The organism is Erwinia sp. JUb26 (genome assembly GCF_003751505.1).
Taxonomy (GTDB): domain Bacteria; phylum Pseudomonadota; class Gammaproteobacteria; order Enterobacterales; family Enterobacteriaceae; genus Erwinia.
Map to the genome: position 1 here is coordinate 173,015 of NZ_RJVB01000009.1, position 57,399 is coordinate 230,413.

The 57,399-nt window shown below is 56.7% G+C and carries 54 protein-coding genes and 1 other RNA gene (2 of these 55 only partly in view); 17 read left to right on the top strand and 38 right to left on the bottom strand.

Annotated elements, in window-relative coordinates; genetic code table 11:
• Nucleotides 1-4,064: the 5' portion of an alpha-2-macroglobulin gene (locus EC836_RS21190; RefSeq protein ID WP_123336985.1), read on the bottom strand. 1,906 nt of this gene lie to the left of the window's left edge; only the first 4,064 of its 5,970 coding nucleotides appear in the window; it begins with the start codon at nt 4,062-4,064; its stop codon lies off the left edge, out of view.
• Nucleotides 4,065-4,303: 239 nt separating this feature from the next.
• Between EC836_RS21190 and sseA the strand changes: the two genes are divergently transcribed.
• On the top strand, nt 4,304-5,161 hold the full coding sequence (gene sseA / locus EC836_RS21195) for a 3-mercaptopyruvate sulfurtransferase (protein WP_123336811.1): 858 nt from the start codon (nt 4,304-4,306) through the stop codon (nt 5,159-5,161).
• 59 nt (nt 5,162-5,220) lie between these two features.
• Here the strand turns inward: sseA and sseB are convergent, their stop codons facing one another.
• From sseB to trmJ, 5 genes are all read right to left on the bottom strand, one after another.
• Nucleotides 5,221-5,997 (bottom strand): enhanced serine sensitivity protein SseB, encoded by a 777-nt coding sequence (sseB, locus tag EC836_RS21200; RefSeq protein WP_123336813.1) that lies wholly within the window; start codon nt 5,995-5,997, stop codon nt 5,221-5,223.
• Nucleotides 5,998-6,066: 69 nt separating this feature from the next.
• Nucleotides 6,067-7,359 carry an aminopeptidase PepB gene (gene pepB, locus EC836_RS21205; protein WP_123336815.1) on the bottom strand — a complete coding sequence of 431 codons (1,293 nt, stop codon included), beginning with the start codon at nt 7,357-7,359 and terminating at the stop codon, nt 6,067-6,069.
• Nucleotides 7,360-7,579: 220 nt separating this feature from the next.
• The gene (locus tag EC836_RS21210; RefSeq protein ID WP_123336817.1) at nt 7,580-8,779 is read right to left on the bottom strand and encodes an IscS subfamily cysteine desulfurase; all 1,200 of its coding nucleotides are present in this window, start codon (nt 8,777-8,779) and stop codon (nt 7,580-7,582) included.
• Between the two features lie 121 nt (nt 8,780-8,900).
• The gene (gene iscR / locus EC836_RS21215) at nt 8,901-9,398 is read right to left on the bottom strand and encodes a Fe-S cluster assembly transcriptional regulator IscR (RefSeq protein WP_123336820.1); all 498 of its coding nucleotides are present in this window, start codon (nt 9,396-9,398) and stop codon (nt 8,901-8,903) included.
• A gap of 163 nt (nt 9,399-9,561) precedes the next feature.
• Nucleotides 9,562-10,287, bottom strand: coding sequence for a tRNA (cytosine(32)/uridine(32)-2'-O)-methyltransferase TrmJ (gene trmJ, locus EC836_RS21220; protein WP_123336822.1), 726 nt, complete (start codon nt 10,285-10,287; stop codon nt 9,562-9,564).
• A 174-nt stretch (nt 10,288-10,461) separates the two neighbouring features.
• Here trmJ and suhB point away from each other — a divergent pair, with 174 nt between their 5' ends.
• Nucleotides 10,462-11,265 carry an inositol-1-monophosphatase gene (suhB, locus tag EC836_RS21225; RefSeq protein ID WP_123336824.1) on the top strand — a complete coding sequence of 268 codons (804 nt, stop codon included), beginning with the start codon at nt 10,462-10,464 and terminating at the stop codon, nt 11,263-11,265.
• 54 nt (nt 11,266-11,319) lie between these two features.
• On the opposite strand, the gene EC836_RS21230 is transcribed toward suhB, so the two are convergent.
• Together EC836_RS21230 and EC836_RS21235 are read right to left on the bottom strand one after the other, a co-directional pair.
• A complete protein-coding gene (locus tag EC836_RS21230; RefSeq protein WP_123336826.1) occupies nt 11,320-12,330 on the bottom strand; it encodes a nickel/cobalt transporter in 1,011 nt (336 codons plus the stop codon).
• A complete protein-coding gene (locus tag EC836_RS21235; RefSeq protein ID WP_233599390.1) occupies nt 12,321-12,929 on the bottom strand; it encodes a DUF1007 family protein in 609 nt (202 codons plus the stop codon). Before EC836_RS21235 ends, EC836_RS21230 begins: the two co-directional genes overlap by 10 nt.
• A gap of 169 nt (nt 12,930-13,098) precedes the next feature.
• On the opposite strand from EC836_RS21235, the gene csiE reads away from it, so the two are divergent.
• Nucleotides 13,099-14,370 carry a stationary phase inducible protein CsiE gene (csiE, locus tag EC836_RS21240; protein ID WP_123336830.1) on the top strand — a complete coding sequence of 424 codons (1,272 nt, stop codon included), beginning with the start codon at nt 13,099-13,101 and terminating at the stop codon, nt 14,368-14,370.
• Here csiE and EC836_RS21245 read toward each other — a convergent pair.
• Nucleotides 14,367-15,503 carry a 3-phenylpropionate MFS transporter gene (locus tag EC836_RS21245; protein WP_123336832.1) on the bottom strand — a complete coding sequence of 379 codons (1,137 nt, stop codon included), beginning with the start codon at nt 15,501-15,503 and terminating at the stop codon, nt 14,367-14,369. The genes csiE and EC836_RS21245 overlap by 4 nt on opposite strands.
• 122 nt (nt 15,504-15,625) lie before the next feature.
• On the bottom strand, nt 15,626-16,879 hold the full coding sequence (glyA, locus tag EC836_RS21250; protein ID WP_123336834.1) for a serine hydroxymethyltransferase: 1,254 nt from the start codon (nt 16,877-16,879) through the stop codon (nt 15,626-15,628).
• A 9-nt stretch (nt 16,880-16,888) separates the two neighbouring features.
• Between glyA and EC836_RS25160 the strand changes: the two genes are divergently transcribed.
• Complete coding sequence (locus tag EC836_RS25160; protein ID WP_370348342.1) at nt 16,889-16,960, top strand: hypothetical protein; 72 nt, start codon at nt 16,889-16,891, stop codon at nt 16,958-16,960.
• 169 nt (nt 16,961-17,129) lie between these two features.
• On the opposite strand, the gene glnB is transcribed toward EC836_RS25160, so the two are convergent.
• From glnB to EC836_RS21270, 4 genes are all read right to left on the bottom strand, one after another.
• Nucleotides 17,130-17,468, bottom strand: coding sequence for a nitrogen regulatory protein P-II (gene glnB / locus EC836_RS21255; RefSeq protein WP_056238873.1), 339 nt, complete (start codon nt 17,466-17,468; stop codon nt 17,130-17,132).
• A 137-nt stretch (nt 17,469-17,605) separates the two neighbouring features.
• Complete coding sequence (gene glrR / locus EC836_RS21260; RefSeq protein ID WP_123336836.1) at nt 17,606-18,940, bottom strand: two-component system response regulator GlrR; 1,335 nt, start codon at nt 18,938-18,940, stop codon at nt 17,606-17,608.
• Nucleotides 18,937-19,677 carry a two-component system QseEF-associated lipoprotein QseG gene (qseG, locus tag EC836_RS21265; protein WP_123336838.1) on the bottom strand — a complete coding sequence of 247 codons (741 nt, stop codon included), beginning with the start codon at nt 19,675-19,677 and terminating at the stop codon, nt 18,937-18,939. The genes glrR and qseG overlap by 4 nt, the downstream gene beginning before the upstream one ends.
• A gap of 2 nt (nt 19,678-19,679) precedes the next feature.
• Nucleotides 19,680-21,107 carry a HAMP domain-containing sensor histidine kinase gene (locus EC836_RS21270; protein WP_123336840.1) on the bottom strand — a complete coding sequence of 476 codons (1,428 nt, stop codon included), beginning with the start codon at nt 21,105-21,107 and terminating at the stop codon, nt 19,680-19,682.
• 1,022 nt (nt 21,108-22,129) lie between these two features.
• On the opposite strand from EC836_RS21270, the gene EC836_RS24685 reads away from it, so the two are divergent.
• Entirely contained in the window at nt 22,130-22,519 is a 390-nt protein-coding gene (locus tag EC836_RS24685) for a hypothetical protein (protein WP_148050399.1), read from the top strand.
• A gap of 26 nt (nt 22,520-22,545) precedes the next feature.
• On the opposite strand, the gene purL is transcribed toward EC836_RS24685, so the two are convergent.
• Nucleotides 22,546-26,430 (bottom strand): phosphoribosylformylglycinamidine synthase, encoded by a 3,885-nt coding sequence (gene purL, locus EC836_RS21275; protein WP_123336842.1) that lies wholly within the window; start codon nt 26,428-26,430, stop codon nt 22,546-22,548.
• Nucleotides 26,431-26,699: 269 nt separating this feature from the next.
• On the opposite strand from purL, the gene mltF reads away from it, so the two are divergent.
• Nucleotides 26,700-28,157: a membrane-bound lytic murein transglycosylase MltF gene (gene mltF, locus EC836_RS21280; RefSeq protein ID WP_123336844.1), complete on the top strand. Its 1,458-nt coding sequence runs from the start codon at nt 26,700-26,702 to the stop codon at nt 28,155-28,157.
• Nucleotides 28,158-28,159: 2 nt separating this feature from the next.
• Here mltF and tadA read toward each other — a convergent pair whose 3' ends face one another.
• From tadA to murQ, 3 genes are all read right to left on the bottom strand, one after another.
• Nucleotides 28,160-28,654 (bottom strand): tRNA adenosine(34) deaminase TadA, encoded by a 495-nt coding sequence (tadA, locus tag EC836_RS21285; protein WP_123336846.1) that lies wholly within the window; start codon nt 28,652-28,654, stop codon nt 28,160-28,162.
• A gap of 61 nt (nt 28,655-28,715) precedes the next feature.
• Nucleotides 28,716-29,354: a phosphatidylglycerophosphatase C gene (gene yfhb / locus EC836_RS21290; RefSeq protein WP_123336848.1), complete on the bottom strand. Its 639-nt coding sequence runs from the start codon at nt 29,352-29,354 to the stop codon at nt 28,716-28,718.
• A gap of 63 nt (nt 29,355-29,417) precedes the next feature.
• Nucleotides 29,418-30,314, bottom strand: a complete 897-nt coding sequence (gene murQ / locus EC836_RS21295; protein WP_123336850.1) for an N-acetylmuramic acid 6-phosphate etherase — start codon at nt 30,312-30,314, stop codon at nt 29,418-29,420.
• A 276-nt stretch (nt 30,315-30,590) separates the two neighbouring features.
• Between murQ and EC836_RS21300 the strand changes: the two genes are divergently transcribed.
• Together EC836_RS21300 and EC836_RS21305 are read left to right on the top strand one after the other, a co-directional pair.
• The gene (locus tag EC836_RS21300) at nt 30,591-31,430 is read left to right on the top strand and encodes a MurR/RpiR family transcriptional regulator (RefSeq protein ID WP_123336852.1); all 840 of its coding nucleotides are present in this window, start codon (nt 30,591-30,593) and stop codon (nt 31,428-31,430) included.
• 186 nt (nt 31,431-31,616) lie between these two features.
• Nucleotides 31,617-31,871, top strand: a complete 255-nt coding sequence (locus EC836_RS21305) for a YfhL family 4Fe-4S dicluster ferredoxin (protein ID WP_123336854.1) — start codon at nt 31,617-31,619, stop codon at nt 31,869-31,871.
• Here EC836_RS21305 and acpS read toward each other — a convergent pair.
• From acpS to rpoE, 11 genes are all read right to left on the bottom strand, one after another.
• Nucleotides 31,868-32,248, bottom strand: a complete 381-nt coding sequence (acpS, locus tag EC836_RS21310) for a holo-ACP synthase (protein WP_123336856.1) — start codon at nt 32,246-32,248, stop codon at nt 31,868-31,870. The genes EC836_RS21305 and acpS overlap by 4 nt on opposite strands.
• Nucleotides 32,248-32,979: a pyridoxine 5'-phosphate synthase gene (pdxJ, locus tag EC836_RS21315; protein WP_123336858.1), complete on the bottom strand. Its 732-nt coding sequence runs from the start codon at nt 32,977-32,979 to the stop codon at nt 32,248-32,250. The genes acpS and pdxJ overlap by 1 nt, the downstream gene beginning before the upstream one ends.
• A 78-nt stretch (nt 32,980-33,057) precedes the next feature.
• The gene (gene recO / locus EC836_RS21320) at nt 33,058-33,795 is read right to left on the bottom strand and encodes a DNA repair protein RecO (protein ID WP_123336860.1); all 738 of its coding nucleotides are present in this window, start codon (nt 33,793-33,795) and stop codon (nt 33,058-33,060) included.
• 5 nt (nt 33,796-33,800) lie between these two features.
• Nucleotides 33,801-34,706, bottom strand: coding sequence for a GTPase Era (gene era, locus EC836_RS21325; protein ID WP_123336862.1), 906 nt, complete (start codon nt 34,704-34,706; stop codon nt 33,801-33,803).
• Entirely contained in the window at nt 34,703-35,383 is a 681-nt protein-coding gene (gene rnc / locus EC836_RS21330; RefSeq protein WP_123336864.1) for a ribonuclease III, read from the bottom strand. The genes era and rnc overlap by 4 nt, the downstream gene beginning before the upstream one ends.
• A 139-nt stretch (nt 35,384-35,522) precedes the next feature.
• A complete protein-coding gene (gene lepB / locus EC836_RS21335) occupies nt 35,523-36,476 on the bottom strand; it encodes a signal peptidase I (RefSeq protein WP_123336866.1) in 954 nt (317 codons plus the stop codon).
• Between the two features lie 30 nt (nt 36,477-36,506).
• Entirely contained in the window at nt 36,507-38,306 is a 1,800-nt protein-coding gene (gene lepA, locus EC836_RS21340; protein WP_123336868.1) for a translation elongation factor 4, read from the bottom strand.
• A 238-nt stretch (nt 38,307-38,544) separates the two neighbouring features.
• Nucleotides 38,545-39,009 carry a SoxR-reducing system protein RseC gene (gene rseC, locus EC836_RS21345; RefSeq protein WP_123336871.1) on the bottom strand — a complete coding sequence of 155 codons (465 nt, stop codon included), beginning with the start codon at nt 39,007-39,009 and terminating at the stop codon, nt 38,545-38,547.
• Nucleotides 39,006-39,959, bottom strand: coding sequence for a sigma-E factor regulatory protein RseB (gene rseB, locus EC836_RS21350; RefSeq protein ID WP_123336873.1), 954 nt, complete (start codon nt 39,957-39,959; stop codon nt 39,006-39,008). Before rseB ends, rseC begins: the two co-directional genes overlap by 4 nt.
• Nucleotides 39,959-40,609, bottom strand: a complete 651-nt coding sequence (rseA, locus tag EC836_RS21355; protein WP_123336875.1) for an anti-sigma-E factor RseA — start codon at nt 40,607-40,609, stop codon at nt 39,959-39,961. The genes rseB and rseA overlap by 1 nt, the downstream gene beginning before the upstream one ends.
• Nucleotides 40,610-40,639: 30 nt before the next feature.
• Nucleotides 40,640-41,215 (bottom strand): RNA polymerase sigma factor RpoE, encoded by a 576-nt coding sequence (gene rpoE, locus EC836_RS21360; RefSeq protein WP_105593184.1) that lies wholly within the window; start codon nt 41,213-41,215, stop codon nt 40,640-40,642.
• A gap of 472 nt (nt 41,216-41,687) precedes the next feature.
• Here rpoE and nadB point away from each other — a divergent pair, with 472 nt between their 5' ends.
• Nucleotides 41,688-43,301, top strand: a complete 1,614-nt coding sequence (nadB, locus tag EC836_RS21365; protein WP_123336877.1) for an L-aspartate oxidase — start codon at nt 41,688-41,690, stop codon at nt 43,299-43,301.
• On the opposite strand, the gene EC836_RS21370 is transcribed toward nadB, so the two are convergent.
• Nucleotides 43,290-44,027, bottom strand: coding sequence for a tRNA1(Val) (adenine(37)-N6)-methyltransferase (locus EC836_RS21370; protein WP_123336879.1), 738 nt, complete (start codon nt 44,025-44,027; stop codon nt 43,290-43,292). The two genes, nadB and EC836_RS21370, sit on opposite strands and share 12 nt — an antisense overlap.
• A gap of 132 nt (nt 44,028-44,159) precedes the next feature.
• Between EC836_RS21370 and srmB the strand changes: the two genes are divergently transcribed.
• Nucleotides 44,160-45,488 (top strand): ATP-dependent RNA helicase SrmB, encoded by a 1,329-nt coding sequence (srmB, locus tag EC836_RS21375; protein WP_123336881.1) that lies wholly within the window; start codon nt 44,160-44,162, stop codon nt 45,486-45,488.
• 228 nt (nt 45,489-45,716) lie between these two features.
• Here the strand turns inward: srmB and grcA are convergent, their stop codons facing one another.
• Complete coding sequence (gene grcA / locus EC836_RS21380) at nt 45,717-46,100, bottom strand: autonomous glycyl radical cofactor GrcA (protein ID WP_123336884.1); 384 nt, start codon at nt 46,098-46,100, stop codon at nt 45,717-45,719.
• Between the two features lie 275 nt (nt 46,101-46,375).
• Here grcA and ung point away from each other — a divergent pair, with 275 nt between their 5' ends.
• Nucleotides 46,376-47,056 (top strand): uracil-DNA glycosylase, encoded by a 681-nt coding sequence (gene ung / locus EC836_RS21385; protein ID WP_123336886.1) that lies wholly within the window; start codon nt 46,376-46,378, stop codon nt 47,054-47,056.
• A gap of 47 nt (nt 47,057-47,103) precedes the next feature.
• Here ung and grpE read toward each other — a convergent pair whose 3' ends face one another.
• Nucleotides 47,104-47,685: a nucleotide exchange factor GrpE gene (gene grpE / locus EC836_RS21390; protein WP_123336888.1), complete on the bottom strand. Its 582-nt coding sequence runs from the start codon at nt 47,683-47,685 to the stop codon at nt 47,104-47,106.
• Nucleotides 47,686-47,807: 122 nt separating this feature from the next.
• On the opposite strand from grpE, the gene nadK reads away from it, so the two are divergent.
• The 3 genes from nadK (at nt 47,808) to bamE (ending at nt 50,968) form a co-directional block, all read left to right on the top strand.
• Entirely contained in the window at nt 47,808-48,686 is an 879-nt protein-coding gene (nadK, locus tag EC836_RS21395; RefSeq protein WP_105593177.1) for an NAD(+) kinase, read from the top strand.
• Nucleotides 48,687-48,772: 86 nt separating this feature from the next.
• Complete coding sequence (gene recN / locus EC836_RS21400) at nt 48,773-50,434, top strand: DNA repair protein RecN (RefSeq protein WP_123336890.1); 1,662 nt, start codon at nt 48,773-48,775, stop codon at nt 50,432-50,434.
• Nucleotides 50,435-50,620: 186 nt separating this feature from the next.
• A complete protein-coding gene (bamE, locus tag EC836_RS21405) occupies nt 50,621-50,968 on the top strand; it encodes an outer membrane protein assembly factor BamE (RefSeq protein ID WP_123336892.1) in 348 nt (115 codons plus the stop codon).
• 54 nt (nt 50,969-51,022) lie between these two features.
• Here bamE and EC836_RS21410 read toward each other — a convergent pair whose 3' ends face one another.
• Together EC836_RS21410 and EC836_RS21415 are read right to left on the bottom strand one after the other, a co-directional pair.
• Nucleotides 51,023-51,310, bottom strand: coding sequence for an RnfH family protein (locus tag EC836_RS21410; RefSeq protein WP_123336894.1), 288 nt, complete (start codon nt 51,308-51,310; stop codon nt 51,023-51,025).
• A complete protein-coding gene (locus EC836_RS21415) occupies nt 51,303-51,737 on the bottom strand; it encodes a type II toxin-antitoxin system RatA family toxin (protein ID WP_123336896.1) in 435 nt (144 codons plus the stop codon). The genes EC836_RS21410 and EC836_RS21415 overlap by 8 nt, the downstream gene beginning before the upstream one ends.
• A 160-nt stretch (nt 51,738-51,897) precedes the next feature.
• Between EC836_RS21415 and smpB the strand changes: the two genes are divergently transcribed.
• Both smpB and ssrA read left to right on the top strand, forming a co-directional pair.
• Entirely contained in the window at nt 51,898-52,380 is a 483-nt protein-coding gene (gene smpB / locus EC836_RS21420; protein WP_123336899.1) for an SsrA-binding protein SmpB, read from the top strand.
• 47 nt (nt 52,381-52,427) lie between these two features.
• Nucleotides 52,428-52,792, top strand: a transfer-messenger RNA (tmRNA) gene (gene ssrA, locus EC836_RS21425).
• 108 nt (nt 52,793-52,900) lie between these two features.
• On the opposite strand, the gene EC836_RS21430 is transcribed toward ssrA, so the two are convergent.
• Nucleotides 52,901-53,248, bottom strand: a complete 348-nt coding sequence (locus EC836_RS21430) for a DUF6404 family protein (RefSeq protein ID WP_123336987.1) — start codon at nt 53,246-53,248, stop codon at nt 52,901-52,903.
• 451 nt (nt 53,249-53,699) lie between these two features.
• Here EC836_RS21430 and EC836_RS21435 point away from each other — a divergent pair, with 451 nt between their 5' ends.
• A complete protein-coding gene (locus EC836_RS21435; RefSeq protein ID WP_123336901.1) occupies nt 53,700-54,536 on the top strand; it encodes an alpha/beta fold hydrolase in 837 nt (278 codons plus the stop codon).
• A 29-nt stretch (nt 54,537-54,565) separates the two neighbouring features.
• Here EC836_RS21435 and EC836_RS21440 read toward each other — a convergent pair whose 3' ends face one another.
• From EC836_RS21440 to EC836_RS21450, 3 genes are all read right to left on the bottom strand, one after another.
• Nucleotides 54,566-55,237: a GntR family transcriptional regulator gene (locus EC836_RS21440; RefSeq protein WP_123336903.1), complete on the bottom strand. Its 672-nt coding sequence runs from the start codon at nt 55,235-55,237 to the stop codon at nt 54,566-54,568.
• Between the two features lie 324 nt (nt 55,238-55,561).
• Entirely contained in the window at nt 55,562-57,064 is a 1,503-nt protein-coding gene (locus EC836_RS21445; RefSeq protein ID WP_123336906.1) for an aldehyde dehydrogenase, read from the bottom strand.
• 9 nt (nt 57,065-57,073) lie between these two features.
• Nucleotides 57,074-57,399, bottom strand: the final stretch of a protein-coding gene (locus tag EC836_RS21450) for a dihydrodipicolinate synthase family protein (RefSeq protein WP_199735260.1). Its footprint extends 574 nt past the window's final position; only the last 326 of its 900 coding nucleotides appear in the window; its start codon lies beyond the right edge, outside the window; its stop codon occupies nt 57,074-57,076.

Genomic DNA, 57,399 nt, shown 5'->3' on the forward strand with positions numbered 1-57,399 from the left:
GCCACCATCGCCGGAACGTTCGGCGTCAGGATAAAGTCGTCGCGCACTATGGTGGAGGTCTGCGCCTTACCGATTTTTCCGGCGGTAGCGGAAATCGCCATCACACGGATTTTGCCGTTGAAGTAGTCCGGGACCGCATAGGTGAACTGCGCCTGTCCGTTCACCTCGGTAATGCCGGACCAGAATGCTACCGGCTTGTCGCGCTTGCGTTTAAACGGGTTCAGATGCAGATCCAGGCTTTCGCCGCCGTCACCGCCCGGCGCGGAGGTCAGCGACATCAGCTTGCTGAACTCCGGCAGGATCAGATCGAGGATCTGCGAACTTTCCACATTCAGTTCGCGCTTGCGGAAGAAGTAGTCCAGCGGATCGGTCAGGCGATAGCGCGCCACCTGCAGGATCCCTTCATCAACCGCAAAGACCGCGACCTGCTGCGGCCCGTCGGTGTTGACCGTCATAACGAGATCGTTCCCCGGTTTGATCACCTCCGGCACGCTCAGCGCCAGCGCGTTTCTACGCGCCTGGTTGCTGATTTTAAACGGCATTACGCCGTAGCTGAGCGGGCTCATAAAGATTTCGTCGGAGTTGATATCGCGGACAAACTGCACGTTGATATAGGCATTGCCCTCCAGCCCGGCAGGGATGCGGATCTTCTGCACGGAACTGGTGGTGGTGGTATGGAACCACTGCCAGCTGTACACTTTTTCGCGCTCAATGGTGATCAGCCCGCTGCCGGTGTACGGCGCATTGATGGCCACTTCGATCTCATCGCCCGGCTGATACTCAGCGCGATCGAGCTTCAGCTTAAGCTCGGCATTACGATCCAGCGAACGGCTGATATTAGCGTCGCCGGTGACGCTGTAGGCGATACGGTTGAGCACATCGCCTTTGGCATTTTTCACCACCAGCACGTAATCGCCCGGCTGGTTGGTCATCAGCGGTAAGGTGGTGCCGGATGCCGCTAGTTCCAGCCGGTTTTCACTGACCGGGATTTCCTTCAGTTTTGACTGATACTTGTAGACGCCGGACTCCTGCTTTGTGAGCACCGACAGGTATTTTTGCTCCAGCAACTCCAGCTTCAGGTCGCCCAGCGCCAACGGCTCAAGCGACGGGCCGATCGCCAGCAGATTCACGCTGCGCTGCGTGCCCAGACGGATAAAGCTGAGATCGCCGTCCGGCTTGAAGCCCACCAGATAGTCCCACGGCGAAACCAGCGTGCGTGCGGTGGCGGCGACGGAGCGCCCGCCGCCGGCAACAAAGGCTTCCGACAGCAGCTGCAGCTGCCAGGTGGCATCTTGCCAGCCGCTGAGATCCAGCGCGATATTGGCCGCCCCGCTGTCGTCCGTCGTACTGTCCTGCAGCTCCGTTTCAAACCCTTCACCGGCCGGGCGCGCTTCATAGAAGGCATAGTCGGGGTAGCGATCGAAGGCCGGATAGACCGGGCGCAGCGTCAGCTTCGAGGCAACGCGTCGACCCTGTGCCGGAGTACCAAACAGGTTCTGTACGTCAATGCTGGCCTTCAGCTCGGCGGGTTTGACCCAGCCCGACTGCCTGTCCGGGGTCAGCGACAGCTTAACCTTGAGCTGGTCCGGCTCGAACTCTTTGATATTCACCGCTGTGCTGCCCAGCAGGCGGGTGGAATCATCATCCTTACCCGGCAGGTAGAGGTAGATCATCCATTCGCCGGTCGGCGCGTTTTCGTCCGTGGTAAAGCTCAGTTCATTGAAGCCGCTGGCGTTGAGGGTCAACGGCACGGTGCGCATCAGCTTGTCGCGCGGATCGTGAATCTCTGCCCTTACCGGAATACCTTTTAGCAGCACCGACCAGTCCGCCGCACGGGTGATGAGGCCAATATTGAAGGTGTCACCGGGGCGATATACCCCGCGATCGGAGAACAGGTAGCTGCTGAGGGTACGCGAATCTTCCGGTGTCGTTTCGCCGTAAACATCAAAGCGCGAGAAGTCGAGGCCACGATCGTTGTCCCGCCCGCTGGGCAGGAACGACACGTCGCCTTCTTTTTCCACCAGGAACATCACCGGCTGGCGCTCATTGGTATAGGCTTCCAGCGGCGGGAAGCTGACGTGGCCGTCGCCGCCCGTCCTTCGAGTCAGCAGCTTCTCACCGTTTTTAGCCACCACGGAGACCAGCGCGTCCGCGACCGGCTGGCCGCTGCTGATGGATTGAACGAACAGGTCGCGGGTTTTATCCTGCGCGCGTTTGGCAATAATGCCGAGGTCGGTCACCACCACGAAACGCGAGTCACCGATGCTCTGCTGTTCTTCATCCTCTTCCTGATACGCCTCTTCCCCCGGCTGCGGATCCTTTTGCTCTGGCGACCACGGCGTCAGGGAAAGCAGGAACACACCGCGATGGGACGCGCTGTCGGTAGACAGGTAGCGCGACAGATCGATCCCCTGATAGCTGACTTCACCCGGGCGCTGATTGCCGATCGCCGTCTGATAACGGAAGTGCTCGGTGAAATACTCATCGTTCAGGCGGTTAAAATCAGCGGAGGCATAGTCGCGGCTTTTGAAGGAGACGATATGCTGCAGCTGGCTCGGGATCACGCGCTTGATATCCAGCCTCATCCCCGGAACGTTACGCGCCGCGACGCTGATGTGCTTATCGCCGTTCACCGGCAGCAGCGCGCCCTGGGCGGCGAAGCTCAGCATCTGCGGAAAATCCGGCACCTGGATCACCTGCCAGACTTTTTGCGGCAGTTTATAGCCGCCGCTGGAGGTGACCAGCGCGTCAACCTGCACCAGCAGATAGCGCTGGGCCGGCGCATCAAATTTGAAGCTGAACTGCGGCTGATAGTCCTCTTCGGCCTCGTTGAGGCTTAACGGCAGCGGGGGCGATTTCTGTAAAACGGCCCGGTCGATATTATCGATGTTCCATTCGGTAAACTCGCTTTGGTCCGCGTTTTTTGCCTCAGGGCGGGGATCGCGCTGCGGCAGCAGCCAGGCTTTCACCGCGTTGCCAACGTCTTTGTCGGCGACCGCATCGCTGAAGCCGACGATTAGCGCTCGTTCACTCGGGCTGCCCGGTTTATCCACCACCTGCGCGCTAATATCGTTGACGCTCAGACTGTAGAGGCTTGGTACGCTCACCCAGCTTTCACCCTTGCGCTCAATGCTGTTGCCCGGCAGAGACGACTTGAGCGGCTCGGCGATTTTCAGGTGTACCACACCGCCGTGATCCATCGCCACCAAAGGTTCAGAACGAACCCAGGCGTTCAGTTTTTTATCATCCCAGCTAACGGTGAATTTGAGCGGTTTCTCAGCCTGCCCCTTGGCGCTGGCTACGCCCAGAGAAAGCTTTTTCTCAACGCTTGCCGCATCGGCGGGCACGGTAAAGCGCAGGTTAAAAATGGCGCTGTGCTGGCCGCGATTCTGCGGATCCTGGTAATACTCGGCCTCACCTGTCTGATAGTCGAAGGCGGGAACGCTGAAGTGATAGCGGGTTTGCTCCAGCTGGATCTGCGGGGCCAGCAGCACCTTCGGAGTAAGATCTACCTGGTAGCTCGCACCCAAAGGCAGCGGGGATTTAGGCGTAAAAATAAGCGTTTGCGCGTCGGACCATTTCCACTCACCGTCCAGCGCAGGTTTAATGCTGATGCCTTTATCCACCGGCTTACCGACGCGTTCAATCGGGGCAGCGGAAGTATCAAAATGGAGGGTCAAAAGCTGTTCAGGGAGTGTTGCCGCCTGATAATCCAGCGCCTGCGGGTTGGCGGCTTCAACATGGGTTTGCTGCAGTGTAATCGGCGCAACGTCGATCGGCTGCGGGCGATTTTGCCACAGGTTCCAGCCGTACCAGCCCGCCGCCAGCAGGCCCAGCAGCAGGATCAGCATCAGGCTGATGACTTTGGGATGGCGGATAACGCCCTGCTCCAGACGGTTAAAACCACGGCCAAATGCTGCCGCCCAGCGCGGTGCCTGCCAGTTAATCTCGCCGAGCAGCGGGCGCAGAATACGCCCCAGCAGCCAAAGCACGCGAGAGATCAGCCAGCAACAGCCCTTGAGCAGCAGAAAGGGTAAACGCAGTAACAGCCTGAGCACATCCATCAGAACCAACCTTATATTCCATTATGCCTTTATTCTGACAGTCCCCTTGCCCCACCGCTGCATCCGGGTGACTGTCAACTCGTGTTACAAATTCTCTAAAATAGTAATCGGTAATCTGTACAATATCTATTCCCCGGCGTACGCATTTTGCCTGCTGCCTCGCAGTACCGGGATTTACCCTTGTGATAGAGGGTAAAATCGCTGACACTCAGCAAAACACTGTCAACGATGAGGACGCTATGACGACGCCTTCCCTGTTTGTGACCGCCGAGTGGCTGGCGGAGCATATTGCCGATGAAAACGTTCAGGTTCTGGATACACGCATGCTGCCGCCGGGCCAGGAATTAACGCGGGATGTGACCGCCGAGTACCTGGCTGCCCATCTGCCCGGCGCGCCGTTCTTTAATATTGAAGCGCTGTCCGACCACAACACCGCCCTGCCCCACATGCTGCCGCGTGCGGAGGCTTTCGCCGTTGCCATGCGCGAGCTGGGCGTCAGCGCGGATAAGCATCTGGTGGTGTACGACGAAGGCAATCTGTTTTCCGCGCCGCGCGCCTGGTGGATGCTGAACTATTTTGGCGCAGAGCAGGTGTCAATTCTGGCGGGCGGACTGGCCGGCTGGAAGAAAGCGAATTTACCGCTGGAAAGCGGTGAAGTCAGCCTGCCGGAAGGAGATTTCGATGCGAAGGTCACAGACAGCGATCGGGTTAAACGCGTGACCGATGTGCTGCTGGTCAGCCATGAAGGCGGCGCACAGATTGTTGATGCCCGCGCGGCAAACCGCTTCCACGGTGAAGTAGACGAACCCCGCCCGGGTCTGCACCGTGGCCATATTCCCGGCAGCCTGAACGTACCGTGGAACGGCCTGGTCAGCGAAGGCCAGCTGAAACCCGCCTCAGAACTGCGCGCCATCTTCAGTCAGCAGGGCGTCGATCTGGCCCAGCCGGTTATCGCCAGCTGTGGTTCCGGCGTCACGGCGGTGGTGGTGATTCTGGCACTGACCAGCCTGGGAATGAAAGAGGTCACGCTGTATGACGGTTCGTGGGGAGAATGGGGCAGCCGCAACGATCTGCCGATCGTTAACGATTCTCTGTAAGCTCCGTTAGCGCTCAGGCAAGAAGGCGACCCATGTGGTCGCCTTTTTTATGCCATCACTCAGAGGTTAACCACTTTGAAGTCGCGCAGGAAACTGCCCCAGCGGCGCTCGTAGAAAGGCTTGATATGGGCGATAAAGAAATGGCTGATGCCCTTATCACCTTCCACAACATGGCAAATATCGATCGGCTCATCTTCCAGCATGGTGTCGGTTGCCACGCTTCCCGTCGCCTGAATGATCGCATCAACGTCGCCGTCGGCTTCGATACCAATCAGCAGATTCGCCGGCTGGTCGGCACTTTCACGGATGTGTGCCACGTAGGCGCGGCGCACCGATTTGTATTTGGCAAACAGCTGGGTTAGCGAGTCAACCATCTGTGCAGGCGGCTCGGCGATTTCCGACAGCAGCAGGGAAGTTCCGCCTTCCAGAACGGTCTGCTGGCTGAGTGCGCTGCCGTGATCGCCCAGTAAATCGGCAATTTCACGCGGCGAAAACTCTTTCCCCTCCGGCAGCTTTGGATTCAGGAACAGCGTTTCACCGAGCGTCATTTCAAACAGCGTGCGCAGCGGCATTACCAGGTAAGCCTGCTCGCTGCTGACCGCCTGCTCCAGAGCGCTAACGGACGTGAAGCAGGGAATAATGCTGGTGCCGTCGTCTTTTTCCCAGTGTTGCAAATCCACCGGGGTGTTGGCATCAATCGCAGAACCGGCCTCGGCACTTTCGCCCGGGACCACCACGCTGGCATCCATCAGCAGGGAGAAAAACTCGGGGCGGTGTGCGGGTTCACTGGCGGCCAGCTTCAGCACCTCTTCAAGGCGCGGGTTAAGTTCGTTCATGGTGATGTTCTTTTGGTTACGGGCCATGTTTTAGCGGGCGATCCGCGAATGAAGATCGCCCAAACGCCATTATTCGTGGCTCAGCAGCAGGTTAGCGACGGTGCGTACGCCCAGACCGGTTGCGCCGGCAGACCACTGGTCCACCGCGCCTTTACGGTAGGTGGCAGAACAGTCGATGTGCAGCCAGCCGGTCTTATATTCACTGACGAAGTGTGACAGGAAGGCAGCTGCGGTGCTGGCTCCGGCCGGATTTGCCGCACTGGCGATGTTGTTAAGATCGGCAAAGTTTGACGGCAGATGGCCACGGTGGAACTCCGCCAGCGGCAGGCGCCAGAACGGCTCGCTCTCTTCTTCGGCACAGCTTAACAGCGACTGCGCCAGCGCGTCGTCAAAGCTGAACAGGGCGTGATAATCGTTACCCAGCGCGGTTTTCGCCGCCCCGGTCAGGGTAGCCGCATCGACGATCAGCTTTGGCTTCAGCGCGCTGGCATCAATCAGGCCATCGGCCAGAACCAGGCGACCTTCGGCATCCGTGTTCATCACCTCAACGGTTTTGCCGTTGCGGTAGCGGATGATGTCGCCAAGCTTAAAGGCGTTGCCGCTGACCATGTTATCCGCGCAGCAGAGGATCAGCTTCACCCGTTTGTCCAGACCACGGGCAACCGCCAGCGCCAGCGCGCCGGTCAGGGTGGCCGCACCGCCCATATCCGACTTCATGGAATCCATGAAACTGCTCTGCTTCAGGCTGTAGCCGCCAGTGTCGAAGGTAATCCCTTTGCCCACCAGGCAGGCGAAGACCGGTGCGTCTTCTTTACCTGACGGATTAAAATCCAGCGTCAGCAGCACCGGGCTGCGAGAAGAACCGCGCCCGACGGTGTGCAAACCGGCATAATTTTGCAGGCGCAGATCTTCGCCTTTGGTGATGCGGTAGCTGACGCTATCGCCGCCGACATCGCACAGCAGATCCACCGCGCGGGTCGCCAGCTGCTCAGGCCCCAGCTCTTCCGCTGACATATTGATGGTGTCACGCACCCAGTCAACGATCTTCAGACGGCTGTTCAGTTCTTTGGTGTCAGCGTCATTCAGCGCAGCCCACTCCACCTGACGCGCTCCTTTTGGTGCGCGGTAGCCCTGCCAGAATGCCCAGCTGTTTTCCAGATCCCAGCCGTCGCCGCTCAGGCTGATATGACGGATCCCCTGCCCGCCGATTTTTCTCGCGGCGCGCTGGATAATATTCTGTGCATCTTTGCCGGTGAGATGGATCGTCATTCCGCTGTCGTTGCTGGTGAGGATCGCTTTTTCGCCCCAGCGCGGATCGGCCGCAGCCGTTGACAGGGTAATGTTCATTACAGAGGTGGTCATCGCATGGCTCCTTTTCATTTTTCACGTCGTGGACCGGAGATCCCCGGCCTCTGCGATTTGCCGCAGGACAGATGCTATTCAAAATCGACGCACCAGACTAACAGAAATGCGCAAAAGATGTTTTCACCGCATGCTGTCAGCCGTGCTTTTATGCTGAATGTGAAACGGGCCGAAGAGTTAATTCGGCCCGTTGGCAAAATGCGGATTTCCAGGCTAACGTCTAGCTGGCAGCCGCCACACCTGCGGCCTTGAACGCCGCCCACTGTGGGGAAACGTCGCGCATCCGCGCAATCGATTTCACGATCAGCGCGATCGCATAGTCAATCTCTTCAGCGGTGGTGAAACGCCCCAACGAGAATCGCAGTGAGCTGTAGGCAAGATCGTCGCTCACGCCCATTGCGCGCAGCACGTAGGAAGGTTCCAGGCTGGCTGAGGTACAGGCCGAACCGGATGAAACGGCCAGATCCTTCAGCGCCATGATCAGCGCTTCGCCGTCAACGTAGCCGAAGCTGATATTGAGGATATTCTGTGCACCGTGCTCAAACGAACCGTTGAGATGAACCTGCTCAATCACGCCGATCCCCGTCCAGAAACGCGCTCGCAGTGCTGCGAGGCGCGTCATCTCTTCGGCCATCTCTGCTTTCGCGATGCGATAGGCTTCACCCATGCCGACAATCTGATGCACCGGCAGCGTACCGGAACGCATGCCGCGCTCGTGGCCACCGCCGTGGATCTGCGCCTCAATTCGCACCTTTGGCTTACGGCGAACGTACAGCGCGCCAATGCCTTTTGGGCCGTAAATTTTATGAGCAGAAACGGACATTAAATCGACGCTCAGCGTGTTGAGATCGATCGGCAGTTTGCCCACGCTCTGGGTAGCGTCAACGTGGAAGAGGATCCCACGGGAGCGGCACAGTTCGCCGATGGCAGCAATGTCCTGAATTACACCGGTTTCGTTGTTCACCTGCATAATTGACACCAGTACCGTGTCATCACGAAGCGCGGCTTCCAGCTGGGCAAGATCGATTACGCCGTCTGCCTGAGGATTAAGCCAGGTGACGCTGTAGCCTTCGCGCTCAAGCTGCGCGCAGGTATCCAGCACGGCCTTATGCTCTGTGGTGCAGGTAACAATGTGGCGGCCTTTTTCCTGATTTGCCTCAGCGGCACCTTTAATCGCCAGGTTATTGGCTTCGGTTGCACCGGAGGTAAACACGATTTCACGGGGATCGGCACCGATCAGTTCGGCAACCTGGTTGCGGGCGATATCAACGGCTTCTTCCGACTGCCAGCCAAAACGGTGGGAACGCGAGGCCGGATTACCAAAGGTTCCATCAAGGGTGAGGTGCTGCATCATCTTCGCGGCAACGCGAGGGTCGGCCGGCGTGGTGGCGGAGTAATCGAGGTAAATCGGTAATTTCATTGCGAGTCAGGCTCCGTACAGGTTTTCCCTGAGCTTTCAGCCCGCTGTCACCGGGACGACAATCTGAAAGCTCAGGGATACATAATCTGCACGACGCTTAAAAGACTCGGTTAAATGAGGATCAGGCGCGCAGATTAACGTTAATGGTTTCGAGCACACGACCGTTGGGTACGCGGCGAATTTCGTTACTGTTCTGGCGGTCGGCAACTTCCAGGATTTCCTGATTGTTAACCAGCTCGGCCAGGGTAATGTTGTTCAGGAAGTCGCTGATGCGTTCGCTCAGGTCGCGCCACAGTACGTGGGTCAGGCAACGCTCGCCGCCCTGGCAGCCTTCTTTGCCCTGGCATTTAGTGGCATCAACGGATTCGTCAACGGCAGTAATCACTGCACCGACCGCGATCGCATCAGACCCTTTACCCAGCAGATAACCACCACCCGGACCACGTACGCTGGCAACCAGACCATGCTTGCGCAGACGAGAGAACAGCTGCTCAAGATAAGACAGGGAGATGCCCTGACGCTCTGAAATATCAGCTAAAGGTACCGGACCTTCGTGAGAGTGCAGTGCAACATCGAGCATAGCGGTAACAGCATAACGGCCTTTGGATGTCAGTCTCATGGCTTACGACCTCGGTTATAACCCTGGATGGGTGTTAACAAAATATGGACGCAAGTCTGCCATTCCTGAGTAATTTGGTCAAGTATTTAACCGAGTAAAACACTCAACTATTTAACCAAGTGTTTCACTCAAGTATTAAGTTATTGATTTAATTTAAAAACAATCAATTTTCCCGCTTTTTTTCAAGGGATGAAAGCATGCCGCGGAGGATATTTAGCTCGTCCTTTTCCGGGCGCGCACGGGTAAACAGGCGGCGCATTTTGCTCATAACCTGCCCCGGAGTCGCCTCGCGAATGAAGCCGCTGGCGACCATCATCTTCTCCATATGCTGGTAAAAACGCTCTAAATCGTCCACCAGCGGATAAGGTGATTCGGTCACTTCAGGCGCGTCTTTTTCCTGCGATTGCAGCCAGGCCATGCGCACTTCATAGGTAATGACCTGAACGGCCATTGCCAGGTTTAGCGAGCTGTATTCCGGGTTCGCGGCAATCGCCACGTGGTAGTGGCACTTTTGCAGTTCTTCATTGGTCAGGCCTACGCGTTCACGACCAAACACCAGCGCAACCGGCGCCTGTTGCCCCTCTTCCACGCTTTTCAGGCCGCATTCACGCGGATCGAGCATCGGCCACGGCAACGAACGGGAACGTGCGCTGGTGCCAACAACAAGACTGCAGCCGGCTATCGCTTCATCAAAGGTATCGACGATAGTGGCACTACCAATGACATCGCTGGCACCGGCGGCCAGGGCAATCGCCTGCGAGTCAGGTTTCACCAGTGGATTAACCAGATAAAGGTTTGTTAAACCCATGGTTTTCATAGCACGGGCGACGGAGCCCATATTGCCGGTGTGGGACGTTTCAACCAGTACGATTCGGATATTTTGCAGCATGAGAGTGTCAGGTGTGAGGAATAATTTAACGATGCTATCATATTTTCAGGACATTTGCCGTTCTCCCTGCTATAGTACGCGCCGTTTTATATCCAACTACGGCGGCGGCCACTAAGCGGCAGGCTGGCGGTAGTAAGAGATACCGTTCTTTAACATCCAGTGAGACGATACTACATGCATCCGATGCTCAACATCGCCGTGCGCGCTGCGCGCAAGGCCGGAAACGTAATTGCTAAGAACTATGAAACCCCGGACGCAGTCGAAGCCAGCCAGAAAGGCAGCAATGACTTTGTTACCAATGTTGACCGCGAAGCGGAACGCCAGATTATCGAGGTGATTCGCAAGTCTTACCCGAAACACACCATTATTACTGAAGAAAGTGGTGAGTTAGCCGGTGAAGATCAGGATATACAGTGGATTATCGACCCTCTGGATGGCACCACCAACTTCATCAAACGTCTGCCTCACTTCTCTGTTTCTATCGCCGTGCGCATTAAAGGCCGCACCGAAGTGGCGGTAGTTTATGACCCAATGCGTAATGAACTGTTCAGCGCCGTTCGCGGCCAGGGCGCACAGCTTAACGGCTATCGTCTGCGCGGCAGCACCGCTCGCGACCTGGATGGCACCATCCTGGCGACCGGTTTCCCGTTCAAGCTGAAACAGCACGCCACCCCTTATATCAACATCGTTGGCAAACTGTTCACCCAGTGTGCAGACTTCCGCCGTACCGGTTCCGCCGCGCTGGATCTGGCCTACACCGCCGCCGGCCGCGTTGACGGTTATTTCGAAATCGGCCTGAAGCCGTGGGATTTCGCAGCCGGTGAACTGCTGGTTCGTGAAGCCGGTGGTCTGGTGACCGACTTTGTTGGCGCACACGGTTATATGCTTTCAGGAAACATCGTTGCCGGTAACCCGCGCGTGGTGAAATCTATCCTGGCCAGCATCCGTGATGAGCTGAGCGAAGCGCTGAAGCGTTAATCTTTACCCGTCTCACTAAGGCCGACCTGACGTCGGCCTTTTTTTTGCCCGAAATTAACGGGCAAACAGCGGACGAATGCCCCCCGAGATATCCGGCTGCGCGCTCAGCCACAGTACGATCCCCGCCGCCAGCAGCAGTATTCCTCCGCTGAGCGCCAGGCAGTTCAGCGCCACCTTCTGCCAGCCCGCAGCGGGACGATCGCGGCTCAGGCGCAGCGCCAGTACCCTGGAAATTTGCACCAGCAGCGCCATGCCGGAGACGGTGAATGCCGTCCCCAGCGCCATCGCTATCGCCGACAGCACGCCCCAGCCGTATACCCCGATCACCTTTGAGAACAGCAGCATCATGATTGCCCCAGAGCAGGGGCGCATTCCCATCGACAGCACCACCAGGCTTTTGGTTTTCCAGCCCACGGCGGCGGCCAGCTGGGCGCTGTCCGGTACGTGCTGATGCCCGCAGCCGCAGCTTTCGCTGTGCTGGTGATCGGCTGGCACAATGCGATGAATGGTGATGCCGCTGGCTTTGCCGGAAGCGCGCAGCGTGCGCAGCATCGCCCGCCCCGCGCGCCAGCACAGCCATAATCCCAGCCCGGCCACCAGCAGATAGCTGCTTTTTTCCAGCCAGTAGCTGCTGAGATGTAGCTGCCGCGAAGAGAGCTTCAGCACCACCAGCATTATCGTGACCAGCGCAATGGCCACGCCGCCCTGCACCACCGCCGCCATCATGGTCAGCTGCAGGCTGGTTTTTACCCGGGTAGGATGCGTGGCAAGAAAAGTGGCGATCACCACCTTGCCGTGCCCCGGCCCGAGCGCGTGCAAAACGCCATACAGCAGGCTGAAGCCCATCAGCGTCAGCCCGGCCTGCTGCGGATGGCTGGCAACCTGCTGCAGCAGCGCGGTCATCTGCTGGTGCAGGCTTTTCTGCCAGAGAATGCTTTGCAGCAGAATTTGCGGCCAGAACTGCCACACCAGCATCGCGCAGGCAATCAGGACAACGACCAGCAGATACAGCGGCCACAGCTGCCGCCAGCGGCGCGCCGACGTCGGCAGGATACTTACTGACATACCAGCGTCACCGTCTGAGCAAACTGGCGACCGAGATCCATCTCTTCCGCCGGGGCATCGGCTTTATCCAGCGATAGTGCATAGGCCTGCATAGACGCGTCAGGCTTTGGCGTTTTCAGCTCAAATTTGCACTCATTTACCAGCTCATCGGGGATTTTCAACGATTTTTCCGAGTCGTAATACATATCAACAAAGTAGGTTGGGTCGAAGGTGGAGAAGACAAAGCGCTGGCCCTTAAACGGCTGCGGAAGCGCCAGCGGCAGCACGAATTCCAGCACTGCCTGGTGGCCCTGCCGGGACAGGTGATACTCCGGCGGCAGATTCTCAAATTTTACCGGCTGCTTCTGATGCCAGAACTCGGTGAAGTAGTGCTGCCCGAGCACGTTCGCCATCACTTCTGCCGCCAGCTTCTTCCAGACAACCGAATCGGGTTTAGCGTCGGCGGCGTCGTACAGCAGATCGGCGGAGGTAATTTCATCCATTACCCAGTGCATCTTTAGCCCGGTGATATTGTCCCCCTGGTGTACCAGGGTGGTTTGCATATCAATAAAGCTGTGCGGATGCGACCACGCCGCAGGCACAACCGTAACGGCCAGCATCAGCCCCACAATGTATCTGTTATAACGTAACAAATTCAACCCCATTCCAGGATTTCCCAATTATTTTTGTGACCTGCCTTTAAAAGCGCCGAATAAACGTCTACAGACTCTCCACAGCCGCAGAGAGTCAGGCTAGGATTAACACAATATACGTTTAGCGGGAGCGCAGATGACGAGTGATTACTCACCAGAAACCTCTGTTTTTTCCCGTCAGCAACGGCGCTGCCACCTCATTTTAATGCTTTGTCTTCCAGAACCTGAGGTTACGCTGGAAATGTACTGCCAGCTGAACGGGGTGGAAGACGCGGTAGCCCGGCAAGATATAGCGGAGGTTACGCTGGAGATCCAGCGTTATCACCAGCTGATTATCGAACAGGATCAACAGGGGTTACTACGGCTGAACGGCGCGCAGCTGAACCAGCGCCTTTGTCTGCTGCACGGCTTACGCCGGGCACTGCGGCTATCCCCTGACTTTGTCTGCCACTATTTCACTCCGAGGATCAGGCAGCGTCTGCAGCGTAACGAGGTCAGCAAGGCACTGTATGATGAGCATAATTTACAGGCACTGATCCAGCACTGTTCCCGGCAGCTTATGCGGGAGTACAACGCCCGTGACCGCCATTTTTTGCAGATTTACCTGCAGTACTCGCTCGCACACGACTGCCTGGTGGATTTTAATCCTGAGCAGGCTCGCTGGCTGAGTGTCAAAACGGAGTACGCACTGGCGCAGGAGATCCTTCGCTGCTGGCACCGGCAGGGCTACCAGCAAACCTCAGCGGATGATGCTATCCCGCTGGCGCTGCTGTTTAGCCAGCTGCATATTCCCAGCGTCAGCCAGCCCGTCGGTGAACATGAAAGCCAGCTCCTGCTGGCGATTCAACAGCTTATTCTACGCTTTCAGCAGCTGTCGGGCATGCAGTTCAGCAACCATGACGAGCTGTGTGCCCAACTGTTCAGCCATCTGGGGCAGGCGCTGGAGCGGGTGCAGTTTGCCGTGGGGATTGATCACACGCTGGTGGAAGACGTCGCCAGGCAGTATCCGCGCCTGCTGCGAACGACCCGTGCCGCGCTGGTTGAGTTCGAACAACAATTCTCGCTGCAATTCTCTGATGAAGAGCTGGGGCTGACGGCTATTATCTTTGGTGCCTGGCTGATGCAGGAGAATGCCCTGCATGAAAAACAGGTGCTGCTGCTGACCGGCTTTGACCGCGAGCTGGAGCGCTGTGTTGAACAGCAGCTGCGCGAACTGACGCTGCTGCCGCTGAACATCAAATACCTGACGGTGGATGACTATCAGCGTAACAGCGCGCCAAAGGGAATATCCCTGGTGATTACGCCGTATGTCACCACGCTGCCGCTGTTTTCACCGCCGCTGATCCACGCGGAACTGCCGCTGGGCGAACACCAGCAGCGCAGCATCCGGGCGCTGCTGGAAAGCTAACGGACCTTTGGCCGCAGGAAAAGAGCGGGTACCACAAGCAGCGCCATCACCCAGAACACCCCGCCATGCAGATGCTGGAACAGCACGCCGCAGATCATGGTCATAATGGCAATTCCGCCGCCCATCGCCAGCGCCGAATAAAGGGACTGCAGGCGGATGACTTCCGCCCCCTCACGGGAGGCAATAAAGCGCATCGCCGCCAGGTGGCAAATAGTGAAGCTGCCGCAGTGAAGGATCTGCGCCACAACCAGCCAGCCCAGATCGGTAGTGGTGGCCATCAGGCTCCAGCGAACGATCGCCGCAACGCCGGAGAGCAGCAGCAGATCCCGGGCGCGCCAGCGGCGGAACAGCCGATTGCTCGAGGCAAAGATGATAATCTCAGCCACCACGCCCAGCGACCACAGATAGCCCACCACGCTGGCCGAATAGCCCGCCTGCTTCCAGTAGATAGCACTAAAACCATAGTAGGCGGCGTGCGCCCCCTGCATCAGCGTCACGCAGAGCATAAAGCGCCATACCGAATTCTCCCGCAGCATCTGCAACCACACCTGCCAGCCGGCATGGCTGCCCTGCTTCGCCGAGCCCTGCGGCATCACCGCCGGACGCAGCAGCATCCCGGCCAGCATCGCGCCGCAGCCTGCGCACAGCAGCATCAAAATCGCCTGGTGGGAATACTGATTGACCAGCACGCCGGTCAGCGCCGAGCTGATGACAAACGCCAGCGATCCCCACAGCCGCACCGGTCCGTACGGCAGCGCGATTTGCCGCTGCCAGGTGGCGGCCAGCGCATCGCTCAGCGGCACCAGCGGAGAGAACACGAGGTTAAAGCCCACCATTACCATCAGCAGCCAGAACCACTGCGATCCAAAGCAGAAACCAAGGGCAAACAGCAGACTTATTAGCGCCAGCAGGCGCAAGGCATTGACCAGCTGAGAGGGATTAGTAACGCGGGAAGCAATCAGCAGGCTGCCGGTGAAGCGGGCGATCATGCCGCAGCCCAACAGCAGACCGATCTGTTCGGGCTTCATGCCGCTGCCTTCCAGCCAAACGCCCCAAAAAGGCAGGTAGACGCCGTAGGCAAAGAAATAAGTAAAGTAGCCCAGCCCCAGCCAGTACGTCGATCGTATTGTCATGTTCCATCCGACAGAATAAGTTTCGGCGCTACTCTACACCGTGCGGACAGATAAAAAAATAACGGGGCACAATGTGCCCCGTTATCTGTGCAACGGCTCGCAGTTCAGGAACGGCTAACGGATTACGCGTATACCGGGAAGCGCGCGCAGATATCCAGAACCTGCTTCTTCACGCGCTCGCTCACGCCTTCGTCATTGATATTGTCGAGAATATCGCTGATCCAACCAGCCAGCTCGCGAACTTCAGCTTCTTTGAAACCGCGACGGGTCACAGCCGGAGAACCGATACGGATACCGGAGGTCACGAACGGGCTCTTCGGATCGTTCGGTACGCTGTTTTTGTTCACGGTGATATTAGCGCGGCCCAGAGCGGCATCGGCTTCTTTACCGGTCAGGTTTTTGTCAACCAGGTCCAGCAGGAACAGGTGGTTGTGGGTACCGCCGGAAACGACGTTATAGCCGCGCTCCAGGAACACTTCAACCATCGCCTTCGCGTTTTTAGCAACCTGCTGCTGGTAGGTTTTGAACTCTGGCTCCATCGCTTCTTTGAACGCTACCGCTTTACCCGCGATCACGTGCATCAAAGGACCACCCTGGCCGCCAGGGAAGACCGCAGAGTTCAGTTTCTTATACAGATCTTCGTCACCGCCCTGCGCCAGGATCAGACCACCGCGTGGGCCCGCCAGGGTTTTGTGGGTGGTTGAGGTGACGATATGTGCATGAGGCACCGGGTTAGGGTAAACGTCAGCCGCGATCAGGCCAGCAACGTGCGCCATATCGACGAACAGGTATGCGCCAACGCTGTCTGCGATTTCACGCATTTTAGCCCAGTCACACACGCCGGAGTAAGCGGAGAAGCCGCCTACGATCATTTTTGGCTGGTGCTGTTTAGCCAGTTCGGCCAGCTCGTTGTAGTCGATTTTGCCGGTTTCATCGATGCCGTAAGGAATGACTTTATACAGTTTACCGGACAGGTTAACCGGGGAACCGTGGGTCAGGTGACCACCGTGCGCCAGGTTCATACCCAGAATGGTATCGCCCGGCTGCAGCAGCGCGGTGTAAACCGCGAAGTTCGCCTGTGAACCGGAGTGCGGCTGCACGTTAGCATAGTCGGCACCGAACAGCGCTTTAGCACGGTCGATAGCCAGCTGCTCAACGATATCCACGTACTCACAGCCACCGTAGTAGCGTTTCCCCGGATACCCTTCGGCGTATTTGTTAGTCAGCTGGGATCCCTGAGCCTGCATTACACGTGGGCTGGTATAGTTTTCTGAAGCAATCAGCTCGATGTGCTCTTCCTGACGCACTTTCTCCTGCTCCATCGCCTGCCATAAATCGGCATCGTAATCGGCAATGTTCATTTCACGCTTTAACATCTGCATCTCCTGACTCAACTGACTTTTAATAAGGAACTTGGGGGTGTTGGGCAACAGTTTAAACTGTTACCCAGCCGTTGAATAGCGCCATGACCGCCTTTTTGCGCAAACGATTGGCTTCAAGGCCAGCAAGGCTTGGATATCATTTCTGTAAGCAGTTGGTTACGGAGTTTACTCTTTGCGGATCCGAACAGTAGAAACGAACAGGGCCTGAATATTCAGGCCCTGTTATGCGAATGAAGGACTGTGGTTAAATCGCTTCTTCGTCTTCTTCGCCGGTGCGGATACGCACAACGCGCGCCACATCAAACACGAAAATCTTGCCGTCGCCGATTTTCCCGGTCTGCGCCGTGTTCATAATGGTATCGACGCAGGTATCGACAATATCGTCCGCGACAACAATTTCGATTTTCACTTTTGGCAGGAAATCGACCATATATTCAGCACCGCGATACAGCTCGGTGTGGCCTTTCTGACGACCAAAACCTTTTACTTCCGTTACCGTCATACCGGTGATGCCGACTTCCGCCAGCGCTTCGCGCACGTCATCCAGTTTGAACGGCTTAATAATTGCATCGATCTTTTTCATAGCAGACCCTTATTTCTCCCTCCGGTATCGGACGGGTAATCAACGATTAACTTCACCGGACAGGTCACGCGGCGCGGTCTGTCTCTATTTTCAGGCAGCTAAACTACCATAATTGATAGTGAAAACGGCACTGAAAATTATTCTTTAAAATCGGCCGCGTCCAGTTCGTGTCGCGAAAGCAGTTTGTAAAACTCGGTGCGATTACGGCCCGCCAGTCGGGCAGCATTGGTGACATTTCCTTTGGTCATCTGTAACAGCTTGCGCAGATAGTTAAGCTCAAACTGATTACGCGCCTCCGCAAACGTAGGCAGTGCGGTATTTTCCCCGGCCAGCGCCTGCTCAACCAGCGCGTCGCCGATCACCGGTGCCGACGTCAGCGCCACACATTGCTCAATCACATTCACCAGCTGACGCACATTTCCCGGCCAGCTGGCGGCGATCAGGCGATGCATCGCGTCGCTGGAGAAACTGCGGACAAACGGCTTATGCCGCGCGGCCGACTGCTTCAGTAAATGGTTCGCCAGCAGCGGAATATCCTCGGCTCTTTCGTGCAGGGCCGGGATCTTCAAATTGACCACGTTTAAACGATAGAACAAATCTTCGCGAAACTCTTTTTTCTCCATCGCTTTTGGCAGATCGCGATGGGTGGCGGAGATAATGCGCACGTCGATATCCAGGTCACGATTGCTGCCCAGCGGGCGAACTTTACGTTCCTGCAGCACGCGCAGCAGCTTAACCTGCAGCGCCTGCGGCATATCACCAATTTCGTCGAGGAACAGCGTTCCGCCCTCAGCGGCCTGGAACAGGCCTTCCCTGCTGCTCACCGCACCGGTAAATGCGCCTTTCGCATGGCCAAATAGCTCGGACTCCAGCAGCTGTTCCGGCAGCGCACCGCAGTTAATGGCGATAAACGCTTTGCCCGCACGCGGGCTGGCAGCATGAATCGCCTGCGCCAGGATCTCCTTGCCCGTTCCGCTCTGGCCGTTAATCAGCACGCTGACGTCAGAGTGTGCCACCATGCGCGCCTGCTCCAGCAAACGCAGCATTAGCGGGCTGCGGGTGACGATATTTTCGCTCCACGACTCGTCCGTGGCCGGAGCCCGCTGCGCCAGCGCCTCATCGATGGCTTTATACAGCGCATCGCGGTCCACCGGCTTGGTCAGGAAGCTGAAGACGCCCTGCTGCGTGGCGGCCACGGCATCGGGAATTGAACCGTGTGCGGTAAGAATGATCACCGGCATGCCGGGATGGCGTTTCTGGATTTCGGCAAACAGCGCCATCCCGTCCATTTCATCCATACGCAAATCGCTGATTGCCAAATCGATGGTTTCGCGGTCCAGCACCCGCAGCGCTTCCGGCCCGCTTTCGGCTGTGGTAACGGCAAAACCTTCACTGCTGAGGCGCATACCAAGGAGCTTAAGCAGGCTGGGATCGTCATCCACCAGCAGCAGACGGGCTGATTTTTTTATCATGGCGTTGCATCGTCCTCTGATTTAGTGCCGGAAGATGTCGCGTCATCCGGCGCGGATTTATCCACCGCGTGGCTGCTGTCGGCCGCATCGGGCGAGCGGCGCGATGAAAGCTGGCGCTCGATGTCGGTCAGGGAATCCAGCTTGCGCCGGGTTACCGCCAGTTCCTGATTCAGCGCGATTTCCTGCTGACGTAGCGCATCAAGCTGCGCATCGCTGGTCTGCTGCAGCGTGGCGTAGCGCGTGCGTTCTGCCGACAGCTGCAACAGCGATCCCTGCCCTTCCCGCCACAGAGTCAGCAACGGGCGCACGGTGGTGGGATAGTCGAAACTGTAGTCATCAAGGCGTTGAAGATACTGGCGGCGTTCCATCGGCGTGACGTTACCGTTGTTGAGCAGGACGGCCTGTTTGAAGCGGCTCTGCCAGTTATCCGCCGGCCAGCGGCGTGCTTCGGCGCGGGCTTCGGCCGGCGACAGGCGCTGTGCGCAGTCCATCGCCCGCAGCCAGTAAAGCGGATTATTGACCACCGCCCCGTTATTAAAGCCCCAGACCTGCCCGCAGGAGACCGTCTGGAAATCCACCACGCGGTGCTCGGATTCGCTAAACGAATCATGCGTCAAATTGTTGCTTTTCTCCGGTACCTGGCTACAGCCAAGTAGCAGGGAGGCCAGCACGGAGACTGCGGCCAGTTTGCCGGAGTGGTCCAGGGACAACAGAGCAGAAAAAGGTGATAAGCGCATGACTAGTCATTCCCGGCGGTGGTATTTAATTCGATGCGGAAGCAAACATCCGCTTCCTTGCTGTCAACCAGCTGTAAATCGCCCTGCAAACGCTGCAGGCAGTCTTTGGCAATGCTCAGCCCCAGCCCGCTGCCTTTAACGGCCCCCTTCCGCTGCATATTGCCCTGGAAGAAAGGTTCGAAGATCATCGCCCGCTCGGCGGCAGGGATAGGCGTGCCGGTGTTGGCGACTTCAATGATTGCCCGGCCCCCCTGCTGGCGGCTGCGGATCCAGATGCGGCCGGATTCTGCGCCGTAGTGTACAGCATTGGAGTAGAGATTATCGATTGCCCGCAGCAACAATGTCGGCTCAGCACGACAGCTGGCAAGCTGAAGGTCGATGTCGGTATGCATCATCTTAGCGCGAGCCGTCAGGTTGTGGCTGGCCACCAGCGTGTCAATCAGGGGGGCCAGCGGCACATCCTCAAGCGGCAGCGGGCCGTCGGCCAGTTTACGGTTGTACTCAAGCAGTTGCTCAATCAGCGTTTGCAGGCGGCGACTGCTGTCATTAAGGATGCTGACCACCTCTTTCTGGTCCGCGGTTAACGGGCCAACTATCTGGTCAGCCAGCAGTTCCGTACCTTCCCGCATGCTGGCCAGCGGCGTTTTCAGCTCGTGAGAGATATGGCGCAGGAATTCATGGCGCTGCGACTCCAGCCAGGTCAGACGTTCGCTCAACCACAGAATGCGCTGCCCGAGGGAGCGAATTTCACGCGGCCCTTTAAACATCAGGTTCTGTTCAAGCTGCTGCCCCTCTCCCAGCCGGTTAATCATCCGCTCCACGGCTTTCACCGGCCCGATAATCATGCGGGTAAACAGCACCACCAACCCGAGGCTGAGAAGGAACAGCGTCAGTGCCTGCCAGCCAAAGAACTGGCCGCGATCGGCAATTTCACGCTGAAGCTGAAGCCCACGAGAGAAAACCACTTCGCGTGTGGTCTGCACCAGTTGCGTATTGGCAGATGAGAATGCCTCCAGCTGCTCGGCGGCCGCTTTTACCGGCGTGCTGTTATCGCATTTTATCTGGCTTAGCTGTGTGAGACTTTGACGCAGCGCCTGGTAGGTGCGGATGTCCGGCAGCACCGGCGCGTGGGCATCGAGCATTTGCGAATAGCGGCTGTGCTGAGTTTGATACAGCTTTTGCAGCATCGGGTTATCCAGCACGCAGTACTGACGGTAGCTACGCTCCAGTTCCAGCGCGGTGCGCGCCATCGCTTCGCTGCGGCGCACGTCGGTCAGGGTGGTGCGGTTGGTATCCGCCGCGCGATCGCTCAGCGCAGACAGGCTTTCCCAGGCCTGCCAGGCCAGCACCAGCAGCGGTAATAACACCAGTAAAAACGCCATCAGCACCAGCTGACGCAGCGATCGTGGAAACAGACGCCATTTCTTCACGGAGAGATCTCTTGTTCAGGTTATCTGTGATGCTAGCGGAGAGTGGACGGCGAGGAAAGCCAGGCGATGAAATGAAAATGGCCGGTTCACTGAACCGGCCATCGGGCGACGCTGCAGGTGAGCAGCGAAGCTGAATAGGTGGAGCCTAACTCAACGTTGCGTCCGATGTTTGATAACGTCACAAAGTGAACGATTATCGGTGGGGTGGACGACAGGCTCCGTTTTGTGCGTCATTCTGGGCGTTATGGGCACTTGACCGCTTGCGCAGGGCTGTCATAACCAGGTGAATGAGCCGCTGAATAGATTATAGCAATCATCGTGCCAGTTTTACAATTCATGTTTTAACTTATTATAAAATGGTGATTTTTAGGGTGCAGCTAAGTTTTATTGTGGACCATTTTGACCAGTCGGTCCGGCGAAGTGTCGCTGAAAAGTAACACTTTTGGCGATGTGCGAAACGTGCCATTTAAATCAATGAGTTAAATGTCTCCGTTTGGAGACAGTGGTTTGGGGGGATTGTCGGGGATATGCAACAGGAGGCTGGCGATGCACGGCCTGTTCTCGCTGGTGATTTCGGGGCTGGTGATTTCGGGGCTGTGATTTCGGGGCTGGCGTAGACGGGTTGGCCCCGGAAACGGGCGGGTCCTCGCGCCACGCGTTGCGTGGTTCCTTCTCTTCAGTCGGGAGCCTGTTCGGACCGCCGTAGACGGGGCTTCCTGCCCCGGCTGCGCCTTTTGCTCGCGTCCATGCGAGCAAATCCTGGCTCCCTCGTTACGTTCAGCGCTGCGGATTGCCCGTTTCCCGGCCCAACCCGTCTGTGCTTTGATATTGGCGTCGCTGCTTAACAACTCGTCTTTCGACATCCTATCGAATCATCAAAGGATGAAACCTGCGCACATTTTACGAACGGCGCGGCGCGGACAGTATGCATGGTCCACTCCAGACAACGATACAGACAGGGAAACCCGCTTGCCATTGAGATAATGAAATCGAAATCAGCTTGCCGATCAGGATAAACACCCATGACTGAACCCGTCTCAATTCAGATAAGAAGCGATGACGATTTCCGAAAGAGGGCCAGCCTGGGCGGCTGCCGGGCAATCCGCAGCGCTGAGGTGCAGGCGGCGGGACCGGAGAGAGCAGCATGGATGCTGCGCTCAGGCGTGGCGCGGGCAGGACGCCCGCTCCACGCCGATCCGCAAGGCCCGATGCCGAAACCGAAGGCACCGCAAAGCGGCGCGAGGACCGCCCGGCAGCCGCCCAGGCTGGCCCTCATTCACCGCAATTCCAGCAATTCCAGCAATTCCAGCTTAGCTTCAAATCTTGCCACTCATGCCGAAAAAGAGAGTGACAAAAAAAAGCCACCATCCCGAAGGACGGTGGCTTTTTCAAACCTGCCATTAGCCCGCTGATTTACAGCAGGCTACTCACACAGATATCAGCCCAGCTGCTTACGCGCATTGCGGAAAATACGCATCCACGGGCTGTCCTCGCCCCACTCTTCCGGGTGCCAGGAGTTGCTCACGGTACGGAACACGCGCTCCGGGTGCGGCATCATAATCGTTACGCGACCGCTTTCGTTGGTGACCGCCGTAATGCCGTTTGGAGAACCGTTCGGGTTAGCCGGATACTGCTGGGTCACGTTACCGAAGTTATCGACGAAGCGCAGCGCCACCAGACCTTTCTGCTCAAGCTGTGCCAGGTGCGCATCGCTACGCACTTCAACAAAGCCTTCACCGTGCGAAACCGCAATCGGCATACGGGAACCAACCATGCCATCCAGCAGCAGCGACGGACTGGCCGCGACTTCCACCAGGCTAAAGCGGGCTTCAAAACGCTCGGACTGGTTACGCACAAAGCGTGGCCACTCTTCGCTACCTGGGATCAGCTCGCGCAGATTAGACATCATCTGGCAACCGTTACATACGCCCAGCGCCAGCGTCTGCGGACGATGGAAGAAGGTTTCGAACTCATCGCGCACGCGGCTGTTGAACAGAATCGATTTCGCCCAGCCTTCACCCGCGCCCAGCACATCGCCGTAGGAGAAGCCGCCGCAGGCAATCAGCGCCTGAACGTCGGTCAGACCACGACGACCCGCCAGCAGATCGCTCATATGCACGTCAACCGCGTCAAAACCGGCACGATGGAAGGCAGCCGCCATCTCAACGTGGGAGTTAACGCCCTGCTCACGCAGTACGGCAACCTTTGGACGCGCGCCGGTGGCGATAAACGGTGCGGCGATATCCTCTTCCGGCTTGAAGGTCAGTTTGACGTTCAGGCCCGGATCGCTGTTGTCTTTCTTGGCTTCGTGTTCCTGGTCGGCACAGGCCGGGTTATCGCGCAGGCGCTGCATCTGCCAGGTGGTTTCTGCCCACCAGGTACGCAGCGTGGTCCGGCTTTCGCTGTACACCGCAGAATCACCGGAGGTAATCACAAAACGGTCGCCCTCGACCGCACGGCCCAGCACGTGAACGCACTCGGCCAGTCCGTTGGCAGCAAACACCTGCTCAACCGCGGCGCAGTCTGCGGCAGCAACCTGAATCACCGCACCCAGTTCTTCGTTAAACAGCGCAGCCAGGCTGTCGCTGCCCAGCGCGGCAATATCTGCCTCAACGCCGCAGTGGCCGGTAAAGGCCATTTCCGCCAGCGTCACCAGCAATCCGCCGTCTGAACGGTCGTGGTAGGCCAGCAGTTTGCCATCGGCAACCAGCGTCTGAATCGCATTCCAGAAGCCGGCCAGCTGTTTGGCATCACGCACGTCGGCAGGTTTGTCACCCAGCTGACGATAAACCTGAGACAGCGCCGTGGCACCCAGCGCGTTAACGCCGTTACCCAGGTCAATCAGCAGCAGGCGGTTATCGACGGTTTGCAGCTGTGGCGTGGCGGTTTTACGCACGTCTTCCACTCGGGCAAAAGCGGTGATCACCAGCGACAGCGGAGAGGTCATCTCGCGCTGCTCGGTCCCTTCCTGCCAGCGGGTTTTCATCGACATAGAGTCTTTACCCACCGGGATAGTGATACCCAGCGCCGGGCACAGCTCTTCGCCGACCGCTTTCACTGCTTCGTAAAGGCCCGCATCTTCACCCGGGTGGCCGGCTGCTGCCATCCAGTTAGCGGAAAGTTTAATGCGTGTCAGCGGACCAATCTGGGTCGCAGCGATGTTGGTCAGTGCTTCACCCACGGCCAGACGACCGGAGGCGGCGAAGTCCAGCAGCGCCACCGGGGCACGTTCGCCCAGCGCCATTGCTTCACCGTAATAGCTGTCGAGGCTGGCGGTGGTGATCGCGCTGTTGGCAACCGGGATCTGCCACGGTCCCACCATCTGATCGCGCGCTACCATACCGGTAACGGAGCGGTCGCCGATGGTCACGAGGAAGGTTTTCTCCGCAACGGTCGGCAGGTGCAGAACACGGTTGACCGCATCGGCAATAGAAATGCTGTCGCGAACCAGCGCGTCACCTTTCGCCTTCAGGGTGGCAACATCGCGGGTCATTTTTGGCGTTTTGCCCAGCAGCACGTCCAGCGGCAGATCGATTGGCGTGTTGTCGAAGTGACTGTCGGCCAGCGACAGGTGCATCTCTTCGGTGGCTTCGCCGATCACCGCATACGGAGCGCGTTCACGTTTGCACAACTCGTCAAACAGCGCGACGCTCTCCGGTGCAACCGCCAGAACGTAACGCTCCTGCGATTCGTTACACCAGACTTCCAGCGGGCTCATGCCCGGTTCGTCATTCAGGATGTCGCGAAGATTGAAACGACCGCCGCGCTCGCCGTCGCTGACCAGCTCCGGCATGGCGTTGGACAGGCCGCCCGCGCCGACGTCGTGGATAAACAGAATCGGGTTAGCTTCACCCATCTGCCAGCAGCGGTCGATCACTTCCTGGCAGCGGCGTTCCATTTCCGGGTTGTCGCGCTGAACGGAAGCGAAGTCGAGGTCGGCATCGGACTGGCCGGAAGCCATGGATGATGCTGCACCGCCGCCCAGGCCGATATTCATCGCCGGGCCACCCAGTACAATCAGCTTGGCACCGACGGTGATTTCGCCTTTCTGCACGTGATCGGCACGGATGTTACCAATACCACCGGCCAGCATGATTGGCTTATGGTAGCCGCGCAGCTCTTCGCCGTTATGACTGTTGACGCGCTCTTCGTAGGTACGGAAGTAGCCGTTCAGCGCCGGGCGACCAAATTCGTTGTTAAATGCCGCGCCGCCCAGAGGGCCTTCGGTCATGATATCCAGCGCGGTCACGATACGATCCGGCTTGCCGAAATCCTCTTCCCACGGCTGTTCAAAGCCCGGAATACGCAGGTTCGACACGGAGAAGCCCACCAGACCGGCTTTCGGCTTCGCGCCGCGTCCGGTTGCGCCTTCATCACGGATTTCGCCACCGGAACCGGTCGCCGCACCCGGCCACGGCGAAATCGCCGTCGGGTGGTTATGGGTTTCCACCTTCATCAGGATATGCGTATCTTCCTGATGGAAGTCGTAGGCACCCTGACGATCGGCGTAGAAACGCCCAACCTGAGAACCTTCCATTACCGCGGCATTGTCTTTATAGGCAGACAGCACGTGGTCCGGGGTTTTCTCGAAGGTGTTTTTAATCATCTTGAACAGCGACTTTGGCTGCTGCTCTCCGTCAATCACCCAGTCGGCGTTGAAAATTTTGTGACGGCAGTGTTCGGAGTTTGCCTGGGCAAACATGTAGAGCTCGATGTCGTTCGGGTTGCGCCCTAGTTTTTCAAACGCGGCCAGCAGGTAGTCGATCTCATCCTCGGCCAGTGCCAGACCCAGCTTGATATTCGCCTGGACCAGCGCATCACGACCTTCACCCAGCACGTCCACGCTCTGTACCGGCGCGGGCTGATGGTGTGCGAACAGCTGCTCGGCCTGATTCAGATCCGTAAAGACGGTTTCCATCATGCGATCGTGCAGCAGAGCGGCCAGCGCGCCCCACTGTGCATCGGTCAGCTGTGGAGCCTGAATATAGAAGGCCAGGCCGCGCTCAAGGCGCAGAACCTGTGGCAGGTCGCAGTTGTGGGCGATATCGGTCGCTTTGGATGACCACGGGGAGATCGTGCCGGGACGCGGAGTCACCAGCAACAGGCGGCCTTCCGGGGTATGCTCAGCGAGAGAAGGACCGTATTTCAGTAGGCGCTGCAGGCGCGCTTTAGCATCCGCATCAAGCGGTGCGCTGACATCGGCGAAATGGACGTACTCGGCGTAAATATCACTCACCGGCAGGTGAGCGTCCTGAAAGCGGGTCAGCAGTTTGTTAATACGAAATGCCGACAGGGCGGGCGAACCACGCAGAATTTCCATCATTAAAGATCTCTCGTCTCGAAGCGCCGGGCGACGCTTCATTGGGCGCAACAGGGAAAACGGGCGCTATTATAGAGAATCCCCAGCGGTTACGAAACCGTTTGCGCAGAATTAATCGACATCCAGAATTGGCTGAAAATCACACGATTCAGGTGGAATTAGGTTGCGATGCCACGCGGACTTGAGCAAAATGCCCCACGCTCAGGAGCAATTATAGCCAATAAATACTGCCGTGAAAGACAGATACCTGAGAGCCACCGAGAGATAACTATTTGAAACGCCTAAAATTAAATTACCTGTTTATCGGGCTGGTTATGGTGCTGCTCGCGCTTGCACTGTGGCCGTCGATACCCTGGTACGGCGGTGCAACCGACCGCATCGCACAGATAAAATCGCGAGGAGTTTTACGTGTCAGCACGATAAATTCTCCTCTGACCTATTACACCGTAAATAAATCACCGGCCGGAATGGACTACGAGCTGGCAAAACGCTTCGCCGATTATCTGGGTGTGAAGCTGGAAGTGACCGTGCGCCCGAACCTGAGCGATCTGTTTGACGATCTGGAAGATGACAAAGCTGATGTGCTGGCGGCCGGTTTAATTTACAACAATGAACGTCTGGCGCATTTCCGCGCCGGTCCGACCTACTATTCCGTTTCGCAGCAGCTGGTGTATCGCATTGGCGCAACGCGGCCAAAAAATCTTGGCGATCTCAAGGGACGGCTGATTGTGGCTTCCGGTTCGGCTTATCTTTCTACCCTGCGCGGATCGAAAGAGAACCAGTACCCGGATCTTGACTGGGCGATCTCCACCGATCAGACGCCGCAGACGCTGCTGCAGGCCGTTGCCGATGGCAAGATCGATTACACGGTCGGTGATTCGGTAACCATCGGTCTGATGCAGCGCATCCATCCCCAGCTGGCGGTGGCGTTTGATATCACCGATGAAGAACCCGTTACCTGGTATGTTCAGCGCGAGCAGGACGACAGCCTGAATGCGGCGATGCTCGACTTCTATAACCAGATGGGTGAAGAAGGCGCGATGGCGCGGCTGGATGAGAAGTACCTCGGCCACGTAGGCACCTTCGACTATGTTGATACCCGGACTTTCCTGCGCGCCATCGACGGTACGCTGCCGGGGATCCAGCCGCTGTTTGAAAAGTATGCGCAGAGCATCGACTGGCGACTGCTGGCGGCGATTTCTTACCAGGAATCCCACTGGAACCCTCAGGCCACCTCACCAACCGGCGTGCGTGGGATGATGATGCTGACGCGTAATACCGCCGACAGCCTGAACGTCACGGACCGCACCGACCCGGAGCAGAGCGTGCGCGGCGGCAGCGAGTATCTGGTGAGGATGATGGAGAAAGTCCCGGCGGGGATCCCGGACGATGAACGTATCTGGTTCGCCCTCGCCGCCTATAACATGGGCTATGCCCATATGCTGGATGCCCGCAAGCTGACGGAAAAGCAGCAGGGTAACCCTGACAGCTGGGCGGATGTAAAACTGCGTCTGCCGATGCTAAGCCAGAAGCGCTACTACAGCCAGACTACCTATGGCTTTGCACGCGGGCATGAAGCCTACGCCTACGTCGAGAATATTCGTAAGTATCAGATAAGCCTGGTGGGGTATCTGGAGGACCAGGAAAGGAAGCTGGCGCAGAAGGCGGCGACGGAAGCCGAGCTGGGCAATGCCTACCCCGCCGTCCCGCCACAGCTGGCAATGAACTGAGACTACAGCAATTTTCCCGCCTGACGCAGCGCTTTTTTCTCCGCGCGGCGATGGCGGAAAAAGTCACTCAGCATTGCCGCACACTCCGCTGCCAGAATGCCTTCTTCTATCTGTACCTGATGATTCATACCCGGGTGGCCGAGTACATCGAGCAGTGAACCTGCCGCCCCGGTTTTTTCATCGCGCGCGCCGAACACCAGCCGGCCGATACGGCTGTGAACCATCGCACCGGCACACATCACGCACGGCTCCAGCGTCACGTACAGCGTGGTGTCGAGCAGTCGGTAGTTCTCTATAACTTTGCCGCCCTGGCGCAGCGCCATGATTTCCGCATGCGCGGTAGGATCGTGGTGCCCAATCGGCCGGTTCCAGCCCTCGCCTATCACCCGGCCTTCATGAACCAGCACCGCGCCCACCGGCACTTCGCCTTCGTCCCAGGCACGGCGGGCCAGCATCAGCGCGTGGCGCATCCAGTATTCATCATTATTGTCGCTCACCTGAGTCTCCAGCGGAAAAAAAGCGCGACATTATACACTGATTGCGCCCGGCAGACTGCCCTTATTCAAGCTGTTGCAGTTCGCCTACGGGCGTCACGCGAAAGCGGTGCTGGCAGAAGAACAGCAGCGGGTTGTCCTGATTGCTGTCGCTGTACCCGCTGTAGAGCTGGAGCGGCGTGCCGATCTGCTCCTCGAGCTGCGCGACTTTTTCATGGCCGAGGCAGCGCAGCGCCAGCACCCGTCCCCCCCAGGAGCGGGACATCTGGCTGGCGATCAATTTCACCTTCGGCAGAAACGCGGAATCAAAATACACCTGCTCCACCAGCGGCTGTGGCGAGCCGGTGATCAGCCAGACGTCGGCGTCGTCGCTGTTCAGGTAATCCGTCAGGCGCTGCTGCACCACCGGAAAGGCCTTTACGCGCTGGCGAAACCAGCGGGCGAACTCGTTTTCCTGCTGCAACAGGCGCTGTTCGCTGTGGCCAAACGTAATCGACCACAGCAGCAGGCTCATTGGCCAGCGGGCCGCGCGGCCGCGCAGTAACAGGCCCGCCGCCACCACCGGCAGCAGCGGCAGCACCAGCAGCAGGTTTAGCGGCTGACGCCGCAGCATCCAGCGCATATAGGTACCGAACATATCCTGCTGATGCAGGGTGCCATCGAGGTCAAAAAAAATTACGCGTCGTTCCTGACTGATTGTCAAACCCGGGTCCTCGCAGTCGTTGAATCTAGTAAGTGTAGTCAGAAGTCAGTGAAGAACTCGCTTTTAGCGCTCGTTAAGCGCAGCGCGAAGAAAACCACCGTGTCTGGCGAGCCGCTCGCGCGCCTCGGAGCCTGACAGATCGGCCAGGATCATCAGGATGGCCGTTTTCACTTCGTAGTCGACCTGCCCTAACGCGTCATCGGCCTGCTGATGAGTACAGCCCGTGGCTTCACACACCATACGACCAGCACGATCCACCAGCTTGATATTGGTGGCTTTCATGTCGACCATCAGGTTTTGCCAGACCTTACCGATTTTCACCATCGCGCCGGTGGAGATCATATTCAGTACCAGCTTTTGTGCAGTACCCGACTTCAGGCGGGTTGAACCGGTCAGCGCTTCCGGCCCTACCACCGGCGAAATGGCGATTTCCGCTTCGCGGGCAATTGGCGAACCGGGATTGCATGAGATGGCTGCCGTGCGGCACCCGTGCTGGCGGGCATAGCGCAGCGCGCCGATAACGTACGGCGTGCGGCCGGAGGCGGCCAGGCCGATCACCATATCGTTGGGACTGAGATCCAACGCCTGTAAGTCGCTGACACCCAGCTGTTCATCGTCTTCTGCCCCCTCAACGGCCTTAAACATCGCCCCCGGCCCACCGGCAATCAGGCCAATCACCAGATCGTGCGAGACGCCAAACGTCGGCGGGCATTCCGATGCATCCAGCACGCCCAGGCGGCCGCTGGTGCCTGCGCCCATGTAAATGATGCGACCACCGGCGGCCAGTGCGGCGGCGGCGTCGTCGACGGCCTTTGCTACCTGCGGCAGCGTCAGGCTGACCGCCGCGGCCACGGTGGCATCCTGCTGATTAAATCGGGTGACCATCTCCAGCGTTGACAGACTGTCGAGATCGAGCGTGTCCGCATTGCGGGTTTCCGACACCAGTGAACCCAGATCCATTCTTTCCCCCTGACTGAATTTTTAATTCGAACAGATATTTCATTTGTTGAATATTTTATTCAAAACAAACCGTTTTTACACTAAAATCATTGTAAACGTTAGTCGAACAACGAGAAGCAGAAATATCCGGCACATCAGATTACCCGCCTGTTGCACCTGCCATTTTGCCTTTCTAAATATGGAAACGGCGAATCAGGGGGGTTAGACTTTGCGTCGCGCCTGTTATCATTGTCGTTAATTCAACGTGCTGAATTCGAACTGGCAAGAGGAAAAAAGATGAGTTCACTGCTGCGTATTCGTCAGCTGTATCCCAGTCTGGCACTAAATGAGCGCCGCCTGGCTGACTACCTGCTGTCGCAGCCGGACCACGCGCGCCACCTGAGTTCACAAAAGCTGGCGGATGAATCCGGCGTCAGCCAGTCCAGCGTGGTGAAATTTGCCCAGAAACTGGGCTATAAAGGTTTCCCGGCGCTGAAGCTGGCGCTTAGCGAATCGCTGGCGGACAAAGATGCGATTACCGTGCACAACCTTATCCTCAGCGACGATCCTCTAAAAACCGTGGGTGAAAAGCTGTTTACGGAAAAAATGTCGGCTATCCGTGCCACGCTGGATATCAACAGCGAGGAGATGCTGCTGGAAACATTGCGCCTGCTGCGCAACGCCAAGCGCATCGTGCTGGTAGGCATCGGGGCTTCAGGCTTAGTTGCCAAGGATTTTTCGTGGAAGCTGATGAAGATCGGTATCAGCGCGGTCGCCGAACAGGATATGCATGCGCTACTGGCCAGCGTACAGGCGATGAGCCCCGGCGACGTGCTGCTGGCCGTTTCCTACACCGGCGAGCGGCGGGAAATTAACCTGGCGGCGCAGGAGGCACAGCGTATTGGTGCAACGGTGCTGGCCTTTACCGGCTTTACGCCGAATACGCTGCAGCAGGCGGCATCGCACTGTTTATATACGGTGGCGGAAGAGCAAACCACGCGTAGTGCGGCTATATCCTCTACGATGGCGCAGCTGGCACTCACCGATCTGCTGTTTATGGCACTGATCCAGCGCGATCCGGAACGCGCAACCAGCCATATCCGGCACAGTGAGGCACTGGTTAAGAAATTGACCTGATCATGGCAGTCAGAAAGTTCATAAACACATAACGTCTTTACACGGTAAAAACATCATCGTTATTGGGGCTATTGGCCAGTTGTGGTAAAGTGCGCGGCATTGAATATGCAGCAGTAGGTTATGGCGTTTCGACTTAACGGGTTGTTAACTTACTGATTGAATGACTTTAACGGCACCTCATCCAAGATGGCACTACTGATTACCAAACGCTGTATAAATTGCGATATGTGCGAACCTGAATGCCCCAACGAGGCAATTTCGATGGGGCTGGAATACTACGAGATCGACACCGATCGCTGCACCGAGTGCGTTGGCCACTACGATTCGCCGACCTGCCAGCAGGTCTGCCCGATTGATAACACCATTATTATCGACCCACAGCGGGTAGAAACGAACGACCAGCTGTGGGAAAAGTTCGTGGTGCTGCACCCTGCGGGTTAGCTTTCGATAATCACCGTCGCGCAGGCGTAATGGCGCTCATCGGCCAGGGTGACGTGAACGTGCATCACACCCAGCTTCTTCGCAACGTCCTGCGCGTGCTGGAAGAATCTCAGCCCCGGCTTGCCTAACGCGTCGTTATAAACCTCAAACTGATTAAACGCCAGACCGCCGCGAATGCCGGTGCCGAAAGCTTTTGCCGCTGCCTCCTTCACCGCGAACCGCTTGGCCAGGAACCGCACCGGCTGCTGATGGGCCTGGTACTGCGCCCATTCATTAGGGCTGAGTACCCGTTTCGCCAGTCGGTCACCCGAGCGTGAAATCACCCCTTCGATGCGGGCAATTTCCACAATATCCGTACCGAGGCCGAGAATCGCCATTATCGACGCGCTTCCCGCATCAGCTGCTTCATCTCTTTCACCGCCTCTGCCAGCCCGCTGAACACCGCACGGCCAATAATCGCATGACCGATGTTCAGCTCGTGCATCTCCGGCAGAACGGCGATGGGCTGGACGTTGTGATAGGTCAGACCGTGACCGGCGTTAACCTTCAGCCCTTTACCTGCGGCGTAGGTAGCCGCTTCGGCAATACGCGCCAGCTCCGCATCGCGCGCCGGGCCTTCTGCCGCCTCAGCGTAAGCACCGGTGTGGATTTCGATATAAGGCGCGCCGGAAGCCACAGCGGCATCGATCTGCTGGCGATCGGAGTCAATAAACAGCGAAACCAGAATCCCGGCATCGTTCAGGCGCTTAACCGCTGCGGTCACTTTATCCAGCTGACCGGCCACATCCAGTCCGCCTTCGGTGGTCACCTCTTCGCGTTTTTCCGGCACCAGGCAGCAAAAATGCGGCACGATTTCACAGGCGATATCGACCATCTCATCGGTGACCGCCATTTCCAGGTTCATTCTGGTCTGAATTGTCTGGCGCAGGATACGCACATCGCGGTCGGTGATGTGGCGACGGTCTTCACGCAGGTGCACGGTAATGCCGTCGGCGCCCGCCTGCTCTGAGACAAATGCAGCCTGAACCGGATCGGGATAGATCGTGCCGCGCGCGTTGCGTACGGTGGCAACGTGATCGATATTTACGCCTAACAGTAACTCAGCCATGGTGTCCTCTGGTGATCGCGAATGTTTTATCGAGATCGAGTGTACAACGTTCGACGGGCGCAGGGGTATGACCTGTCGCTATTCGTCGGCCGCAGGCGCGACGTCCGCTCGTTTTCTCGGCAGAAACTGGCGAAACAGTTCGGTGCTTTTCAGCGGCCTGCCGCCCAGGTAGGGTTTTAGCGCAATACGGGTAAAGCGCTTGGCAGCTCGCAGGGTGTCCGCATCGGGAAATTCCCGCTGCCAGAGCGCGCGCAGCTGCCGCCCTGTGAAGCTGCGGTTGTTGACCACCAGGCTGGCAATAAACCCTTTCTCTTCACGGTAGCTGTAGGTCATCTCATCGGCGACCTCTTCCCCACTTCCGGCACAGTGCATGAAATCCACGCCGTAACCAAGATGGCCCAGCATCGCCAGTTCGAAGCGGCGTAGCGCAGGTTCGGGTGAGCCGGACGTCGCCGCCAGCGCCTGGATACAGTGCAGATAGTCAAAGAAGAGTTCGTTAAAGGCGGTTTCGTGCTCCAGCACGCGTGAAAGCAGTTCGTTGACGTACAGGCCACAGTAGAGAGTGGTGCCGCTCAGCGGAAGCGCCAGCGAAACGGGTTCAGCGCCGCGCAGGGTTTTCACCTCGCCGCGCCCTCCCCAGCGTACCAGCAGAGGGGTGAAGGGTTGCAGAGCGCCCTTCAGGCTGGAACGTTTGGAGCGGGCACCTTTCGCCAGTACCCGCACCCTGCCGTGCTGTTCAGAGAACAGATCGAGCAGCAGGCTGGTTTCGCTCCACGGTCGCGCGTGCAGGACAAATGCGCGTTGCCAGCCTTCCATCAAAATCAGAGGTCGTCAGTATAGCCCAGGCTGCGTAGGGCGCGTTCATCATCCGCCCAGCCGGACTTCACTTTGACCCACAGTTCAAGGTGTACCTTCGCCTCGAACATCTCTTCCATATCTTTACGCGCTTCCGTACCGATCACTTTGATCTTGGCGCCTTTATTGCCGATGACCATCTTCTTCTGCCCTTCACGCTCAACGAGGATCAAGCCGTTGATATCATAGCCACCGCGTGCGTTAGAGACGAACTGTTCAATCTCAACGGTCACGGAGTAAGGCAGTTCCGCACCGAGGAAACGCATCAGCTTTTCACGGATGATTTCCGAGGCCATAAAGCGCTGAGAACGATCGGTGACGTACTCTTCCGGGAAGTGGTGTTCCGCTTCCGGCAGCAGCTTGTGCACGATGTTGGCAATGGTATCGACGTTATTGCCTTTTTCAGCCGAGATCGGCACCACGTCCATAAAGTTCATCTGCTCGCTGAGGAACTGCAGATGCGGCAGCAGGATGCTTTTATCGGTGATGTTGTCGACTTTGTTGATCGCCAGCAGCACCGGCACCTTGTTGTCTTTCAGTTTGTTCAGCACCATTTCGTCGTCGGCGGTCCATTTGGTACCTTCAACAACAAAGATCACCAGCTCAACGTCACCGATAGAACTGCTGGCCGCACGGTTCATCAGGCGGTTGATCGCCCGCTTTTCTTCCATATGCAGACCCGGGGTATCCACGTAGATCGCCTGATAGGCGCCTTCGGTATGAATCCCCATGATACGGTGACGGGTGGTTTGCGGTTTACGCGAGGTAATGGAAACCTTCTGCCCCAGTAACTGGTTCAGTAAGGTCGATTTACCGACGTTTGGACGGCCTACAATAGCAATAAAGCCGCAATGGGTGGTTTGTTCGCTCATTCAATTCCCAGCTTAATCAGCGCCTGTTCGGCCGCTGCCTGCTCAGCTTTGCGACGGCTTGAACCGGTTCCCACAACCGGATCTGCCATGCCGCTTACCTGGCAGTGAATAGTAAATTCCTGATCGTGCGCTTCGCCACGGACCTGCACCACCAGATAAGATGGCAGCGGCAGATGGCGACCCTGCAGAAACTCCTGCAGGCGCGTTTTTGGATCCTTTTGTTTATCGCCCGGACTGATCTGCTCAAGACGGCTGGCGTACCAGCTGAGGATCAGCTGCTCCACCGTCCCGATATCACTGTCGAGGAAAACTCCCCCAATCAGTGCTTCAACCGTATCAGCCAGAATCGATTCACGGCGATAACCGCCGCTTTTCAGCTCGCCCGGCCCAAGGCGCAGGCATTCGCCGAGGTCAAACTCTCGTGCCATTTCCGCCAGCGTATTACCACGCACCAGCGTAGCTCGCATACGGCTCATGTCGCCTTCATCCACGCGCGGGAAGCGATGATAAAGGGCGTTGGCAATGACATAGCTCAGAATAGAGTCGCCCAGAAATTCCAGTCGCTCGTTATGTTTGCTGCTGGCGCTACGGTGGGTAAGTGCCTGCTGTAACAATTCCTGATGAGTAAAAGTGTAGCCCAACTTGCGTTGAAGCTTGTTAATTACGATGGGGTTCATGCTTTACCAATTTCTGAATGCGTCAATTATGCTGCACACGGAACAGGGCTGAGCCTGAACACCAACACAATCTGTTTCGTGTGCAGTGGCTCCCCAACCGGGAAGCCAACCGTTAAATATACTCATCCAACGATGAGTATTAGTGAATGCCACCAATCCGGCTCAAACGTACGCCGGTCGGCCATTCGCCTTCCTGTTTTTCGAAGCTCATCCAGATAGCCGTCGCTTTACCCACCAGATTACGTTCCGGGACAAAGCCCCAGTAGCGGCTGTCGGCGCTGTTATCGCGGTTATCGCCCATCATAAAGTACATGCCCTGCGGCACGACCCACGTGGACTGCTCCTGTCCCGGCTGCTGGTAGTAAGACGCCGACTGGCTTGGCATCTGGGTCACCAGTAAAATCCGGTGAGTCACGTCGCCAAGGGTTTCATTACGCGTGGCTAAACGCAGACCGCCAGGCATCGATTTCCCCTGTGGTACCTGGAAGAAACCATTACCGGCTTCATTACCGTTAAAACCGCTGAAGGTCTGGATAAAATCGCTCGGCTCAACGTCTGAATAGGTGACCGGCACTGCGGTTTCACACTTCCCGCCGCCGCAGCCAGGGGTGATGGAAACCGTTTTGCTTAAGGCATCGTAGGTCACCCGATCGCCCGGGACGCCAACGGCACGCTTAATATAGTCCAGACTGGGATCTTTCGGGTATTTAAATACCACCACGTCACCGCGCTTAGGATGCCCGGTGGGGATCAATGTAGTCTGGGTAATCGGATCTTTAATGCCGTAGGCATACTTTTCCACGAGGATAAAATCCCCGATTAGCAGCGTCGGCATCATCGATCCTGATGGGATCTGGAACGGTTCAAAAATAAATGAGCGCACCACAAACACCACCAGCAAAACAGGGAACACCGATGCCGTGGTTTCCACCCAGCCCGGCTGTTTATCCGCTTTGGTTTCTGGCGTGCCTTCGGCTTTTGCCGCCGCGCGCTTAGCCCGGCGGGCCGGTGCCCATTTATACTTGTCGATACACCAGATAATTCCGGTGACCAGCGTTGCTATCGCCAAAATCAGGGCGAACATATTAGCCATTCCAGTTCCCTCAAAGCCCGAAGTCGGGCCTTATTTGCTGTCTTTACCGACGTGGAGAATGGCAAGGAACGCTTCCTGCGGCAGCTCAACGTTACCCACCTGCTTCATGCGTTTCTTACCGTCTTTCTGTTTCTGCAGCAGCTTTTTCTTACGGCTGACGTCACCGCCGTAACACTTGGCGAGCACGTTTTTACGCAGCTGTTTCACGGTTGAGCGGGCGATGATATGGGTACCAATCGCCGCCTGAATCGCAATGTCGAACTGCTGGCGCGGGATCAGATCTTTCATCTTCTCGACCAGATCGCGGCCGCGGTACTGAGAATTCTCTCGGTGAGTGATCAGCGCCAGCGCATCGACACGCTCGCCGTTGATCAGTACGTCCACGCGCACCATATCAGAGGTCTGGAAGCGCTTGAAGTTGTAATCCAGTGACGCATAGCCACGTGAAGTCGACTTCAGGCGGTCGAAGAAATCGAGTACCACTTCCGCCATCGGGATTTCATAGGTCAGCGCAACCTGGTTACCGTGGTAAACCATGTTGGTCTGCACGCCGCGTTTTTCGATACACAGCGTAATCACGTTACCGAGATATTCCTGCGGCAGCAGCATGTGACATTCCGCAATCGGCTCACGCAGCTCTTCGATGTTGTTCAGCGGCGGCAGTTTGCCCGGGCTGTCAACGTAGACGGTCTCATTGTCCGTGGTTTGCACTTCATAGACTACGGTTGGCGCCGTGGTAATCAGTTCAAGATCGTACTCACGCTCCAGACGCTCCTGGATGATTTCCATGTGCAGCAGGCCAAGGAAGCCGCAGCGGAAACCAAAGCCCAGCGCCGTTGAGCTTTCCGGCTCGTAGAACAGGGAGGCGTCGTTAAGGCTCAGCTTGCCCAGCGCGTCGCGGAAGGCTTCATAGTCGTCGGAGCTGATCGGGAACAGACCGGCGTAAACCTGCGGCTTCACTTTCTTAAAGCCAGGCAGTGCTTTATCCGCCGGATGACGTGCCAGCGTCAGGGTATCGCCCACCGGCGCACCGAGGATGTCTTTGATCGCACAGACCAGCCAGCCTACTTCGCCGCAGTTCAGCACATCGGTATCTTCGCGTTTTGGCGTGAAAATCCCCAGGCGGTCGGCGTTGTAAACCTGACCTGTACTCATCACTTTGATCTTGTCGCCCTTGCGCATGGTGCCGTTCTTAATACGCACCAGCGAGACAACGCCGAGATAGTTATCGAACCAGGAGTCAATGATCAGCGCCTGCAGCGGACCTTCCGGATCGCCTTCCGGCGGTGGAATATCTCGCACCAGACGTTCCAGCACGTCCGGTACGCCCACGCCGGTTTTCGCCGAGCAGCGCACCGCGTCGGTGGCGTCGATACCAACGATATCTTCAATTTCCTGAGCAACACGCTCAGGATCGGCCGCAGGCAGGTCGATCTTATTCAGAACCGGCACCACTTCCAGATCCATTTCCATCGCGGTGTAACAGTTCGCCAGCGTCTGGGCTTCAACACCCTGACCGGCGTCAACCACCAGCAATGCGCCCTCACACGCCGCCAGAGAACGAGAAACTTCGTAGGAGAAGTCAACGTGTCCCGGGGTGTCGATGAAGTTCAGCTGATAGGTCTGACCATCAGGGGCGTGGTAATCGAGGGTGACGCTCTGCGCTTTAATGGTAATACCGCGCTCACGTTCTAAATCCATGGAATCCAGAACCTGTGCAGCCATTTCACGTTCGGTCAGGCCACCGCAAATCTGAATCAGACGATCGGAGAGCGTCGATTTACCGTGGTCAATGTGGGCGATGATCGAAAAGTTTCTTATGTGCTTCATTATTGAGGTTTTTCTGCCTTACAAATTCTGGAACTCTCGCGATAGTAAATCAGGAGAGCGTGATATCACAGGCGAACAGAGGCCCGAAAGGCTGCATTCTACACTACATATCAAAGGGGTGGAATCATCGCGGGGTGCCAATAGTACCAGCAACGGCGTGGAAACAAAGAATTGCGTAAATATTATGCAAAAGTTCGCCCTGCCCCCCAGATTGTGGCTGGGGCAGAAGCGAAGAGGATCAGGCATCGGTGGTGACGTGCAGGGCGTCCGGCGGTAATGCCACGCTGAGGATCACCGGCTGGTACGACGCCGAGCGGCCCAGTATGCTGGAAATTCCACGGGCAATGATAAAGCCGCCAATACCGCCGAGCAGCGCGCCGCAGGCGGCGGCCAGATCGCTGTGAAACAGCATCTGGAACAGTCCGGCAAGAATAAACAACCCGACCAGCGGCGACATATAAACCAGCAGCGCCGAACTCAGCAGGCTGGATTCAGCGATGCCCAGCTCAATACGCTGGCCCGGAATCAACGGATCGGGGCTGCTAATCTTCATCACGTGGGCGTTTTTCGGCCCAAGTTTGTTCAGCATGTGGCTGCCGCAGCCCTTACGGGCAGAGCAGCTGCTGCAGGAGGTTTTAATTTCCGAATGCAGCGTCGCCACGCCGTTTTGCCACGAGACAACCGTAGCCCATTCTCTCATCATGGTGTGGTACCTAAAGTAATGCTGTCAGCAATGCGTTTGGCAGTAGCGGGTGGCAGTTCGCCCACTACGGTAATTTCCGCATTATTACGCACCTCAGTCTGCACCGTACGACGCCCAGTGCGCAACAGCTGCGATGCGCTGTTTTTATCCGCAAGGGTGATATTTATCGAGAAGCTGAACAGGCCATCGGAATAGAGGCGCGACTCGACCGGGCGATTAAGCGACGGGATCTGGCGGCGGCTCTGCGCCACTTCCTTCATTCCCGCCGGCAGCCATCCGGCTTTCCAGTTAAACGTGGCCTTGTTGCCCGCAGGCACCGACAGCGATGGCGGCAGCTTGGCGGTTTCCAGCCCCTGCATCAGCTTACTGACGCCCTGATCGACGGCAAAGCTGATCACGCGATACTGTTCCAGCGTTTCGCCGTCGCGATCCAGCAAATCGACGCGCAGCGGCAGCTTGGTTTCACTGTCCAGCCAGACCACGTAGCCATAGCGGGTACCATCGCGCGAGACGATGCGAATCACCTCACAGAGCTGATCGGCAATGCGCGTGCGGCCCACTGAGACAAAATCATAGCTGCTGGCGAGGTGCTCAAAATCGGCGTAAACCAGCGCAGGCAGCGAATCGACAATGTGATCGCCCGCCAGGGTAAACGGCTCGAGTCCCGGTTCGAAATAGCTGATCTCGTTGCCGCGCTGGATGATCTCTCGACGAGGTCCATCCATTTGCAACAGCTGCGCGTAGGTTTTGTTATCAATGACCGCATGACGATAGCGCAGGGATTCGATCCCCAGTCTGGAGACATTGATATAGGCGAGTTCATAACTGAGAGACTGGCTTGCCTGCTCCATCTGTTGTAACAGCGCCCCGGACGGAGATTGTGCCGGGGCGACAGAGGAGTACATCAGGCTGCCAGCCAGAAGGCTGACGGCACACCAAAGCTGCTTCATTACTGCTGTTGCATTCCTAAGGACTGATTACCGGGAACCTGAGCAGCAGCCTGCTGGTCAGGATTTTGATCGAACTGCAGCTGTTCTGCATGCAGACGACGCTGAAGTTCATAGTCCTGCAGCAGCGCATTCACGCGACGACGCTGATCCTGCGCCTGCTGATTCACTTTGCTGGTGCTGGTTGCGTTTTCAGACGGTACGCCAAGGCTAACCTGCGAAGCCTGCCCCATCATCGGCAGCGTGTTAAACGCCGGGGAATCTGAAGACTGGCCCACAACGGGCTTGTTGTACTGCTGAACGCCGACGATAACCGCCAGTGAAACGCAGGCGGCCAGGCCAACCTGAGTAATCTGAGCGGCCCACGGGCGCACTTTGCCCCAGAACGGCATTTTCTCAGCGTCTTCGGGTTTCGGCTGAGCTTCCGGGATCAATCGGGTGACAGTTTTCGCTGGCTCATCTTCGATAGCCGCGGCCACGCGGGCAGCGATATCAAAATCCAGCAGCTGTGGGACGTCGCCACGCAGCGTATCGCGGATCAGATGATAGCTTTCCCAGTTTTTCTGTAGTGCTGCATCGGAATTGAGCGCCGACATCAGCTCGGTATCCAGTGCTTCACCATCCATTAAAGCGGAAAGTTGTTCTTTCTGCATGCCTCAATACCCTTCCTGTGTACGTTATTGCTAACGTTGGATAAGCGGTTGAATTTTATTATCAATAGCTTCTCGCGCACGAAAAATTCGTGACCGAACCGTACCCACCGGACAGTCCATGATAACCGCTATCTCTTCATAGCTCAGGCCATCAAGTTCGCGCAGCGTAATCGCCATGCGCAGGTCTTCAGGTAACGTTTCGATAGTACGAAAAACTATCTGTTTCAGTTCTTCTGACAACATTAAGTTCTCAGGGTTCGAAATTTCTTTTAGTGCTCCCGCACTTTCAAAATTTTCTGCGTCGATAGCGTCCACATCGCTGGACGGCGGACGACGCCCCTGAGCAACCAGATAATTTTTAGCCGTATTGACGGCAATTCGGTAGAGCCAGGTATAGAAAGCGCTATCCCCCCGGAAAGATTCCAGCGCACGATAGGCCTTAATAAATGATTCCTGCACTACGTCAGGAACATCTCCTGAAGGTACATAGCGGGAAACCAGACTCGCCACTTTATGCTGGTAGCGGACTACCAGTAAATTGAATGACTTCTGATCGCCCTTCTGCACGCGCTCAACGAGAATCTGATCCGTTAACTGCTCGCTCATCCGAGGTAAAATCTCCCCAAATCTGTTTCCACGCGTAACCAAACTCCCAGTGATAACCCAATATAGTTTTCGAGCAAGCACGCGATTTGAGTGGTATTCATAGGAGAAGTTCCATTACGCCATTATTTTTGTGAGGCCATCAGGACATATTTACAAATCAGCGCGCTTTTTTATGCATTTTTGCCAATTTGTGAGCCACTGCCTTTCTTTGGATACTGAACGCATCGTTCATCACCCTGACGACGCCCGCAGAGTAACGCATGGGGCCAGGTTTTTCACCCTCTAATCGCTTCATAAAGCTTCAGTTCACACTATTAACAACCCCACCTTGCGCGTTGAGGGCGATGCAGAGCGGCGGTTCTGCGCATCTTAATGCGGATCACACTCTGCATACTGGTCGATAAAAAGCCTTTTTGCCTGATTAATTTGAGTGCTATGCTCAGCAAACAACCTGTTTAGTAAATTAAACACCATGACGCATTCTTCCGATTACAGCTGTGATGTCTTGATTATTGGCAGCGGCGCGGCGGGCCTTTCGCTGGCGCTGCGACTCGCGGAAAAACACCGCGTTACCGTGCTGAGTAAGGGCCCGGTCAGCGAAGGCTCAACATTTTATGCCCAGGGCGGCATTGCGGCGGTGTTTGATGAAACTGACAGTATCGAGTCCCATATTGAAGATACGCTGGTTGCCGGCAGCGGTCTGTGTGAGCGCGAGGCGGTTGCCTTTATCGCCAGTAATGCTCGTCACTGCGTTCAGTGGCTGATTGATAACGGCGTGCTTTTCGATAAAGAAACGCCGGAAAACAGTGAGCAGCGCTATCATCTGACGCGCGAAGGCGGCCACAGCCACCGCCGCATCCTGCACAGCGCCGACGCCACCGGCCGGGCCGTTGAAACCACCCTGGTCAGCCAGGCGCTCAGCCATCCCAACATCACGCTGATTGAGCGCAGCAACGCCGTCGACCTGATCGTTTCCGACAAGATCGGCCTGCCGGGCGAACGTCGGGTGGTCGGCGCCTATATCTGGAACCGGAAACATGAAAAGGTTGAATCCTGCCGCGCCCGGGCCGTGGTGCTGGCAACCGGCGGCGCCGCGAAGGTGTACCAGTACACCACCAACCCGGACGTCGCCTCCGGTGACGGCATTGCCATGGCCTGGCGTGCAGGCTGTCGGGTAGCCAATCTGGAGTTCAACCAGTTCCACCCCACCTGCCTGTTCCATCCAGACGCCCGCAACTTCCTGTTGACCGAGGCCCTGCGCGGTGAAGGCGCACTGCTCAAGCGTCCTGATGGCTCTCGCTTTATGCCGGACTTCGATCCGCGCGGCGAACTGGCTCCGCGTGATATCGTCGCCCGGGCGATTGACCACGAGATGAAGCGGCTGGGTGCCGACTGCATGTATCTGGATATCAGCCATCAGCCGCCGGACTTTATCCGCGCTCATTTCCCGACCATCTACGAAAAGCTACTGACGCTGGGCTTCGATCTCACCAGCCAGCCGATCCCTATCGTCCCGGCGGCGCACTATACCTGCGGTGGCGTGATGGTCAATCAGCAGGGGCAAACCGACCTCAGCGGACTGTACGCGATTGGCGAGGTCAGCTATACCGGCCTGCACGGGGCGAACCGACTGGCTTCAAATTCTTTGCTGGAGTGTCTGGTTTACGGCTGGTCGGCGGCGGAGGATATCGATCGTCGCCTGGCTGACGTTGAGCTGGCGACGGCACTGCCGGTATGGGATGAAAGCCGGGTGGATGATTCCGATGAGCGGGTGGTGATCCAGCATAACTGGCACGAGCTGCGGCTGTTTATGTGGGACTACGTGGGGATTGTTCGCACCACGAAACGCCTGGAGCGCGCGCTGCGGCGCATTAACACGCTGCAGCAGGAAATTGACGAGTACTACGCCAATTTCCGCATTTCAAACAACCTGCTGGAACTGCGCAATCTGGTGCAGGTTGCTGAGCTGATGGTGCGATGCGCCCTCGACCGCAAAGAGAGCCGCGGCCTGCACTATACGCTCGATTATCCCGAAGCGCTGGGCGAGGCCAGACCGACGGTGCTGGTTCCCCGACTAGCGGAATAAATAGAACTCGCGGGTCAGGCTACAGTGCGCCTCGGAGTAGTGCTGATCCGGCCCCCGAATCGTCATCCGATCCAGCATCTGCTCGCCCGCTTTCGGCGACAGCGCCAGCATGACGCGGTTCGGTGGCCGGGTATCGTTATCGGCCACATCGGTACGAAAGCGCAGATGCCAGCCGCGCTGTAGCGCCATCTCGACCAGGGCACTGCCCGCAGATTCCGGCAGGATCACGCAGAAAAAGCCTTCCTCCGTAATGAGCTGCTCGGCGCAGCCCAGCAGGGCTTCATGCGTCAGCGCGCCGGTATAGCGAGCGGAAGCGCGCTCCGGGGTGGCACAGTCGGAACCCGGTGCAAAATAGGGTGGATTGCTGACAATCAGCGAATAGCGCTGTTCACAACGCGTCGTCCATTCAAGAATATCGGCCTGATGAACCCGAATTCGATCCGGCCACGGCGAGGCGGCCACGTTTTCCTGCGCCTGCTCTGCCGCCGCCGCATCAAGCTCGACGGCATCAACCTGCACCGATTCCGCCGTGCGCTGTGCCAGCATCAGCGCAATCAGACCGCTGCCCGAGCCAATATCCAGCACGCGGGTTACGTTGGCAACCGGTGCCCATGCGCCAAGCAGCACACCGTCCGTGCCCACCTTCATGGCGCAACGATCGTGAGCGACAAAAAATTGTTTAAAGGTAAACCCGTTGGCACGGAGAATGGCTTTCTGTTGCGACATTTGACTGACCTGAAAGAGAAACGGCGCTAGCATAGGGCAAACCGTGACGAAGGAAAAGTCATTAACCCGATACAAACAGATGAAGATCGCGTTCAATCTGTCTATAATCAGCGCCCCAAACTGAGGTAGACCATGACTGTAACCACTTTTTCCGAACTCGAACTCGACGAAAGCCTGCTGGAAGCCCTGCAGGAAAAAGGCTTCACGCGCCCCACTGCCATTCAGGCCGCGGCGATCCCGCCAGCACTGGAGGGTCGCGACGTTCTGGGTTCGGCACCAACCGGTACAGGCAAAACTGCGGCCTACCTGCTGCCCGTTCTGCAGCACCTGCTCGACTTCCCACGTAAGAAGTCCGGCCCACCGCGCGTTCTGATCCTGACGCCAACGCGCGAACTGGCGATGCAGGTTGCCGAGCAGGCACGCGAACTGGCTAAACATACTCACCTGGACATCGCGACCATCACCGGCGGCGTGGCGTTTATGAACCACGCGGAAGTGTTCAGCGAAAACCAGGATTTGGTGGTCGCCACCACCGGCCGTCTGCTGCAGTACATTAAAGAAGAGAACTTCGACTGCCGCGCGGTTGAAACCCTGATCCTTGACGAAGCCGACCGCATGCTGGACATGGGCTTTGCGCAGGATATTGAAACGATCAGTGCCGAAACGCGCTGGCGCAAGCAGACGCTGCTGTTCTCCGCTACGCTGGAAGGGGAAGCCATCAAGGACTTCGCCGAGCGTATCCTGAATGAGCCGGTTGAAGTTGAAGCCGATCCCGCGCGTCGCGAGCGTAAAAAAATCCAGCAGTGGTATTACCGTGCGGATGATACGCAGCATAAAACCGCCCTGCTTATCCACCTGCTTAAGCAGCCGGAAGTGACCCGCGCGGTGATCTTCGTGCGTAAGCGCGAGCGCGTTCATGAAGTCTGCGCATGGCTGCGTGAAGCCGGGATTAACACCAGCTACCTCGAAGGTGAACTGGTGCAGGCTAAGCGTAACGAAGCGATTAAACGCGTTGCTGAAGGCCGCGTAAACGTGCTGGTTGCCACCGATATCGCCGCGCGCGGTATTGATATCGATGACGTCAGCCACGTGTTCAACTTCGATATGCCGGTGACGGCGGATACCTATCTGCACCGCATTGGCCGTACCGGCCGTGCCGGTAAGAAAGGCATCGCTATCTCGCTGGTTGAAGCGCACGACAATCTGCTGCTGGGTAAAATCAGCCGCTATATTCAGGAGCCACTGAAGTCGCGCATCATCGAAGAACTGCGTCCGACCACCCGTCCACCGAACGAGAAGCTGAAAGGCAAACCGTCGAAGAAGGTGCTGGCGAAACGCAAAGAGAAGAAAGAAAAGGCGAAAGAAGACGAGAAGCCGCGTGCGAAAGTCCGCCACCGCGACGCCAAAAATGTCGGTAAGCGCCGTAAACCAAGCGCGGCTAAAACCGACGGTGCTGAATAATCGCACTGCATGATATTAAACCGCCTTCGACAGGCGGTTTTTTTTCGCACCTTAGCGGTAAAAACAGGCCGTTGATGTCAAAACTGGCCTTTGCGTTCACTACGCGTTTCCCTGCCGACGTTAGATTTTGCTAAATGATAAAAAAAACGCCAGCAATCAGTGAATTAAACTGATTGCTGGCGTGATGCGTTTATCGACAGGTCACCCAATAAAAGCGGTGATTATGGCTTATAAACTCTCAGTAAAGGTACGGGTAATCACATCGCGCTGCTGTTCCGCCGTCAGTGAGTTAAAACGTACCGCATAGCCGGAAACGCGGATGGTTAACTGCGGGTATTTTTCCGGATGCTTAACCGCTTCTTCCAGCGTTTCGCGGCTTAACACGTTCACATTCAGATGCTGACCGCCTTCGACGCGGACCTCTGGCTTCATCTCCAGCGGGATTTCGCGATATTCGATTTGCCCCAGATCGCTGACCGGCACAACCTGATCTTCGCTGTAGCCAGATTTCGCGCACACGCAGCGCGCTTCCGCTTTCTCGCTATCCAGCAGCCAGAATGAGTTCAGCAGCGCGCTATTTTTTGCTTGAGTAATTTGGATTCCGGTAATCATGATGTTGCCTCCCAGGCGGTGGGCGCAGAGTGAACTGCGCACGAATGAATGGATAAACCCACCTTCTGTATATCAGCCTGATATGCTGCCCTCTTTGACCCAAATCAACTGTCGTCAGCCGCGGATCGAGGCAGTGCAAGTAACATCATGTTTTGTATCAATTTTCCAGAAATGCCGATTTCTAAAATTTTTGTAAATATTCAATTATTTTTTAAGTTTAACCCCTTATCAAACCACGTTAAGCTACGCGCTCTACAGACTTAAAGGAGTTGGCGATGGTGAATACCATGACCTGGCACGATGTGCTGGCTGAGGAAAAAGAGAAACCGTACTTCAGGGAAACGCTGGCGGCGGTCGCCGCAGAGCGTGCGGCCGGCAAAACGGTTTATCCGCCACAGAAAGACGTCTTTAACGCCTTTCGTCTGACCGAGCTGGGGCAGGTGAAGGTGGTGATCCTCGGGCAGGACCCCTATCACGGCCCAAATCAGGCACACGGACTGGCATTTTCCGTACTGCCGGGCGTGCAGGTTCCCCCTTCGCTGGTGAATATGTACAAAGAACTGGTGACTGATATTCCCGGGTTCCAGCGGCCTAACCACGGCTTTCTGGAGAGCTGGGCGCACCAGGGTGTGATGCTGTTGAACACCGTGCTGACCGTTGAAGGCGGTAAAGCCCATTCTCACGCTAAATTTGGCTGGGAAACGTTTACCGATAACGTGATTGCCGCGATCAATCAGCATCGTGAAGGGGTGGTCTTTTTGCTGTGGGGTTCACATGCGCAGAAGAAAGGCAGCATTATCGACCGCCAGCGCCACCACGTTTTACAGGCGCCGCACCCTTCCCCGCTGTCGGCCCATCGCGGTTTCTTCGGTTCCTCGCACTTCTCTAAAACCAATCAGTGGCTGATCGAACGGAATGAAGCGCCAATAGACTGGACGCCGCATCTTCCTGAATAACAGCGATAAAAAAAGCACCTTACGGTGCTTTTTTTAACATTTAGCTATCAGGCTTTGGCTTTCGCCACCGCAACCATCGCCGGGCGTAGCAGGCGACCGTTCAGGGTGTAGCCGCGCTGCATCACCATCATCACGTGGTTTGGCGCAACGTCTTCAGATTCCATCATCGACATCGCCTGATGCACGTCCGGATTGAACGGCACGTGGGTCTCGCCCACCACTTCCACGCCGAATTTACCTACCGCGTTCAGCAGCGATTTCATCGTCAGTTCAATACCTTCGATCATCGAAGCCAGTTCCGGGTTGGTTTTATCAGCCACTTCCAGCGCACGCTCAAGGCTGTCGATCACCGGCAGCAGCTCGTTGGCGAATTTTTCCAGGGCAAATTTGTGCGCCTTCTCAACGTCCAGTTCCGCACGACGGCGAATATTTTCAATCTCGGCCTGAGCACGTAGCTGTGCATCACGCACGCCGCCCAGAGATTCAGCCAGCTGAGCTTCCAGCTGCGCAATGCGTTCATCGCGTGGGTCCACGCCCTCTGCTGCCTCTGCGGCCTGGTTTTTCGCCTGCTCGATCTCAATTTCGTCTGAGACTTGCTCGTTTGGTGTGTTCTGTTCTTTACTACTCATGAATTTCTCCGCGTTTGTGCATATTCCATCGCTGGTTCGCTTATTATGGGGATCAGAATCGCGGTTTCAAGGGAACCAGTCACATTGTCGGGGGAGTTTACCTCGTAAGGAATGCCAGAATCATGAACAGCCACTTCAACTGCATCGGGATCGTCGGCCATCCCCGGCATCCTACTGCGCTCACCACCCATGAAATGCTGTACCGCTGGCTCACCGCGCGCGGCTATCAGGTGATCATAGAGCGCCAGATTGCCCGCGAGTTGAAACTGGAAGGGGTGGAAACCGGTACGCTGGCCGAAATTGGCCAGAAGGCGGACCTCGCCGTGGTCGTCGGCGGCGACGGCAACATGCTCGGCGCCGCGCGCGTGCTGGCGCGTTATGATATTAAAGTGATCGGCATCAACCGCGGTAATCTGGGTTTTCTGACCGATCTCGACCCGGATAACGCCCAGCAGCAGCTGGCTGACGTACTGGAAGGCGAATACTTTGTTGAAAGCCGCTTCCTGCTGGAGGCGCAGGTTTGCCGCCAGTCCGGCGCGCCGCGCATCGGCACCGCCATCAATGAAGTGGTCCTGCATCCGGGCAAAGTGGCCCACATGATTGAGTTTGAAGTTTACATCGATGAGAGCTTCGCCTTTTCACAGCGTTCCGACGGCCTGATTATCTCCACGCCGACCGGCTCCACCGCCTATTCTCTCTCAGCGGGTGGCCCGATCTTAACCCCGTCGCTGGACGCGATCGCGATAGTGCCGATGTTCCCGCACACCCTGTCGGCGCGCCCGCTGGTGATTAACAGCAGCAGTACGATCCGCCTGCGCTTTTCTTCCCTGCGCAGCGATCTGGAAATCAGCTGCGACAGCCAGATCGCCCTGCCGATTCAGGAAGGGGAAGATGTGCTGATCCGCCGCAGTGACTATCACCTGAATTTAATTCACCCTAAAAATTACAACTATTTCAATACGCTAAGCTCAAAACTCGGCTGGTCAAAAAAATTGTTCTAAAACTGCGCCAGCCTACTTTACTGGTCATAAAACCAGTATATACTGTATGAAAAACCATATATGTGTTTTCATACAGGAAGGCAACTATGCTGGCACAATTGACCATCAGTAATTTTGCTATCGTTCGTGAACTGGAGATCGACTTTCAGCGCGGCATGACGGCAATCACCGGCGAAACCGGTGCGGGTAAGTCCATCGCTATCGATGCGCTGGGGCTTTGTCTGGGTGGTCGTGCCGAAGCGGATATGGTTCGCCAGGGCGCATCCCGTGCGGATATCTGCGCCCGCTTCTCGCTGAAGGATACACCCTCCGCCCAGCGCTGGCTGAGTGAGAACCAGCTGGATGACGGCAACGAGTGCCTGCTGCGCCGCGTTATCAGCAGCGATGGCCGTTCACGCGGCTTTATCAACGGCACCTCGGTGCCGCTCTTCCAGCTGCGTGAACTGGGCCAGGCGCTGATTCAGATCCACGGCCAGCACGCGCATCAGCTGCTCCTCAAACCCGAACATCAGAAAACCCTGCTGGATGCCTACGCGGGCGAAACGCTGCTGCTGCAAAACATGGCGCAGCGCTATCGCCAGTGGCATCAGAGCTGCCGTAACCTCGCCCATCATCAACAGCAGGCTCAGGAGCGTGAAGCGCGCCGCGAACTGCTGCAGTACCAGCTAAAAGAGCTGAACGAGTTTGCGCCGGTGCAGGGTGAGTACGAGCAGATTGACGAAGAGTATAAACGCCAGGCGAACAGCGGGCATCTGCTCTCCGTCAGCCAGCAGGCGCTGCTGCTGCTGGCTGACGGCGAAGATCATAATCTGCAAAGCCAGCTGTATACCGTTCGTCAACTGATGGGCGAGCTTACCGAGATGGATGACAAGCTCAGCGGCGTGTTTAGCATGCTGGAAGAAGCCGCCATCCAGATTAGCGAGGCCAGCGACGAACTGCGCCACTACTGCGATCGGCTGGATCTGGACCCGAATCGCCTTCAGGAGCTGGAACAGCGCCTCTCGCGGCAGATTAGCCTTGCCCGCAAGCATCATATCGCGCCGGAAGAGTTACCTGGCTTCCATCAGCAACTGCTGGCAGAGCAGCAGCTGCTGGACCAGCAGGAGAGCGATCAGGATGAACTGATGCAGGCGGTTGCTGAACATCACGCCGCCGCACTGCACTGTGCCGAACAGCTGCACGAACGCCGCGCGCACTTTGCCGAAGAGCTGAGCCGCCTGATTACCGAAAGCATGCACGCGCTGTCGATGCCGCACGGTCGCTTCGCCATCGACCTGCAGTTCAATCCTGAGCACCTGACGGCGGAAGGCGGCGATCGCATTGATTTCCGCGTCAGCACCAACCCCGGCCAGCCGTTACAGCCGCTGGCGAAAGTCGCCTCCGGCGGTGAGCTGTCGCGCATCGCGCTGGCTATTCAGGTGATTACCGCCCGTAAGATGGATACGCCGGCGCTGATCTTCGATGAGGTCGACGTGGGTATCAGCGGCCCGACCGCCGCCGTCGTTGGTAAGATGCTGCGCCAGCTGGGCGAATCAACCCAGGTGATGTGCGTGACCCACCTGCCGCAGGTAGCAGGCTGTGGCCATCAGCATTTCTTCGTCAGCAAAGAAACCGACGGCGAGATGACCGAAACTCATATGCAGTGCCTGGACAAGCGCGCTCGCCTGCAGGAACTGGCGCGTCTACTGGGCGGAAGCGAGGTCACCCGCAACACGCTGGCCAACGCAAAAGAACTTTTAGCCGCCTGACCATTGCACTTTTTTACCGGTTTGTGGTCATATCCTTGCTTCGCAGAGGTTTTAAACTGCGTAAAGGTTTATTATCATCGGCAACTTACGCTGGTATCGTAGTTGTACACTGATAGACCCAGATTGCCGGGGCGGCTGCTTCAGGTGGGTGGGGATACAAATAGCCACAAAGGAATAAACATACTTATGCGCTGTAAAACGCTGACTGCTGCTGCGGTGGTTCTTCTGATGATGACCGCTGGATGTTCCACTCTGGAGCGAGTGGTTTACCGGCCTGATATCAACCAGGGCAACTACCTGGTTGCCAACGATGTTGCCAAGATCCACACCGGTATGACGCAACAGCAGGTTGCTTACACTCTGGGTACACCGATGATGCACGATCCGTTCGGCAGCAACGTCTGGTACTACGTATTCCGCCAGCAGCCTGGCCATGAGCCTATCAAGCAGCAAACCCTGACGCTGACCTTCGACAGCAACGGAACGCTGACCAACATTGATAATAAACCGGCTCTGACAAAATCTGAGGGTTGATCCGCTTCGCCGTAACCGGCGAAGAAAGGAAACAAAATAAGGCGCTGATGCGCCTTATTTTTTTGCTGCGCGCTCGGCCCGCTGGCGGCGCAGCTCTTTCGGGTCGGCAATCAGCGGACGGTAGATCTCAATGCGATCGCCGCTCTGCACTTCATCATGCAGCTTTACCGGGCGGCTGTAGATGCCGACCTTGTTTTCGTTGAGGTCGATATCGCTGCGCAGGTCCAGCAGGCCAGATGCTCTGATCGCCTCTTCAACCGTGCTGCCCTCCGGCACCTTAACGCTGTAAAGATACTGCTTTTCCGGCAGTGCATAGACAACTTCGACCGCGATATCAGGCACTGTAAACCTCTTTCGCACGCTGGGTGAAGGCCTGGACCATGCTGCTGGCCAGCTCTTTAAAGACGCGGCCAAATGCCAGTTCAACCAGCATATTGGTGAACTCGAAATCCAGGTTCAGCTCAACTTTACAGGCTTCATCGCTGAGCGCGATAAACCGCCAGCCGCCGCTCAGTTTGCGGAAAGGACCATCAACCAGCTGCATATGAATGCTCTGGTTATCGGTCAGGGTATTGCGGGTAACAAAGGTTTTACTGATGCCCGCCTTGGAAACATCTACGGAAGCGGTCATCTGATCGTTGCTGGCATCAAGTACACGGCTGCCGGTACAACCCGGCAGAAATTCCGGATAGCTGTCGACATCATTCACTAACCGGTACATTTGCTCAGCACTGTACGGCACCAGTGCCGAACGACTAATCTGGGACATAACAATTCCTGTCTAAACTTAGAACTTTTAAATAATACCATTGCCGGGATTCAAACAAAAATTCTCTCCTGCCTGGCATCTGCTAGAATACCTCTTTCCCCTTTCGGTCACGTTACAGGGGATGCCAAAAATCACGGCTTCATGTACACTAAGTGGCACTATGACAAAGAAAAAAGCACATAAACCCGGTTCCGCTACCATTGCCATGAACAAGCGCGCCCGCCACGAATACTTCATTGAAGAAGAGTTCGAAGCTGGGCTTTCGCTACAGGGATGGGAAGTTAAATCTCTCCGTGCCGGAAAGGCCAATATCAGCGACAGCTATATTTTGCTGCGCGACGGTGAAGCTTTTCTGTTCGGTTCAACATTCCAGCCGTTGAGCGTGGCCTCTACGCACGTGGTTTGCGATCCAACCCGCAGCCGCAAGCTGCTGCTGAAGCAGCGCGAACTCGACAACATCTTTGGCAAAGCCAACCGCGACGGATACACCATCGTGGCGCTGTCGATGTACTGGAAAAACGCCTGGGCTAAGCTGAAGATCGGCGTGGCGAAAGGCAAGAAAGAGCACGACAAGCGCGATGACATTAAAGATCGCGAATGGCAATTAGACAAAGCGCGCATTATGAAGCACGCGAATCGCTAAGCTACTGGCATAGCGACAGGTTTTTCTGTTATACTGATTTTCTACTTGGGGCTGATTCTGGATTCGACGGGATTTGCGAAGCCCTAGGAGCATGCCGAGGGGCGGTTTGCCTCGTAAAAAGCCGCAAAAAAATAGTCGCAAACGACGAAAACTACGCTTTAGCAGCTTAATAACCTGCTAAGAGCCCTCTCTCCCTAGCTTCCGCTCTTAAGACGGGGATCAAAGAGAGGTCAAACCCAAAAGAGATCGCGTGGAAGCCCTGCCTGGGGTTGAAGCGTTAAAACTAATCAGGCTAGTTTGTTAGTAGCGTGTCCGTCCGCAGCTAACCGGCGAATGTAAAGACTGGACTAAGCATGTAGTGCCGACGGTGTAGTAATTTCGGACGCGGGTTCAAATCCCGCCAGCTCCACCAAATTCTTTAGCGGCGATACCAGAATTGTCCGCCGAAGTCCTGAAAGCCCGCAAGGTGAAAGCTTTGCGGGCTTTTTTGTGCCTGTAATCTCCCGAAAGCATTGCTCTATCAAAGACTCTTCCAGTCAGGAAGCTTGTTTTTCCACCTGCCCCAATAGTGAAATAGCGCCATGGATATACCAAACAGCAAACCGGTAATGAGGGCGGTAGACACCGCACGCAACACGCTGAAGTGCTGATTTTGCCAGGAACTCAACCACATTAAAACGCCCCACAGAGGGCCGAACCAGGCGGTATATAACAACGTATTCAGCCAGAAAGGGGCAAACGGTGAGGGCGGTACTTTCCCCCCAAGCTTCCAACACAAGCGCAGGATCGGTGGCGCATAATTGCTCCGCCACATCTTTTTTTCCTCCAGCAGCGCGATTGCCTTTTGCTTCTTATCTTCAAATTTTATCATCTGAATCCTTTCACTGGGTATCTTTAAAATTCGGAGGGTGTCATTCAGCCCAGAGTAGAATGGGGACGACTCTGATTGGAGAGTATGCGTCAGCCTCGATTTTGCACCCGGCATCCTCCAGAGACAAGACCCCGTTCGCATTCCGACATCACTGCCGCAAACTCAGTTCAGAGGTGTGATTATCACGCCGACATTCCGTCTCTGAATGGAGAAAAAGCCTGAGCCGGGGTCCACTCATGATCGAAGTTTTCCAAATGGCATAGTTTGCAAAAAATATTGAGAATATTTATCTACTATAGTTTTGGAAACATTGGTCATCAATGTCATCCCCAATGCGTTTAAAACCCATTGAATATATTCATGATATTGAAATGGTCCCTGCCTAAAGTCTTCCGGGATGCACATTCCGCAGAAGAAAAAGATTTTTCCTCATAAAGGAGTACGTTTCATGGCATTTGTAACGACTGATGATGGTGTAAATATCAATTTCAAAGACTGGGGCTCTAAAGACGCGCAGCCGGTTGTGTTTCATCACGGCTGGCCACTGAGTGCGGATGACTGGGACAACCAGATGCTGTTCTTCCTGGCAGAAGGCTTCCGCGTCATCGCCATCGATCGTCGTGGCCACGGACGTTCTGACCAGGTTAGCGAAGGCCATGACATGGACCACTATGCGGCCGATGCATCCGCAGTGGTTGAGCATCTGGATTTAAAGAACGCGGTTCATATCGGTCACTCTACCGGTGGTGGTCAGGTGGCTCGTTACGTGGCGAAGTATGGCCAGCCGCAGGGCCGCGTCGCTAAGGCCGTACTAATCAGCGCTGTACCGCCGCTGATGTTGAAAACCGCTGAAAATCCTGAAGGCACGCCACTGGAGGTTTTCGACGGCTTCCGTGCAGGCCTGGCTGCCAACCGCGGTCAGTTCTACCTTGATGTCGCATCAGGTCCGTTTTATGGCTTCAACCGTGACGGTGCTCAGGTGTCACAAGGCACCATCCAGAACTGGTGGCGTCAGGGCATGATCGGCAGCGCTCAGGCGCATTATGAAGGTATTAAGGCTTTCTCTGAAACCGATCAGACCGAAGATTTAAAAGCGATTACCGTACCAACGCTGGTGATGCAGGGCGACGACGATCAGGTTGTGCCTTACAAAGCCGCAGCGGTGTTACAGGATAAACTGCTGGCCAACAGCAAACTGATTATTTATCCGGGCTACCCACACGGCATGCATACCGTCCATGCGGATGTGATCAATGCCGACCTGCTGGCCTTTATTCGTGATTAATCGTTAGCAATAGCGCTTTATAAAGGCGGCTAAAAGTCCGCCTTCAGCCCCTGTGGTGCAATAAAGATTTCCATATTCTCGCGGGAAAGCTCCCAATGTTCGAACACCAGGTCGACCACGGCCTGCTCGTCGCGCGCCTCGATGGCGACGATAAACGCGTCGTGGTGCTCGGCGGCGAGCTGCAGGCGGCGTTCCATATCGGCATTCTGCGGGCGGAAGAAGGTGTGACCAATACGGCAGTGGTCGATCAGCAGACGGCCCAGGCTCGGCTGCAGATAGGGGTTGCCCGCCATCTCGCCCATGATTTCATGGAAGCGGTTATTCTCCAGCGCCAGCGCTTCGGCATCGCGCGTTTGCACCGCCTTACGAAAGCGCTTCTGCGTCTCCTTCAGCGCCTTCATCTGCGACGGTTTGTAGTTCTGCACCGCAAGGCGCCCGGTGGCGGCATAAATCATTGGCGCAACGAGGAAGAAATTACGCAGGCTGGAGTGGCTCATTGGGATCACTCTAACGCCGCGTTTCTCAACGATCTCCAGATAGCCTTCACCGGCCAGCCTCTGGAAAACTTCTCTTACCGGCGTGCGCGACAAACCGTACTGCGCCGTCAGGCTGGCTTCGTCCAGAAGCTCATCGGGATCGAGTTCCATGGTTAAAATGAGACGTTTCAAATCCTCATATAGTGCAGCTTTTCCCGATCTCAATGTTGCCTCCTGAACGCCATCATCTTCAATTTTGCGCGAGAATCGCGCTATCCCATGCCGATTAACCTACAGAAAAAGTGCGTATACAGCAAAAATAATTCAAATATTTCATGCGATACCTGGATCGACATAACACTTTCATCATTTGGGTAAGAATTACGTATAATCAATAAGTAACGAAGTTTATCGTTGAGCGATTTTTGCAATATGGCGGATTGGTTCTGGCGAGAAAAAGGCCTGTCCCCTGCCCTTATGGCCGGGAGCGCTGGCAGATTGAGCGCTGCCCGCCAGGAATGGCGAGCAGCGGAGGGTTAAAGCAAGAACTTAGCTATCGGAACCCGGAACGTCAATCCAGATGGTTTTCAGCTCGGTGTACTGATCCAGCGCGAAGGCCGATTTATCACGCCCGCCAAAGCCGGACTGCTTGTAGCCGCCAAACGGCGTAGTCGCATCACCTTCACCGAAACAGTTCACCGTCACCGTTCCGGCACGTACGGCGCGGGAGACACGGATAGCGCGGTTCAGTTTGCCGGTATAGACCGATGCCGCCAACCCGTAAGGGGTGTCGTTGGCCAGCGCAATCGCTTCGGCTTCCGTTTTAAAGGTGGTGATGCACAGTACCGGTCCGAAGATCTCTTCGCGGAACAGCGCGCTCTGCGGGGTAACGCCATCGATCACCGTCGGCTGGACGTAGATACCGTTTTCGGTGTCGCCGCCCTGCACGATGCGCAGCCCTTCCTGGCGCGCCGTTTCCAGATAGCCGCTGACCTTGCTGAAGTGATCGGCAGAGATCATCGTACCCAGACGGTTTTCCGGATCGAGCGGGTTGCCCATCGGCCAGCTGCCGATCTGTTCGGCGATCAGTGCCAGCAGACGATCCTTCACCCCTTCCTGCACCAGCAGGCGCGAGGTGGCCGAGCAGTTTTCACCCATGTTCCAGAACGCGCCGTTCAGCACGTGTCCGGCGACGGTTGCCAGGTCCTCTGCGTCATCAAAGACCACTGCCGGGTTTTTACCGCCGCACTCCAGCACCACTTTTTTCAGGTTAGAGTCCGCTGAATAATGCAGGAAACGGCGGCCGGTAGCGGTAGAACCGGTGAAGCTCACCATGTCTATATCCGCATGCAGGCCAATCGGCTCGCCCACTTCCTTACCAGTGCCGGTAACAATGTTCAGCACGCCAGCCGGCACGCCCGCCTCGAAAGCCAGTTCCGCCACGCGCAGCGAGGTCAGCGAAGTCTGTTCAGCGGGTTTCACCACCACCGAGCAGCCCGCAGCCAGTGCCGGGCCGATTTTCCACGCCAGCATCAGCAGTGGGAAGTTCCACGGCAGCACGCAGCCCACCACGCCAATCGGCTCACGTACCACCAGCGCCATCGCGCCGTTGCCCACCGGGGCGGTGTGGTCGTAAAGCTTATCAATCGCTTCCGCGTACCATTTGATGATGTGAATGGTTTCCGGCACGTCCACCGCCAGGCATTCGCTCACCGGCTTACCGCTGTCGAGGCTTTCCAGCACCGCCAGTTCGGTAACTTCCTGCTCCATCAGCGCGGCCAGCTTCAGCAGCACGGCTTTGCGCTCGCCCGGCGGCAGCTGGCTCCAGCTTCCGGCGTCAAAGGCGGTACGCGCGGCATCAACGGCGCTGTTCACGTCGGTAATATCGCACGCGGCGAGATCGGCCAGCTTATCGCCGGTCGCCGGGTTGGTGGTTGGCAGGGTTTTGCCGGAGGCTGCCGCCACAAAGCGACCGTTGATAAATGCCTTATCGGAAAATTTCAGCCCCTGAACCACAGCGGCCACATCATTTAATGTCTGAATCTGGCTCATGCTATCCCCTTACCCGGTAACCGCAGCGACGTTGCGTTTCACGCCTGCAATCACAGCCTGCAGCTGTGCTTTCTCTTCTTCGTCCAGCGCCAGCAGCGGTGCGCGCACCGGGCCTGCGGTCAGGCCGGCCAGATCGCAGCCGTACTTGATGGACTGCACGAATTTGCCGCCGTCGAGGAAGTTCATCAGCGGCATCATGGCGGCCATGATCTTACGGCCTTTGGCAAAGTCCTTCTCAATCACGCAGGCTTCATACAGGGCAACGTGCTCGCGCGGAATAAAGTTAGAACCTGCGCAAACCCAGCTGCGCGCGCCCCAGGCGAAGAACTCCAGCG

Bases quoted from the DNA above. Each gene is read 5' to 3' on its own strand.
- iscR (WP_123336820.1), bottom strand. From the start codon at position 9,398: ATGAGACTGACATCCAAAGGCCGTTATGCTGTTACCGCTATGCTCGAT.
- EC836_RS21370 (WP_123336879.1), bottom strand. From the start codon at position 44,027: ATGTCGCAACAGAAAGCCATTCTCCGTGCCAACGGGTTTACCTTTAAA.
- recN (WP_123336890.1), top strand. From the start codon at position 48,773: ATGCTGGCACAATTGACCATCAGTAATTTTGCTATCGTTCGTGAACTG.
- rseC (WP_123336871.1), bottom strand. From the start codon at position 39,009: ATGATGAGAGAATGGGCTACGGTTGTCTCGTGGCAAAACGGCGTGGCG.
- srmB (WP_123336881.1), top strand. From the start codon at position 44,160: ATGACTGTAACCACTTTTTCCGAACTCGAACTCGACGAAAGCCTGCTG.
- nadK (WP_105593177.1), top strand. From the start codon at position 47,808: ATGAACAGCCACTTCAACTGCATCGGGATCGTCGGCCATCCCCGGCAT.
- sseB (WP_123336813.1), bottom strand. From the start codon at position 5,997: ATGAACGAACTTAACCCGCGCCTTGAAGAGGTGCTGAAGCTGGCCGCC.
- sseA (WP_123336811.1), top strand. From the start codon at position 4,304: ATGACGACGCCTTCCCTGTTTGTGACCGCCGAGTGGCTGGCGGAGCAT.
- trmJ (WP_123336822.1), bottom strand. From the start codon at position 10,287: ATGCTGCAAAATATCCGAATCGTACTGGTTGAAACGTCCCACACCGGC.
- ung (WP_123336886.1), top strand. From the start codon at position 46,376: ATGGTGAATACCATGACCTGGCACGATGTGCTGGCTGAGGAAAAAGAG.
- rseA (WP_123336875.1), bottom strand. From the start codon at position 40,609: ATGCAGAAAGAACAACTTTCCGCTTTAATGGATGGTGAAGCACTGGAT.
- murQ (WP_123336850.1), bottom strand. From the start codon at position 30,314: ATGGATCTGGGTTCACTGGTGTCGGAAACCCGCAATGCGGACACGCTC.
- EC836_RS21435 (WP_123336901.1), top strand. From the start codon at position 53,700: ATGGCATTTGTAACGACTGATGATGGTGTAAATATCAATTTCAAAGAC.
- glnB (WP_056238873.1), bottom strand. From the start codon at position 17,468: ATGAAAAAGATCGATGCAATTATTAAGCCGTTCAAACTGGATGACGTG.
- suhB (WP_123336824.1), top strand. From the start codon at position 10,462: ATGCATCCGATGCTCAACATCGCCGTGCGCGCTGCGCGCAAGGCCGGA.
- EC836_RS21300 (WP_123336852.1), top strand. From the start codon at position 30,591: ATGAGTTCACTGCTGCGTATTCGTCAGCTGTATCCCAGTCTGGCACTA.
- smpB (WP_123336899.1), top strand. From the start codon at position 51,898: ATGACAAAGAAAAAAGCACATAAACCCGGTTCCGCTACCATTGCCATG.
- recO (WP_123336860.1), bottom strand. From the start codon at position 33,795: ATGGAAGGCTGGCAACGCGCATTTGTCCTGCACGCGCGACCGTGGAGC.
- EC836_RS21415 (WP_123336896.1), bottom strand. From the start codon at position 51,737: ATGTCCCAGATTAGTCGTTCGGCACTGGTGCCGTACAGTGCTGAGCAA.
- csiE (WP_123336830.1), top strand. From the start codon at position 13,099: ATGACGAGTGATTACTCACCAGAAACCTCTGTTTTTTCCCGTCAGCAA.
- EC836_RS21245 (WP_123336832.1), bottom strand. From the start codon at position 15,503: ATGACAATACGATCGACGTACTGGCTGGGGCTGGGCTACTTTACTTAT.
- nadB (WP_123336877.1), top strand. From the start codon at position 41,688: ATGACGCATTCTTCCGATTACAGCTGTGATGTCTTGATTATTGGCAGC.
- era (WP_123336862.1), bottom strand. From the start codon at position 34,706: ATGAGCGAACAAACCACCCATTGCGGCTTTATTGCTATTGTAGGCCGT.
- glrR (WP_123336836.1), bottom strand. From the start codon at position 18,940: ATGATAAAAAAATCAGCCCGTCTGCTGCTGGTGGATGACGATCCCAGC.
- pepB (WP_123336815.1), bottom strand. From the start codon at position 7,359: ATGACCACCTCTGTAATGAACATTACCCTGTCAACGGCTGCGGCCGAT.
- grcA (WP_123336884.1), bottom strand. From the start codon at position 46,100: ATGATTACCGGAATCCAAATTACTCAAGCAAAAAATAGCGCGCTGCTG.
- EC836_RS21235 (WP_233599390.1), bottom strand. From the start codon at position 12,929: ATGCTGGCCGTTACGGTTGTGCCTGCGGCGTGGTCGCATCCGCACAGC.
- lepA (WP_123336868.1), bottom strand. From the start codon at position 38,306: ATGAAGCACATAAGAAACTTTTCGATCATCGCCCACATTGACCACGGT.
- acpS (WP_123336856.1), bottom strand. From the start codon at position 32,248: ATGGCGATTCTCGGCCTCGGTACGGATATTGTGGAAATTGCCCGCATC.
- glyA (WP_123336834.1), bottom strand. From the start codon at position 16,879: ATGTTAAAGCGTGAAATGAACATTGCCGATTACGATGCCGATTTATGG.
- EC836_RS21445 (WP_123336906.1), bottom strand. From the start codon at position 57,064: ATGAGCCAGATTCAGACATTAAATGATGTGGCCGCTGTGGTTCAGGGG.
- rnc (WP_123336864.1), bottom strand. From the start codon at position 35,383: ATGAACCCCATCGTAATTAACAAGCTTCAACGCAAGTTGGGCTACACT.
- bamE (WP_123336892.1), top strand. From the start codon at position 50,621: ATGCGCTGTAAAACGCTGACTGCTGCTGCGGTGGTTCTTCTGATGATG.
- rseB (WP_123336873.1), bottom strand. From the start codon at position 39,959: ATGAAGCAGCTTTGGTGTGCCGTCAGCCTTCTGGCTGGCAGCCTGATG.
- pdxJ (WP_123336858.1), bottom strand. From the start codon at position 32,979: ATGGCTGAGTTACTGTTAGGCGTAAATATCGATCACGTTGCCACCGTA.
- qseG (WP_123336838.1), bottom strand. From the start codon at position 19,677: ATGCGCTTATCACCTTTTTCTGCTCTGTTGTCCCTGGACCACTCCGGC.
- EC836_RS24685 (WP_148050399.1), top strand. From the start codon at position 22,130: ATGACTGAACCCGTCTCAATTCAGATAAGAAGCGATGACGATTTCCGA.
- grpE (WP_123336888.1), bottom strand. From the start codon at position 47,685: ATGAGTAGTAAAGAACAGAACACACCAAACGAGCAAGTCTCAGACGAA.
- rpoE (WP_105593184.1), bottom strand. From the start codon at position 41,215: ATGAGCGAGCAGTTAACGGATCAGATTCTCGTTGAGCGCGTGCAGAAG.
- purL (WP_123336842.1), bottom strand. From the start codon at position 26,430: ATGATGGAAATTCTGCGTGGTTCGCCCGCCCTGTCGGCATTTCGTATT.
- EC836_RS21305 (WP_123336854.1), top strand. From the start codon at position 31,617: ATGGCACTACTGATTACCAAACGCTGTATAAATTGCGATATGTGCGAA.
- EC836_RS21210 (WP_123336817.1), bottom strand. From the start codon at position 8,779: ATGAAATTACCGATTTACCTCGATTACTCCGCCACCACGCCGGCCGAC.
- lepB (WP_123336866.1), bottom strand. From the start codon at position 36,476: ATGGCTAATATGTTCGCCCTGATTTTGGCGATAGCAACGCTGGTCACC.
- EC836_RS21230 (WP_123336826.1), bottom strand. From the start codon at position 12,330: ATGTCAGTAAGTATCCTGCCGACGTCGGCGCGCCGCTGGCGGCAGCTG.